This window comes from Methylosinus sp. LW3 (assembly GCF_000527115.1).
GTDB lineage: Bacteria > Pseudomonadota > Alphaproteobacteria > Rhizobiales > Beijerinckiaceae > Methylosinus.
On sequence record NZ_AZUO01000001.1, the window covers coordinates 1,616,644 to 1,672,644 of the forward strand.

The 56,001-nt window shown below is 64.6% G+C and carries 52 protein-coding genes and 2 tRNA genes (1 of these 54 only partly in view); 38 read left to right on the plus strand and 16 right to left on the minus strand.

The features are described from left to right. Positions 1 to 32 precede the first annotated feature (32 nt). Positions 33 to 266, plus strand: coding sequence for a hypothetical protein (locus METLW3_RS0108125; protein WP_024879455.1), 234 nt, complete (start codon positions 33 to 35; stop codon positions 264 to 266). Positions 267 to 303: 37 nt separating this feature from the next. Here METLW3_RS0108125 and METLW3_RS0108130 read toward each other — a convergent pair whose 3' ends face one another. After that, positions 304 to 972 (minus strand): glutathione S-transferase family protein, encoded by a 669-nt coding sequence (locus METLW3_RS0108130; RefSeq protein WP_024879456.1) that lies wholly within the window; start codon positions 970 to 972, stop codon positions 304 to 306. Between the two features lie 128 nt (positions 973 to 1,100). Between METLW3_RS0108130 and phaZ the strand changes: the two genes are divergently transcribed. The 3 genes from phaZ (at position 1,101) to mtnA (ending at position 4,425) form a co-directional block, all read left to right on the plus strand. Beyond that, entirely contained in the window at positions 1,101 to 2,315 is a 1,215-nt protein-coding gene (gene phaZ, locus METLW3_RS0108135) for a polyhydroxyalkanoate depolymerase (RefSeq protein WP_024879457.1), read from the plus strand. 609 nt (positions 2,316 to 2,924) lie between these two features. Next, on the plus strand, positions 2,925 to 3,215 hold the full coding sequence (locus tag METLW3_RS0108145; protein ID WP_024879459.1) for a hypothetical protein: 291 nt from the start codon (positions 2,925 to 2,927) through the stop codon (positions 3,213 to 3,215). A 121-nt stretch (positions 3,216 to 3,336) separates the two neighbouring features. After that, positions 3,337 to 4,425, plus strand: a complete 1,089-nt coding sequence (gene mtnA, locus METLW3_RS0108150; protein ID WP_024879460.1) for an S-methyl-5-thioribose-1-phosphate isomerase — start codon at positions 3,337 to 3,339, stop codon at positions 4,423 to 4,425. A gap of 55 nt (positions 4,426 to 4,480) precedes the next feature. Here mtnA and METLW3_RS0108155 read toward each other — a convergent pair whose 3' ends face one another. Continuing rightward, on the minus strand, positions 4,481 to 5,131 hold the full coding sequence (locus METLW3_RS0108155) for a class II aldolase/adducin family protein (RefSeq protein ID WP_024879461.1): 651 nt from the start codon (positions 5,129 to 5,131) through the stop codon (positions 4,481 to 4,483). Between the two features lie 89 nt (positions 5,132 to 5,220). Here METLW3_RS0108155 and hslV point away from each other — a divergent pair, with 89 nt between their 5' ends. The 4 genes from hslV to METLW3_RS0108175 all read left to right on the plus strand — a co-directional run bounded on the left by hslV (position 5,221) and on the right by METLW3_RS0108175 (position 8,567). Beyond that, positions 5,221 to 5,787, plus strand: a complete 567-nt coding sequence (gene hslV / locus METLW3_RS0108160; RefSeq protein ID WP_024879462.1) for an ATP-dependent protease subunit HslV — start codon at positions 5,221 to 5,223, stop codon at positions 5,785 to 5,787. A gap of 18 nt (positions 5,788 to 5,805) precedes the next feature. After that, a complete protein-coding gene (hslU, locus tag METLW3_RS0108165) occupies positions 5,806 to 7,113 on the plus strand; it encodes an ATP-dependent protease ATPase subunit HslU (RefSeq protein ID WP_024879463.1) in 1,308 nt (435 codons plus the stop codon). 119 nt (positions 7,114 to 7,232) lie between these two features. Further along, positions 7,233 to 7,308, plus strand: a tRNA-Ala gene (locus METLW3_RS0108170). Positions 7,309 to 7,451: 143 nt separating this feature from the next. After that, positions 7,452 to 8,567, plus strand: a complete 1,116-nt coding sequence (locus METLW3_RS0108175; RefSeq protein ID WP_024879464.1) for an acyltransferase — start codon at positions 7,452 to 7,454, stop codon at positions 8,565 to 8,567. 22 nt (positions 8,568 to 8,589) lie between these two features. Here METLW3_RS0108175 and pstS read toward each other — a convergent pair whose 3' ends face one another. Both pstS and phnA read right to left on the minus strand, forming a co-directional pair. After that, a complete protein-coding gene (gene pstS, locus METLW3_RS0108180) occupies positions 8,590 to 9,621 on the minus strand; it encodes a phosphate ABC transporter substrate-binding protein PstS (protein ID WP_024879465.1) in 1,032 nt (343 codons plus the stop codon). A 46-nt stretch (positions 9,622 to 9,667) separates the two neighbouring features. Then, positions 9,668 to 10,885: a phosphonoacetate hydrolase gene (phnA, locus tag METLW3_RS0108185; protein ID WP_024879466.1), complete on the minus strand. Its 1,218-nt coding sequence runs from the start codon at positions 10,883 to 10,885 to the stop codon at positions 9,668 to 9,670. A 185-nt stretch (positions 10,886 to 11,070) separates the two neighbouring features. Between phnA and METLW3_RS25335 the strand changes: the two genes are divergently transcribed. Further along, complete coding sequence (locus tag METLW3_RS25335; protein WP_024879467.1) at positions 11,071 to 11,955, plus strand: LysR substrate-binding domain-containing protein; 885 nt, start codon at positions 11,071 to 11,073, stop codon at positions 11,953 to 11,955. Here METLW3_RS25335 and METLW3_RS0108195 read toward each other — a convergent pair. From METLW3_RS0108195 to METLW3_RS0108205, 3 genes are all read right to left on the minus strand, one after another. Next, entirely contained in the window at positions 11,952 to 12,254 is a 303-nt protein-coding gene (locus METLW3_RS0108195) for a hypothetical protein (protein ID WP_024879468.1), read from the minus strand. The two genes, METLW3_RS25335 and METLW3_RS0108195, sit on opposite strands and share 4 nt — an antisense overlap. A gap of 78 nt (positions 12,255 to 12,332) precedes the next feature. Beyond that, positions 12,333 to 13,136 (minus strand): 23S rRNA (guanosine(2251)-2'-O)-methyltransferase RlmB, encoded by an 804-nt coding sequence (rlmB, locus tag METLW3_RS0108200; protein WP_024879469.1) that lies wholly within the window; start codon positions 13,134 to 13,136, stop codon positions 12,333 to 12,335. Continuing rightward, the gene (locus METLW3_RS0108205; RefSeq protein ID WP_024879470.1) at positions 13,133 to 13,999 is read right to left on the minus strand and encodes a 4-(cytidine 5'-diphospho)-2-C-methyl-D-erythritol kinase; all 867 of its coding nucleotides are present in this window, start codon (positions 13,997 to 13,999) and stop codon (positions 13,133 to 13,135) included. The genes rlmB and METLW3_RS0108205 overlap by 4 nt, the downstream gene beginning before the upstream one ends. Before the next feature lie 206 nt (positions 14,000 to 14,205). Between METLW3_RS0108205 and METLW3_RS0108210 the strand changes: the two genes are divergently transcribed. From METLW3_RS0108210 to METLW3_RS28165, 10 genes are all read left to right on the plus strand, one after another. Further along, entirely contained in the window at positions 14,206 to 14,619 is a 414-nt protein-coding gene (locus METLW3_RS0108210) for a hypothetical protein (RefSeq protein WP_157516538.1), read from the plus strand. 73 nt (positions 14,620 to 14,692) lie between these two features. Further along, positions 14,693 to 15,193, plus strand: a complete 501-nt coding sequence (locus tag METLW3_RS0108215) for an RNA polymerase sigma factor (RefSeq protein WP_024879472.1) — start codon at positions 14,693 to 14,695, stop codon at positions 15,191 to 15,193. Between the two features lie 94 nt (positions 15,194 to 15,287). After that, positions 15,288 to 16,235 carry a FecR domain-containing protein gene (locus METLW3_RS0108225; RefSeq protein WP_024879473.1) on the plus strand — a complete coding sequence of 316 codons (948 nt, stop codon included), beginning with the start codon at positions 15,288 to 15,290 and terminating at the stop codon, positions 16,233 to 16,235. Between the two features lie 169 nt (positions 16,236 to 16,404). Continuing rightward, positions 16,405 to 18,894: a TonB-dependent receptor gene (locus tag METLW3_RS0108230; RefSeq protein ID WP_024879474.1), complete on the plus strand. Its 2,490-nt coding sequence runs from the start codon at positions 16,405 to 16,407 to the stop codon at positions 18,892 to 18,894. A gap of 797 nt (positions 18,895 to 19,691) precedes the next feature. Continuing rightward, a complete protein-coding gene (locus METLW3_RS0108245) occupies positions 19,692 to 20,192 on the plus strand; it encodes an RNA polymerase sigma factor (RefSeq protein ID WP_024879476.1) in 501 nt (166 codons plus the stop codon). A gap of 83 nt (positions 20,193 to 20,275) precedes the next feature. Then, a complete protein-coding gene (locus METLW3_RS0108250; protein ID WP_348625812.1) occupies positions 20,276 to 21,268 on the plus strand; it encodes a FecR family protein in 993 nt (330 codons plus the stop codon). A 112-nt stretch (positions 21,269 to 21,380) separates the two neighbouring features. Next, positions 21,381 to 23,906, plus strand: coding sequence for a TonB-dependent receptor (locus tag METLW3_RS0108255; protein ID WP_245267256.1), 2,526 nt, complete (start codon positions 21,381 to 21,383; stop codon positions 23,904 to 23,906). Between the two features lie 193 nt (positions 23,907 to 24,099). Then, positions 24,100 to 25,047, plus strand: a complete 948-nt coding sequence (locus METLW3_RS0108260; protein ID WP_051465392.1) for an MbnP family copper-binding protein — start codon at positions 24,100 to 24,102, stop codon at positions 25,045 to 25,047. Beyond that, complete coding sequence (locus tag METLW3_RS0108265) at positions 25,044 to 26,192, plus strand: methanobactin export MATE transporter MbnM (RefSeq protein ID WP_024879480.1); 1,149 nt, start codon at positions 25,044 to 25,046, stop codon at positions 26,190 to 26,192. The genes METLW3_RS0108260 and METLW3_RS0108265 overlap by 4 nt, the downstream gene beginning before the upstream one ends. Before the next feature lie 477 nt (positions 26,193 to 26,669). Beyond that, on the plus strand, positions 26,670 to 26,858 hold the full coding sequence (locus METLW3_RS28165) for a hypothetical protein (protein ID WP_134188137.1): 189 nt from the start codon (positions 26,670 to 26,672) through the stop codon (positions 26,856 to 26,858). Between the two features lie 55 nt (positions 26,859 to 26,913). Here the strand turns inward: METLW3_RS28165 and METLW3_RS0108275 are convergent, their stop codons facing one another. Beyond that, entirely contained in the window at positions 26,914 to 28,278 is a 1,365-nt protein-coding gene (locus tag METLW3_RS0108275) for a HAMP domain-containing sensor histidine kinase (RefSeq protein ID WP_024879482.1), read from the minus strand. After that, a complete protein-coding gene (locus tag METLW3_RS0108280) occupies positions 28,275 to 28,955 on the minus strand; it encodes a response regulator transcription factor (protein ID WP_024879483.1) in 681 nt (226 codons plus the stop codon). Before METLW3_RS0108280 ends, METLW3_RS0108275 begins: the two co-directional genes overlap by 4 nt. A 257-nt stretch (positions 28,956 to 29,212) precedes the next feature. Between METLW3_RS0108280 and METLW3_RS0108285 the strand changes: the two genes are divergently transcribed. From METLW3_RS0108285 to METLW3_RS0108330, 8 genes are all read left to right on the plus strand, one after another. Continuing rightward, complete coding sequence (locus METLW3_RS0108285) at positions 29,213 to 31,435, plus strand: TonB-dependent receptor (RefSeq protein ID WP_024879484.1); 2,223 nt, start codon at positions 29,213 to 29,215, stop codon at positions 31,433 to 31,435. A 9-nt stretch (positions 31,436 to 31,444) separates the two neighbouring features. Then, positions 31,445 to 32,278, plus strand: coding sequence for a DJ-1/PfpI family protein (locus METLW3_RS0108290; protein ID WP_024879485.1), 834 nt, complete (start codon positions 31,445 to 31,447; stop codon positions 32,276 to 32,278). Positions 32,279 to 32,972: 694 nt separating this feature from the next. Then, positions 32,973 to 33,449 carry an RNA polymerase sigma factor gene (locus tag METLW3_RS0108300; protein ID WP_348625813.1) on the plus strand — a complete coding sequence of 159 codons (477 nt, stop codon included), beginning with the start codon at positions 32,973 to 32,975 and terminating at the stop codon, positions 33,447 to 33,449. A 151-nt stretch (positions 33,450 to 33,600) separates the two neighbouring features. Then, positions 33,601 to 34,530, plus strand: a complete 930-nt coding sequence (locus tag METLW3_RS0108305) for a FecR domain-containing protein (RefSeq protein ID WP_024879488.1) — start codon at positions 33,601 to 33,603, stop codon at positions 34,528 to 34,530. 175 nt (positions 34,531 to 34,705) lie between these two features. After that, entirely contained in the window at positions 34,706 to 37,150 is a 2,445-nt protein-coding gene (locus METLW3_RS0108310) for a TonB-dependent receptor (RefSeq protein ID WP_024879489.1), read from the plus strand. A 3-nt stretch (positions 37,151 to 37,153) separates the two neighbouring features. Next, a complete protein-coding gene (locus METLW3_RS0108315; protein ID WP_024879490.1) occupies positions 37,154 to 38,374 on the plus strand; it encodes a PepSY-associated TM helix domain-containing protein in 1,221 nt (406 codons plus the stop codon). A gap of 580 nt (positions 38,375 to 38,954) precedes the next feature. Further along, positions 38,955 to 39,473 (plus strand): arsenate reductase ArsC, encoded by a 519-nt coding sequence (locus METLW3_RS0108325; RefSeq protein WP_024879492.1) that lies wholly within the window; start codon positions 38,955 to 38,957, stop codon positions 39,471 to 39,473. Between the two features lie 81 nt (positions 39,474 to 39,554). Beyond that, positions 39,555 to 40,436, plus strand: coding sequence for a helix-turn-helix domain-containing protein (locus METLW3_RS0108330; RefSeq protein ID WP_024879493.1), 882 nt, complete (start codon positions 39,555 to 39,557; stop codon positions 40,434 to 40,436). Between the two features lie 100 nt (positions 40,437 to 40,536). Here the strand turns inward: METLW3_RS0108330 and METLW3_RS27480 are convergent, their stop codons facing one another. Both METLW3_RS27480 and METLW3_RS0108340 read right to left on the minus strand, forming a co-directional pair. Further along, positions 40,537 to 40,812: a hypothetical protein gene (locus tag METLW3_RS27480; RefSeq protein ID WP_245267259.1), complete on the minus strand. Its 276-nt coding sequence runs from the start codon at positions 40,810 to 40,812 to the stop codon at positions 40,537 to 40,539. Positions 40,813 to 40,920: 108 nt separating this feature from the next. Beyond that, positions 40,921 to 41,469 (minus strand): hypothetical protein, encoded by a 549-nt coding sequence (locus METLW3_RS0108340; protein WP_024879495.1) that lies wholly within the window; start codon positions 41,467 to 41,469, stop codon positions 40,921 to 40,923. A 299-nt stretch (positions 41,470 to 41,768) separates the two neighbouring features. Between METLW3_RS0108340 and METLW3_RS0108345 the strand changes: the two genes are divergently transcribed. The 7 genes from METLW3_RS0108345 to METLW3_RS0108375 all read left to right on the plus strand — a co-directional run bounded on the left by METLW3_RS0108345 (position 41,769) and on the right by METLW3_RS0108375 (position 47,196). Next, a complete protein-coding gene (locus tag METLW3_RS0108345; RefSeq protein WP_024879496.1) occupies positions 41,769 to 42,113 on the plus strand; it encodes a metalloregulator ArsR/SmtB family transcription factor in 345 nt (114 codons plus the stop codon). After that, positions 42,110 to 42,622, plus strand: a complete 513-nt coding sequence (locus METLW3_RS0108350) for an ArsI/CadI family heavy metal resistance metalloenzyme (RefSeq protein ID WP_024879497.1) — start codon at positions 42,110 to 42,112, stop codon at positions 42,620 to 42,622. Before METLW3_RS0108345 ends, METLW3_RS0108350 begins: the two co-directional genes overlap by 4 nt. Then, positions 42,619 to 43,056 carry an arsenate reductase (glutaredoxin) gene (gene arsC / locus METLW3_RS0108355; protein ID WP_024879498.1) on the plus strand — a complete coding sequence of 146 codons (438 nt, stop codon included), beginning with the start codon at positions 42,619 to 42,621 and terminating at the stop codon, positions 43,054 to 43,056. The genes METLW3_RS0108350 and arsC overlap by 4 nt, the downstream gene beginning before the upstream one ends. An 18-nt stretch (positions 43,057 to 43,074) precedes the next feature. Beyond that, a complete protein-coding gene (gene arsD / locus METLW3_RS0108360) occupies positions 43,075 to 43,431 on the plus strand; it encodes an arsenite efflux transporter metallochaperone ArsD (protein ID WP_024879499.1) in 357 nt (118 codons plus the stop codon). Positions 43,432 to 43,440: 9 nt separating this feature from the next. Beyond that, on the plus strand, positions 43,441 to 45,210 hold the full coding sequence (gene arsA, locus METLW3_RS0108365) for an arsenical pump-driving ATPase (protein ID WP_024879500.1): 1,770 nt from the start codon (positions 43,441 to 43,443) through the stop codon (positions 45,208 to 45,210). 85 nt (positions 45,211 to 45,295) lie between these two features. Beyond that, the gene (gene arsB / locus METLW3_RS0108370) at positions 45,296 to 46,336 is read left to right on the plus strand and encodes an ACR3 family arsenite efflux transporter (RefSeq protein ID WP_024879501.1); all 1,041 of its coding nucleotides are present in this window, start codon (positions 45,296 to 45,298) and stop codon (positions 46,334 to 46,336) included. Positions 46,337 to 46,365: 29 nt separating this feature from the next. Then, positions 46,366 to 47,196 (plus strand): class I SAM-dependent methyltransferase, encoded by an 831-nt coding sequence (locus METLW3_RS0108375; protein ID WP_024879502.1) that lies wholly within the window; start codon positions 46,366 to 46,368, stop codon positions 47,194 to 47,196. Positions 47,197 to 47,442: 246 nt separating this feature from the next. Here METLW3_RS0108375 and METLW3_RS0108380 read toward each other — a convergent pair. Further along, positions 47,443 to 47,518 (minus strand) — tRNA-Ile (locus METLW3_RS0108380). Between the two features lie 183 nt (positions 47,519 to 47,701). On the opposite strand from METLW3_RS0108380, the gene METLW3_RS0108385 reads away from it, so the two are divergent. After that, positions 47,702 to 48,448: a peptidase gene (locus tag METLW3_RS0108385; RefSeq protein ID WP_024879503.1), complete on the plus strand. Its 747-nt coding sequence runs from the start codon at positions 47,702 to 47,704 to the stop codon at positions 48,446 to 48,448. Continuing rightward, complete coding sequence (locus METLW3_RS0108390) at positions 48,445 to 49,425, plus strand: L-threonylcarbamoyladenylate synthase (protein ID WP_024879504.1); 981 nt, start codon at positions 48,445 to 48,447, stop codon at positions 49,423 to 49,425. The genes METLW3_RS0108385 and METLW3_RS0108390 overlap by 4 nt, the downstream gene beginning before the upstream one ends. A 3-nt stretch (positions 49,426 to 49,428) precedes the next feature. Here the strand turns inward: METLW3_RS0108390 and METLW3_RS0108395 are convergent, their stop codons facing one another. Beyond that, positions 49,429 to 50,466 carry a hypothetical protein gene (locus METLW3_RS0108395; RefSeq protein WP_024879505.1) on the minus strand — a complete coding sequence of 346 codons (1,038 nt, stop codon included), beginning with the start codon at positions 50,464 to 50,466 and terminating at the stop codon, positions 49,429 to 49,431. Between the two features lie 333 nt (positions 50,467 to 50,799). Between METLW3_RS0108395 and pgi the strand changes: the two genes are divergently transcribed. Beyond that, on the plus strand, positions 50,800 to 52,440 hold the full coding sequence (gene pgi, locus METLW3_RS0108405) for a glucose-6-phosphate isomerase (RefSeq protein WP_024879507.1): 1,641 nt from the start codon (positions 50,800 to 50,802) through the stop codon (positions 52,438 to 52,440). A 112-nt stretch (positions 52,441 to 52,552) separates the two neighbouring features. Then, positions 52,553 to 53,509 carry a hypothetical protein gene (locus METLW3_RS0108410; protein ID WP_024879508.1) on the plus strand — a complete coding sequence of 319 codons (957 nt, stop codon included), beginning with the start codon at positions 52,553 to 52,555 and terminating at the stop codon, positions 53,507 to 53,509. Between the two features lie 8 nt (positions 53,510 to 53,517). Here the strand turns inward: METLW3_RS0108410 and METLW3_RS25340 are convergent, their stop codons facing one another. The 3 genes from METLW3_RS25340 to METLW3_RS26795 all read right to left on the minus strand — a co-directional run. Next, complete coding sequence (locus METLW3_RS25340; protein ID WP_157516539.1) at positions 53,518 to 54,558, minus strand: Mu transposase C-terminal domain-containing protein; 1,041 nt, start codon at positions 54,556 to 54,558, stop codon at positions 53,518 to 53,520. A 22-nt stretch (positions 54,559 to 54,580) separates the two neighbouring features. Then, a complete protein-coding gene (locus tag METLW3_RS25345) occupies positions 54,581 to 55,099 on the minus strand; it encodes a transposase (RefSeq protein ID WP_083967314.1) in 519 nt (172 codons plus the stop codon). A gap of 420 nt (positions 55,100 to 55,519) precedes the next feature. Then, positions 55,520 to 56,001: the final stretch of a hypothetical protein gene (locus METLW3_RS26795; protein ID WP_157516540.1), read on the minus strand. Its footprint extends 841 nt past the window's final position; 482 of the gene's 1,323 nt are visible here — the last part of the coding sequence; its start codon lies beyond the right edge, outside the window — the gene reads right to left on this strand; its stop codon occupies positions 55,520 to 55,522.

Here is a 56,001-nt window from a genome sequence, read left to right on the forward strand (position 1 = left end):
TTTGGGGCCGGGCGCGTAAAGAGGAGACCGTTATGGGACGAAACGCCTTGAAATTGGCCTCGGCCGCCGTCGTGGCCTGCGCCTTCGCCGGCGCCGCGCAGGCGCATAATGATTTCACCGATCGCGCGGAAAATTACGCCGCCACGCCGCAGTCCCCGGCCTATTACGAGCCGCAGTATTATTACGCTTATCCGAGCTATGTGGAGCCGTATTATTCGGGACGCTCGATCTATGTCGCGCCCCGGCGCAGGTGGCGCTATCGATAGGCGATGTCGGAAACCTAAAGAGCGCGAGGCGCGAGCTTCAAAACTCGACCTCGAGCTCCTCGATCTCTTCCTTCTCGAGCAGCGCCGCAGCGATCCATTCCTGCATTGCAGGCAATTCGAAAATGCGATCGCAATAGGCTTGGCTGACGTCGTCCAGAGGAACGTCGTAAGTGCGAAAGCGCGTCGCCACCGGCGCGTACATCGCGTCGGCCATGGAGATCTGGCCGAAGAGATAAGGCCCGCCATAGGTCTCGAGGCATTCGCGCCAGATCTGCGTGACGCGCGCGATGTCGCCTTGCGCCTTCGACCAGACCTTGAACTTGGGGAAATGGCCTTTCAGATTCATCGGCAGCGCCGAGCGCAGCGATGTGAAGCCCGAGTGAATCTCGCCGCAGATGGAGCGGCAATGCGCGCGGCGCATGCGATCGGCCGGCAATAGTCCCGCCGTCGGCGCGATCTCGTTCAAGAATTCGCCGATCGCCAGAGTGTCCCAGATTTTCGCGCCGTCATGCGTGAGGCAAGGCACGAGGATGGACGGCGACAGCAGGAGAATTTCCGCGCGCGCCGCGACATCGTCGGGACTGACGACGACTTCCTCGAAAGCGACGCCGGAAAGCTTGGCCATCAGCCAGCCCCGCAAGGACCAAGACGAATAGTTTTTGCTGCTGATCGTGAGCGTCGTCGTCGCCGCCGTGTTCGCCGCCATGAGAAACGCTTCCTCCTTTTCCTTTGGTGGACTGTGCAGCAAGCGCTGTGCCATGCTAGAGCCCGTCCATGGCACGGGGCTTGCTCGACCTGCCCCATCGGTAACGGAAGGTTTCGCTCAGCCGCATGATGTATGACGCATATCAGAGCTACGCCGACGTGAGCAATCGACTTCGTCTGGCGGCGGCGAGCGGCGAGCGACTTGCTCGCCTATGGAAATCGACGCCTTACGCGTCGCCTTTGCGGTGCTTCGAGGCCTATTGCGAGCTGGTCTCGCTGCTCGGCTTCACGCATGTGCGTCCCGACTATGGCGTCACGCAGATCACGACGCATAATGGCGCCGCCATCGACGTGATAGAGGAGCCGGTCTACGCCACGCCTTTCTGCCAGCTGCTGCGCTTCGTGCGCAAGGATGCGGAAAATCTCCCGCGCGTGCTGCTCGTCGCGCCAATGTCCGGGCATTTCGCGACTCTGCTGCGCGGCACGATCCGCACGCTCGCGCAGGACCACGACGTCTATGTCACCGACTGGATCAACACGCGCGACATACCGCTCTCGCAGGGCGTTTTCGGCATGGACGAGTTCGTCCAGCATCTGATCGATTTTCTGCGCTTCCTCGGCCCGCCCGCCCATGTCGTCGCGGTCTGCCAGCCGACGGTCGCGGCGCTCTCCGCCGTCGCGATAATGGCCGAGGACAATGACCCCGCGCAGCCGGCGAGCCTCACGCTGATGGCGGGGCCGCTCGATGTCAGCGTCTCGCCCACTAAGGTCAATGAATTCGCCGTCTCCAAGCCGATCGAATGGTTCCGCAGCAATGTGATCGGCACAGTGCCGCGCATGCTGCCGGGGGCGGGGCGGCGGGTCTATCCCGGCTTTCTGCAAATCTCCGGCTTCATGAGCATGAACGCCGAGCGCCACGCCAACGCCTTCATCGATCTCTTCCGCCACCGCGTCGAGGGCGACCATGAGAAGGCGGACCGCATCCGCACCTTCTATGAGGAATATTTCGCGATAATGGACCTCGATGCGGATTTCTATCTGCAGACGATCGAGACCGTCTTCCACAAAAATGCCCTTTCTGCGGGCAGTCTGCTCTTTAAAGGGCGGAAGGTGACGCCGCGCGCGATCAAGAAGACCTTCCTGCTCACGGTAGAGGGCGAGAAGGACGATATTTGCGCCGTGGGCCAGACGCTCGCCGCTCAGGATATGTGCAGCGGCCTGCGTCCCTATATGAAGTCGCACCATTTGCAGGCCGGCGTCGGCCATTATGGCGTCTTCAACGGCAAGCGCTGGGACAATCAGATCTACCCCGTCGTACGCGACCATATCCAAAACAGTCTGTGAGCGGGACGCCGCAGGGGCGGAAGCTGGGCGATCGGACGGGCGCCGAAGGCGTTGCGCCGTCCCGGGGCCGTTGAGCCCGCCCGAGACCGCCGCCTCTCGTCTTCGTCGGGCCGCGCGAGCCGCCAGCGCCTTCCTCTCACGATGCTGGACCTCAACGCGCAGTAGCAGGCCGGCGTCGGCACTATGGCGTCTTCAATGGTGAGCGCTGGGACAATCAGCTCTGCCCCGGTCCCCCGCGACCACATTCAGAACAGCCTGCGAGCGGCGAGCCGAGGCCGGGACTGTGACAAATTGTTGCAGGGCGTCACGGCGGCGCCGCAGGGGCGCGAGCAGGGCGTCCAGCCTCGGCGTAAAATGCACGACAAGCATATGATATAAAACAAAATAAGCTGATCGTTTAGGCGTCATAAGGGTTGCTGGACTATTACGTTCCTCTATAGCCCAACGGGAATTTTTCCTTGAAATTTTTGTGCGGCGCAATATTCTAAGTTCACTGAATTTCGGCGCGCTCCGTCGAGCATCGTTCCCGAGCCGCGCCGCCGGAATCGAACTTTAAAAGAAGCCTTCCGACCCGTTCGACCGTGGCTGTGAAGGCGAGACGAGGTCACTATGGAATCGATCAAGACTTGGTTTCAGGACTGGTCCGACGCCTGCGAATACGCCAAGGAATGCGCGCCCGACCTGTCTTTCCTCCCTGGCGAGCCCTTCACCGCGCTCTTCGGCATCGCCGCCGTGTGCTTCCTGGTCTGGTGGTGGAACGAGCGTTCCTTGCGCGCCCAATTGGCGATCGTCGCCAGCGCTTGGGCCACGCCGCAGCAGGTCGAGGCTCCTGCGAGCCCGGTCGCCGCTCGTGACCGCGCATGGGCTTTCTCTCCGGCCGCTCTGAAGCGCGCCGCTTGATCTGGACGAGCGGGCGGCGGCGCGACAGCGCGGGCCGCCCGATCGCTTTCGGGCGAAAGGTCGACAGGACGGCGGCCATAGGCTAGGCGTGGAGCAGGACTCCGCCGGACACGCCGCCGCGATGCGCATCGACTCACGCCACTACCGCACCATCTGGGAAAACGCCGACGGAAGCGTCGAGGCGATCGACCAGACCAAGCTCCCTCATAGATTCGAGACCAGAAGGCTCGCCTCGCTCGACGACGCCGTCGCCGCGATTGCGACCATGGTCGTGCGCGGCGCGCCGCTGATCGGCGTCACCGGCGCCTATGGGCTGGCGCTCGCCGCAGCCGTCGATCCGAGCGACGCGGCGCTGGAGGAGGCCCATGCGCGGCTCGCCGCGGCGCGCCCCACGGCCGTCAATTTGCGCTGGGCGCTCGATCGGATGCGCAGGCTGCTGCTTTCCGCGGCGCCCTCGGATCGGTGCGCGCTCGCTTTCGGCGAGGCCGGCGCCATCGCCGATGAGGACGCGCTCTGCTGCGAGGCGATCGCCGACCATGGCGCGCCGCTGATCTGCGCCGCCGCCGCCGAGCATCCGGGCCGGCCGGTCAATATTCTCACCCATTGCAACGCCGGCTGGCTCGCCGCCGTCGATTGGGGCACAGCGCTCGCGCCCATCTACAAGGCGGCGCGCGATGGAATCGATCTGCATGTGTGGGTCGACGAGACGCGGCCACGCAATCAAGGCGCGAGCCTCACTGCCTTCGAGCTTTCGGGCGAAGGGATTCCCCACACCGTCATCGCCGACAACACGGGCGGCCATTTGATGCAGCACGGGCTCGTCGATCTCTGCATCGTCGGCAGCGACCGCACGACGCGAATCGGCGATGTCTGCAACAAGATCGGCACCTATCTGAAGGCGCTCGCCGCCCATGACAATGGCGTGCCCTTCTATGTCGCGCTGCCGAGCTCGACGATCGATTGGGCGATGCGCGACGGCGTCGCCGAAATCCCGATCGAGCAGCGCGACGCGAGCGAGGTGACGCATATCTCCGGCCTCGCCGACGATGGCGTGGTGACGCGCGTGCAAGTGACGCCGAAAGGTTCGCCCGCCGCCAATTACGCTTTCGACGTGACGCCTGCGCGTCTCGTCGGCGCGCTGATAACAGAGCGCGGAGTGTGCGCCGCGAGCGAGGCGGGCTTGCGCGGATTGTTCCCCGATCTGGCGTAACCGACGTGCGCGATTCCTTCTCCCACTTGTGGGAGAAGGAGAGAACGGCACGATCTCACTTCGACGATTTCAATCCGTAATTTTCAAAACGGGTGATTTCGTTTTCGATTTCTTCCTCTGAAATCAGCACCGGCTCGCCGGCGATGCCCGCGAGATAATAGAGCCGCGCCAGCGTCTCGAGCTCCACTGCGCGCCACATTGCGCGATCCAATCCTTCGCCGAGCGCGATCATGCCGTGATTGCCGAGCAGCACGCCATGCGCGCGGCCCAATCCTTCGACCGCGAGATCGGAGAGCGCCTGTGTGCCGAAAGGCGCGTAATCGGTGCAGCGAATGCGGGACGTGCGGAAAATCCCGATCATATAATGCACGGGCGGAATCTCGCGCCGCAGCGTGGCCAGCGTCGTCGCATAAATGGAATGCGTATGCACCACCGCCTGCACATCCGGCCTGGCGCGTAGGATATCGCGATGCATGCGCCATTCGCTGGAAGGCGCCAGTGGTCCTTCAGACTCGCCGTCGCCCGCGAGCGGCATGCGCGCGATCATCTGCGGGGTCATTGTGGCGTAGGAGATTCCGCTCGGCGTGATCAGCATCGCCTCGCCGTCGCGCACCGATAGATTGCCGGCGGTTCCTTGATTGAGGCCGAGCGCATTCATGCTCCGCGCCGCTTCGACGATCGCCTCTCGCTTGCTCGCATCCGTCATTCCACCCCTCCGTCTGCGAATGCGCGCCCCTTGCCGAGCGACGCCTCAATCCCTACATCCTCGAAACTCTTTTTCCAGCCGAGGCTCGGATGACACAAGAACAAAATACGAAACCGGCGAGCTGGCACGCGACGACCATCGTTCTGGTGAAAAAGAACGGCAAGACCGTCATCGCGGGCGACGGACAGGTGAGCCTCGGCCAGACCATCGTCAAGGCGAACGCCAAGAAGGTGCGTCGTCTCGGCAAGGGTGATGTGATCGCGGGTTTCGCCGGCGCAACGGCTGACGCCTTCACTCTGTTCGAGCGGCTCGAGGGCAAGCTCGAGCAATATCCCGGGCAATTGACGCGCGCCTGCGTGGAGCTCGCCAAGGATTGGCGCATGGACCGTTATCTGCGCCGGCTCGAGGCGATGATGCTGGTCGCCGATCGCGAGGTGGGGCTGACGCTGACCGGCGCCGGCGACGTGCTGGAGCCGGAAGCCTTCGAGCATGGCTCGGTGGCGGCGATCGGCTCCGGCGGCAATTTTGCGCTCGCCGCGGCGCGCGCGCTGCTCGATCAGCCGATAGAGGCCGAGGTGATCGCCAAGCGCGCGATGGAGATCGCGGCCGACATCTGCGTCTACACCAATCGCAACATCGTGCTCGAATCGATCTGAGCTTTCCGAGGAACTGATATGGCCGATTTTTCCCCGCGCGAGATCGTCTCGGAGCTCGACCGATTCATCGTCGGACAGAAGGACGCCAAGCGCGCCGTCGCCATTGCGCTGCGCAATCGCTGGCGCAGGCTCCGCCTCGAAGGCTCTATGCGCGAAGAGGTGCTGCCCAAGAACATATTGATGATCGGCCCCACTGGTTGCGGCAAGACCGAGATCGCGCGCCGTCTCGCCAAGCTCGCCAATGCGCCCTTCCTCAAGATAGAGGCGACGAAATTCACCGAGGTCGGCTATGTCGGCCGCGATGTCGAGCAGATCGTCCGCGATCTCGTCGAGGTGGCGATCCTGCTGGTGAAGGAGCGTCGGCGCAAGGATGTCGAGGCCAAGGCCCAGCTGGCGGCGGAGGAGCGCGTGCTCGATGCGCTGGTCGGCCCGGCGGCCTCGCCGGCGACGCGCGATTCCTTCCGCAAGAAGCTGCGCGCCGGCGAGCTGGACGATAAGGAGATCGAGGTCGAGCTGGCGCAATCGGGGCCGCAGGTCCCCATGTTCGAGCTGCCGAACATGCCCGGCGCCAGCGTTTCCGCCTTCTCCATCGGCGATATTTTCGGCAAGGCGTTTCAGGGCCGGCCGAAGCGCCGAAAAATGGCGGTGAAGGAGGCCCATGGCCCGCTGCTCGCCGAGGAGAGCGACAAGCTCATCGACCAGGAGGAGAGCGTCCGCGAGGCGATTTCCGAGGTCGAGAATAATGGCATCGTCTTCCTCGACGAGATGGACAAGATTTGCGCCCGCGAGGGCAGGGGCGGCGCCGATGTCTCGCGCGAGGGCGTGCAGCGCGACCTGCTGCCGCTGATCGAGGGCACCACGGTCGCGACCAAGCACGGGCCGGTGAAGACCGACCATGTTTTGTTCATCGCCTCCGGCGCCTTCCATGTCGCCAAACCCTCCGATCTGCTGCCGGAGCTGCAGGGCCGCCTGCCGATCAGAGTCGAGCTCGCCTCGCTGGACGAGGAGGATTTCCGCCGCATCCTCACCGAGACCGAGGCCTGCCTCACCAAGCAATATGTGGCGCTGCTGGCGACGGAGGGCGTCGCGCTGGAGATCGCGCCTTCGGCGGTGGACGCCATCGCCCGCGTCGCCGTGCAGGTGAATTCCTCGGTGGAGAACATAGGCGCGCGCCGCCTGCAGACGGTAATGGAGCGCGTGCTGGACGAGGTGAGCTTCTCCGCCTCCGATCGCGCCGGCGAGACGGTGACGATCGACGGCGCCTATGTCGAGGAGCATATCGGCGACCTCGCCAAGAACCGCGATTTGAGCCGCTTCATTCTCTGACGAGAAAGGGCGAAAAGCGGGCTTGCGGCGCGCGACGGGCTGCACTATACAGCCCTCGCGCTGCAGCGGCGACGCCGCGGTTCGCCCCGCCCTCACCCCAGAGAGGGCGGCAAAAAAGTGGGGCCATAGCTCAGTTGGGAGAGCGCTTCAATGGCATTGAAGAGGTCGTCGGTTCGATTCCGTCTGGCTCCACCAAAGACATCCCGCTGCAGATACGCTCATGCTTCCGCTCCGAGCCTCGGCGCTCGAAGCGCCTTGAAGCAGGCGTGATTCTCTGATCTCGAAGGCGCCGGAACGAATGGGCGTGCTCGCCCCTCGGCGGCCAATCGCGAAACCCCATGCAGCAGCCTCGAAAGCCTCGTCTCCAGCATCTCGACATGCTGCGCGGTCTCTGCGCGCTCGGCGTGGTGGTCAGCCATTTGCGGGCGCTGCTCGTCGTTCCCTATGCCGAAGCGGCGCGACATGGACTCCTCGACAAATTCCTCTTCACGCTCGGCGGTCTCGGCCATGAGTGCGTGATCGCCTTTTTCGCGCTCAGCGGCTTTCTCGTCGGCGGCTCGACTCTCGCTGCGATGCGGGCGGGGCGCTTCTCCTGGGCGGATTACGGCGCCGCGCGGCTCTCGCGGCTGTGGACCGTGCTGATTCCCGCGCTGGCGCTCACTGCCGTCTGGGATTTCGCCGGCGCGGCGCTCGGACCCGCCGGCGCCTATCAGGGCGCGCTGGCGGCGGTGCTGCCGAGCGGGCCGACGCCCGCCGAGCCGACGAATCACTCGCTCGCGACGCTGCTCGGCAATGTCTTTTTCCTGCAGACGATCGAGACGCCCGTCTTCGGCTCCAACCGGCCGCTGTGGAGCCTCGCCAATGAGGCCTGGTATTATCTCGCCTTCCCGCTGCTCGCCTTCGCCTTTTTCCACCGTGCGCCGCTCGTGCGGGGGCTGTGCGCGAGCGCGGGCCTGCTGATGCTGGCGCTCTTGCCGGCGGAGATCGCGCTGCTCGGCCTGCCATGGCTCGCCGGCGCGCTGGCCGCCGATCATCCGGCGCGCCCGTCGTGGGCGCGCGCCATCGGCGGCGCGCTCGCCACCGTGGCGGCGATCGGCGTCGCCCATGCGTGGCGCAATATTTTCGGCGATATGATTCTTGGCTGCGTCATCGCCTTCTGGCTGCGCGATCTCGCCGCCTTTCGGCCTTTCGGCGGGCTCTATGGCGGAGCGGCGCAGGGGCTGTCGGAAATTTCCTACACGCTCTACGCAGTGCATTTTCCGCTGCTGCTGATGCTGTGGTTCTGGCTGCTGGCGCCCGGCCAGAGCCAGCCGGGCGTCGCCGTCCTGTTGCGAATGGCTGCGCTGATGGCCGTCGCGCTGCTCTATGCGACGGCCGTCTGGTTCCTGTTCGAGCGCCGCACCAATTTGGCGCGCGGCTGGATGCGAGGGCTGGCGCGCTGGCGGCCGCTCTGAAGTCGAGCGCGCGAGCAGGCGATCAATCCTTGGCGCGGAACGCCACTTTCTGACGCCAGGCGGCTCTGATCTGATCCTTCACCGCATGGGGCAGCGGAACATATTGCAGGGCTTTCGCCGTCTTGTCGCCATGAGCGAAAGCCCAATCGAAGAACTTCAGCAGAGCCGCCGTCCGCTCCGCCTTGGCCGGAGCTTTCGGCGCCAGCACGAAGGTCGCCGTTACCAGCGGCCAGCTTTTCTCGCCCGGCATATTGGTGAGATCGACGGCGAAATTATCAGCGGCCGCCCAATCCGTATTGGCCGCCGCCGCGGCGAAGCTCTCTTCATTCGGCGCGACATATTTGCCGGCGCGATTGAGCAGCTTGGCCGGCGCGAGATGATTGGTCGTCACATAGGAATTTTCGGCATAGCCGATCGAGCCCAAGGTGCGCGGAACCTCGCCCGCCGTGCCGGCGCTGCCATGCACGCCGACGCCGCTCGGCCATTCCAGCGTCAGCGCGACGCCCATGCGCGTCTTCCACGCCTCGCTCACTTTGGAGAGATAGCGCGACAGCGCGAAGGTCGATCCAGAAGCGTTGGAATGATGGATGGGGACGATCAGCAGATCGGGAAGCGCGAGACCGTGATTGAGCGCGACGATGCGCGGATCGTTCCAGCGCGTGATCGCGCCGAGATAGATGTCGGCGATGACCGGCCCGTCGAGCTTCAGCGCATTGGCGCCGACGCCAGGGATGTTGACGATCACATCGAGGCCGCCGACGACGGTCGGAAACTGCAGCAGATCGCCTTCCTCTATCCGCTTCGCCTCCATCGGCACGTCGGAGGCGCCGAAATCGACAGTGCCGGCGGCGGCCTGCTTTTGTCCGACGCCGGAGCCCGTCGCCTGATAATTGACTTCCAATCCGAGGCTCGGCTTCGCCTCATGCGCCCAGCGCGTGTAGATCGGCGCGGCGAAAGCGGAGCCTGTTCCCGAGAGCGAGGTCTCGGCGCGCGCGGCGTCGAGACTCGTGATGGCGGCGATCGAGATGATGAAAATGCTGCAGGCGTTACGCATGGTCGTTCGTCCTGTGGCGGATAGAAAATCAGGAAGCTCGCGCGCGTCAGATCACGCGGTTGAGGGCGAGCGCGAAGACGTCGAAATTCCGCAGGCGCGCATTGCTCTCGCGTCTGACGGGTCGATTGAGCAGCAACGGAACCTGCTGCTCCGAGAGGCCGCCATGCGAGCGCAGCGGCGCGGTCAATCCGGAGAGGTCATGGCTCGTCGCGGATGTGCCGAGCGTGAAGAGACGTTCCGCCAGCACGACGAGATCGCCGACGCGCTCATTGGGCAATTCGAAGCGCGCGCAGGCGGTCCGATTGTCGAGCACGCGATTGACGCCTTCGAGCGTGGCGACGCATTGCGCGACTTCGCTCAATATCGACTGAGGCGCCGAGACGGTCGCATAGGAGCCGAGCGCGCCGTGATGCACGACATAAGGATCGGTGATCGGCAGGATCACGCGGCATGTCCCGGCGCCGAAGCGCATGTCCAGCACGTCTTGCAGAAAGACGATATTGGGACGGCCGATCGAATCCGTCTTGGCGTTCATGCCGTGATCGGCGGTGATTCCGATGACGGCGCCCATCGCGTCGAGCTGCGTGAGATATTTGTCGAGCATCGCATAGAAGGCGTTGGCGACGGGCGTGCCGGGCGCATGCTTGTGCTGCACATAATCCGTCGTGGAGAGATACATGATATCCGGCCGCATCGTCTTCATCAGCCAGACGCCGGCGGCGAGAACGAATTCCGACAATTCTGCGCTATAGACGGCGGGAAGCGGCAGGCCGACCTTGGCGAGAAGATCGTCGACGCCGTTTTGCGCGAGTGTCGCCTCATTGGCCTTTTCAGCGGAGAAGCGAACGCCCTCGAGCCCGCTGCCGAGCAGCGCGCTGAGCTTGTCCTTCGCCGTCACCGTCGCGACCTTGCGGCCGGCCTTGGAAAACTCCGCGAGGATCGTTGGCGCGCGAAGATATTTCGCGTCGTTCATCAGCACTTCGACGCCCTGCTCGGGATCGAAGAAATAATTGCCGCATATGCCGTGAACGCTCGGCGGCGCGCCGGTCACGATGGAGAGATTATTGGGATTGGTGAAGGAGGGCATCACGCAATCGGCGGCGAGCACGGCGCCGCGCTCGCCGAGGCCGGCGAAGAAAGGCGCAACGCCGGCGCGGATCGCCTGATTGATATAGTCTTGCTCGCATCCGTCGATGCAGACGACGACGGTCGGCTCGGAGGGCGCGGCGTAGCGCCTTCCGTTGACGGTGATTTCGGATGTCATTTTCGCGCCCCGCATTCTCTCGTCGCATCATTGGCGACTTCGCTTCGGCGCTGGTTCATCTATCAGGCGGGGACGCCATCTCGAAACGAATAAATCTCACAGAGCATGTGATCCGGCGCCGTTACGCTTCATAAAAGCGTCATATCCGCAGGATGTTCATCGAGCGAAAGAGCGAGTGACGAGAGATGGCGCGCAAGCCGCTACCGCTGAAAATGCTGCAGACGCTCGAGGCTGTGGTGCGCCTCGACGGCGTTTCCAACGCGGCCAAGGAGCTCGGCGTCACCCATGGCGCGGTGAGCCGGCAGATCGCGGCGCTCGAGGAATGGCTCGGGCGCGCATTGTTCGAGCGTGATCGCGGACGCTTGCGGCCGCTCGACGAAACGCGTGAGTTCGTGGCGATCGTCACCGACAGCTTCGAGCGCATGGATGCGGCGATGGGGCGCGTCAAGACGGCGCGCCGGCGGCTCAAAGTATTCGCCCATGCGACTTTCGCAATGTATTGGCTGGTGCCGCGTCTCGAGCAATTCTACGCGCGCCATCCCGATGTCGATGTGCATGTGCAGACGCGCCAGACCGGAGAAGATCCCGCTTCGTCCTTCTTCGACGTCGCCATCATGCGCGGGTCCGAGCAGATCGGCAATTGGGAGGCGTCTCCCATATTGCAGGAGACGCTCACCCTGCTGACGACGCGCGATCATGCGGCGAAGCTCGCCCCGCGCGGCGTCGCGTCTCTTTCCGGCGAGACATTCGCGGTGAGCGACACGCGGCCGGGCGAGATCGAGCGATGGCTCGAGATCGCTGATCTGCCGCCGCTGCAAAAGTGGCGGGAACGTCGTTTCGGCCATTTTCACACGGCGCTGATGGCCGTGCTCAACGGGCAGGGCGTCACTGTCGGCCCGATCGAGCTGACCGGCGGGAAAGTGGCGGAAGGGCTGCTCGCCGCGCCTTTCCCGCACATCGTCGCGCCCGGTCCGCGCCATGTCGCCTTCATCGATCCGCATTCGGAGAGCTATCCGATGGCGAAGCGCTTCGTGCTGTGGCTAGGCGAAGCCGCGAACGCTGCGGTTTAATACACGAATTTCGAGGTCCCGCCGCGGCCGCGCGGGACGGGGCCGCTCTGCGCCCCCGGCTTGCCTTCGACGCCCGGCGCGCCGGCGGCGAGGGCGCTCGCGTCGAGCGCGAAGCCCTCGTTCTCATCGATGAAGCTGGAGCGTCCCTCGACGGATTTCTGCGTCACCGTGCTCGGCGTCACATTCTGCCCGGTGGCGGGGCCGGAGGTGCGGCCGCGCTGCGTCATCTGCTGCTCGGCGATGGCCGCGCCGCCGAGGATTAGAACGAGGCTCGTCGAAAAGAGCGCGAGCTTGCGCATGGTGTCTCCTCCTTCGCAAATTCGATCCGCCCCTTACATCGAACCGCCCCGCCGCGCGGCAAGCGGAGGCGGTTTCGATCAGTCGAGGCGAAGGCGCAGCGCCATAAGAGCGGCGGCGCAGGCGTTGGAGACATTGAGGCTCTTGATCGGCCCCGGCATGTCGAGCCGCGCGAGAATATCGCAGCGCTCGCGCGTCAGGCGGCGCAGGCCTTTGCCTTCGGCGCCCAGCACCAGCGCCAGCGGCTTGCGCAAAGGACTCGCCTCCAGCGGCTGCGGACCTTCCGAATCGAGGCCGACGATCAGAAAATCGCGCTCCGCCAATTGCTCGAGCGCGCGGGCGAGATTGACGACGGAGACGATCGTCACATGCTCGAGCGCCCCCGAGGCGGCCTTGGCGAGCACGCCGGTGAAATCCGGGCTGTGGCGCTCGGTCACGATCAGCGCATCGACGGCGAAAGCGGCTGCGGTGCGCAGAATCGCGCCGACATTATGCGGATCGGTCACTTGATCGAGGACGAGGACGAGTCCGCTCTTTGGCTCTATGTCGGCGATATCCGCCTCCGGCAGCGGGCGCGCCTCCAGCATCAGACCTTGATGGACGCTCTCCTCGCCGAGCCGTTGCGACAGCGCGCGCGGGTCCACGATCTTCGGCGCGAGGCCGGCGGCGGCTGCCAGCGGCGCGATGCGCTCGGCGGCGTTCTCCGTCGCATAGAGCGCCAGCAATTTGCGCCGGCCGGCGATGAGCGCCTCGCGCACCGCATGGGCGCCATAGAGCACGACGACATCCGCCGCGGGTCGGCGGAAGGGCGTCTCCTCCTTGGGCGGATGACGCGGCAGCGGCGGGCGGCGGCCGCGATCCTTGCCGGCGGGCGGGCGGCTCATCGCAGCACCGCGGTCTTCACCCACCAGTCCGCGTGCTGGCGGCGGATCACCGCCGCCGCGCGGGCGGCCGCCTGACGGGTCGAGAAGAGAGCGAAGCAGGTCGCGCCGGAGCCGGACATTCGCGCGAGCCGGCAGCCTTTGGCTGCCGACAGCACGGCGAGCGCATCGACGATGACCGGCGCCTCGACGCAGGCGGCGTCCTCCATATCGTTGCGGCCGCGGCGCAGCGCCGCCGCTATCCCCTCCGCGCCGAGCGCTGGCGCGATCTCTGGATGCGCCGCCGCGCCGGTCTGCTCGCCCGCGGCGAGGCCAAGGCGGGCGAAGACGCCGCGCGTCTCGACCGGCGCGCCGGGATTGATGAGCACGGCCGGCAGCGGCGGCAGGCCGAGCGGCGCGCCGATCGTCTCGCCGCGGCCGAGCATGAAGCGCGCGTGCGGCGAGAGGCAGACGGGCACGTCGGAGCCGGTGGCGCGGGCGGCCTCGAGCAGGCGCGGATCGTCGGCGGAAAGGCCATTGGCGCGGGCGAGCAGGCGCAGCGCCGCCGCGGCGTCGGAGGAGCCGCCGCCTATGCCGGCCGCGACCGGCAGATATTTGGTGAGATGAAAGGCGCCGAGACGCAGGCCATGGACGCGCTCGGCGAGACGCTGGGCGGCGCGCAGGACGAGATTATCGGCGTCCGAGCCGGCGGCGGCGGCGGTAGGCCCGTCCACGGTCAGCGACAGCGCCTCGCCCGGCTCGAGACGCAGGCTGTCTCCGGCGCCGGAGAAGGCCACGAGACTCTCCAGCTCGTGATATCCGTCGGCGCGGCGGCCGAGAATGTGAAGCGTCAGATTGATCTTGGCGGGGGCGCGCGTCGCGAGCATGAATTCCCGTGTCTTCGCCTGTGGAACGGTCCGGGCGCGCCGGAAGCGGGCGACAGATGCGCCGCCCGCGCCGGACCTGTCAAGAACGCGCCGACCTCCAGCTAGACCGCCGATGCGGCCGAAATTCGTCCGCGCCGTGGCCCGCGTCTCTCGCGGATGATGCGCGGCTCTTGACGGCCGTTCGCCGATCATGGGACCTTTTCGGCATGGCGAAGCTATGGGCCAATTCTGGGTGGATGGCGCGCGCGCTCGTGCTGAGCGGGATCGTCGCGCTTTTTCTCGCGCAGGCGCTCGCCGTCGCGCGCCCCGGCTCGTCGAGGCTCGATGGCTCCTCGTTCGCCGCGGCAGATCGGCTCTGCCGTTCCTTCGGCCTCGATGCAAGCCATGGCCCCGCCGATACAGACGGCGGTCCTGCGGGCGGACGCCATCATTGTGAGATGTGCCCCACCGCCTGCGGAGGAGCCGCGGCGGACGCCATTGTCGCGCCCATGCGGCTCGGCGCGGTTTTGCCCCATGCGCCGCCGGCCGTTGCCGCGTCGCGGCCCTTCGAGGCTCCGGCGCTCTTCCGGTCTGGATGGCGCGGCTCCTGGTCGTCGCGCGCGCCGCCGCTCGTCGCCTGATCGCGCCGATCCACGCGACGGCGCCGCGACTCCTCCCGCCGCCATTCCTCCCGCATGCATCCGGACGCCGCGTATGTCGGACAGCAAATTCTTGTCGTTCCGCGAGCTTTTCCTCCGCAACAAGCGCGGCTTGCTCGCTTTTTTGACGCGCCGGGTCGGACGCGAGGAGGCCTCTGATCTGCTGCAGGAGACCTTCGTGCGCGCGCTCCGCCACGACCGTTTCGAGAGCGTCGCGGATTCGACGGCGTTTCTGAAGCAGATCGCCGTCAATCTCACCAGGGATTTCGCCCGTCGGCGCAAGACCGAGACGCGCTATCTCGATTTCGGCGATCCGCCCGTCGAGACGCCCTCGGAAGCGGCGACGCCGGAAGAATCGCTCGATCGCCGCCACAAGACGCGCATCGTGCTGGAGACGATCGAGGCGCTGCCGCCCCGCTGCCGGGAGGTCTGCCTGCTGGTGATGCACGAAGGCGTCTCCCTGAACGAGGCGGCGGGGCGGCTCGGCATTTCCGAGACGATGGCGCGCCGGCATTTGCGGCTCGCTCTGTTGCGATGCCGGGCGGCGCTCGATTGATTTTTTTTCTCGCCCCCCGTTTCGTTTTCCGTTCCGGCGCGTCCTATGAGACAGCGGCCGGCGGAGGAGCCGCGCCGATCGATGGCCGTGACCAATGACCGACTATAGCGATGGTTTCGATCACGACAGCCCGCGCGTCGCCGCCGTCAATTGGTGGATACGGATGCGGGCCGGCGCGCTATCGGCCGCCCAGAAGGCCGAGTTCGACGCATGGCGGGCGGCCGATCCGGCCAATGCCGCGGCTTTCGACGATATGGCGGAAATGTGCGGCTTCATGGAGAGTCTCGCGCCCAGCCGGCAGGCGGAGCCTCCTCGGGCAGCTTCCCGCCGCCCCTCGCTGGCCGGTGTGGCGACGATCGCCGCCGCGTTCTGTCTGGCTATAGCGATGGGCTTCGGCGATCTCGCGACCTGGCTTCGCTCCGACATTTACGCGGGCGTCGGCGACCGCAAGAGCGTGACGCTGGAGGACGGGTCGCGCGTCGAGCTGGACGCCCGTTCGGCCATTGCGCTGCATTTCGAGCCCGGCCGTCGGCGGCTCACCCTGCTCGAGGGCGAGGCCTGGTTCCAGGTCGCGCCGGACGCCGCGCGGCCCTTTGTCGTGGAGGCGGCCGGCGGCTCGGTGACGGCGCTCGGCACGGCTTTCGACATCGCCATCGACAAGGGCGAGGCGCGCGTCACTGTCACCGAGCACAGTGTCGCGGTCGCGAGCGGCGGCGCTTCCGTGGTGGTCGGGGAGGGCGCGCAGAGCGCCTTTTCCGCCGAGCGGGCTGCGCGCGCGCCCGAAACCGTCGACGTCAAGCGCGCCACCGCCTGGCGGCGCGGCAGGCTGATCTTCGAGAACAAGCCGCTCGGCGAAGTGCTCGCGACGCTCGGCCGACATCGGCGCGGCTATGTCTATTGCATCGGCGAGGCGAGCTGCGCGCGGCGCGTGACCGGCGTTTTCGACGCCGAGAATCCGGCCCAGGCGCTGCGCGAGATCGAGGCTTTTCTCGGCCTGCGCGCCATTCACGTCACCGACTATCTGATCCTGCTCCACGGCTGATGCGTTTCGCCTCGCGCGAAAAAAATTTTCTCCGCGACGTTTCGTTTTCCGCATCGACCGCGTCCAGCAAGACAGGGGCCTTTCGGCGCCCCGAGGCGGACGATCGACGAGGAGATGCGGAGACATGGCGAGGAAGTCGGCGCGCGGCGAGCGGCGAGGAAAAGCGAATATGGGTTCGGCGGTCGCGGCGGCGGCGTTCGGCGCCTTGATGACGGGAGGGGGAGTCTCGGATTCTCCTGCGCAGGCCGCTATTGCGCCGCAGGAGCGTTCGGGAGCGATTTTGGCCTACCGCATTCCCGCGGGCTCGGTGGCTTCGGCTCTGAATGTCATCGCCGATGAGAACGATCTCCATGTGCTCTATGACGCGCGTCTCACTCATGGGCGCATGACGCCGGGGCTCTCCGGCAAATATTCCGTGCGCGAGGCGCTCGGCGCGCTGCTGGCGGGCACCGGCCTCACTTATGAATTCTCGCGCGATGGGCAGGCGGTGTCGATCGTGCTGGCGCAGAATGACGCCGCGACGCAGAACGACGCGAGCGGCGCCACGCCGCTGCCGACGATCGACATAGGCGCGCAGACTGGGCGCAAAGACGGCGCGCCGAGTGGCGGCCGCGCGGCGCCGGGGCCGGGCGATCGCTATACCGGCTATAACGCCGCGAGCGCGCCGACGACGTTGAAGGTCGACACGCCGCTGTTGAAGACGCCCCTCGCCGTCGAGGTGGTGACGCGCCAGACGATGGACGATCAGCAGGCGATTTCCGTCGGCGACGCCGTGCTGACCAATGTTTCCGGCGTGACGCCGCTTCCCAATCTTCTCGACGTCTACAAGGTGCGCGGCTTCTCCGTCTCGCAGAGCACCTATAAGAACGGCCTGATCGAGCTGCGGTCGCGATATCTCGACACGGCCAATCTGCAATCCATCGACGTTCTGAAAGGCCCGGCCGCCATGCTGTTCGGCCGCAGCGAGCCGGGCGGCCTCATCAATCTCGTCGTGAAGCGGCCTCTGGAGACGCCCTATTACTCGATACAGCAACAGGCGCAATCCTATGGCGGCGCGCGCACGACGATCGATGCGACCGGCCCGCTGACGGCGGACAAATCTCTGCTCTATCGCGTCAACGCCGAATATTACCGCACCGATTCCTATCGCGACTTTGTCACCGACCGCAATTTTTTCGTCGCGCCGACGATCTCCTATCGGCCGATCGAGCAGTTCCGCATCAATGTCGACTTCGAATATCAGAACAAGACCTGGGTCGATGATTACGAGCTGCTGCCGGCGGTCTACGACCATCCCGCGAATATTCCGATCAGCCGCTATCTGTCGGCCCCCTATCTCACCACCAATCTGAAAAATCACTTCGACAAGAAGCGCATCGCCTATGATTGGACCTATGACATATCGAAGGATTGGAGCCTCACCAATCGGCTGAGCTATACGAGTGTGGGCACGAGGAACGGCAATGTGGCCGGCGCCGCCTTCAATCAGATCACCGGCGTGCTGAACCGCACTTACGTCTATTTCCCTGGCAATACGGACAACACATTCGCCACCAATCTCGATCTCAAAGGCAAGTTCGAGACCGGGCCACTGTCGCATTCCGTGCTGGTCGGTTTCGACTATTTCAGCAATTATTGGGGCATGAAGAGCCAGATCATCACGCCGATCAGCGCCATCAACATCTACGCCCCCAACTATTACACGCTCGACGTTCCGCGCGGCGGCGGTTATGCGCATTCCGGCGAGCAATGGACCGGCGTCTATGGGCAGGACATGATCTCCTTCCTCGACGACAGCGTCCATGTGCTGCTCGGCGGACGCTATGATTGGAACGCCGTGAGCTCATCGGGCGGCTATAATTCCAATTGGCTGACCGGCTACAGCAATTACAAGACCGCCTATTCCTCGGCGTTCAGCCCACGCGTCGGCGTCGTCTATCAGCCGCTGCCCTGGATGTCCGTCTATGGCAATTTCGCGCAATCCTTCGGCTCCAACAACACGACCAATTACAGCCAGCCGCAGCCGCCGCAACGCGGCGAGATATGGGAGGCGGGCGCCAAGGCGGAACTCCTGGACAAGCGCCTGACGCTGACCATGGCGTATTTCGACATCACCAAGACCAATATTCCGACCGCCGATCCGCTCAATACGACCATCACCTATCTCATCGGCAAAGCGCGCAGCCAGGGCTTCGAATTCGACCTCACCGGCCGCATCGACGACAATTGGAGCGTCATCGCCAACTACACGCACGACGATGTGCGCACGGTCGAGGGCTCCTCGGCCAATGCGCTCACCGTCTACAACAGCAACCTCGCCGTGGCCGGCAAGGTGCTGGCCTCGAGCCCGCGCAACTATGGCAATCTCTGGGTGAAATACGACGCCGACGACGCTTTCAAAGGGCTGAGCCTCGGCGCCGGCCTCACGGTGACGGGCAGCGCGCTCGGCGACAACGCCAATTCCTATGTGCTGCCGGGCTATGCGCTGCTCAATGGCATGATCGCCTATACGACCAAGATCGAGGGCTTCAATGTCACTGCGCAGCTCAATGTGAAGAACATCACCGACACGGTCTATTACCCTGCGTCTCAGGACCGCACCTATATCATGACCGGCGCCCCGCGCAGCTTCCTCGGCTCGCTGCGGTTGGAGTTCTGAGTCTCACTCCAACGTCGCGCCGAGCCCGTGACGTTGGAGAGATCCCTCTGTCGCCGCACGGCTCTCTGCGCTCCGGGCGGCCCGCGCCGTTGACTTGCCGCGAAGGCGTGTTCTAGAGTCACTCCGGTTCAAATTGAACCGGAGTGACTCTAGATCTCCTTGTTCGGGCGTGCTTTCTTCACGCGAGCCGGTTCCCGCTTCGCTCGAAAGCACTCTTAAGCGACAGAGCGCGGTTGTCCTTTCGCGGATCGCTCGCTCGTCGCCGGATCATTCGATATGGCCAGGTCGCGCGGCAAAAGAACTCTCTGGGAGCGTGCGACGACCGCGCGGCTCGCTGTTCTCGCGTCGATCCTGCAAGCCGTCCTGCTGCTGGCCGCCGTCGCCGGGAACGGCGCTTGCCGCTCTCATGACGGGCCGACGAGCTTCGAAATCTCGAGCGCCGATTGCGGCGCGTCGGCGGTGGGCCAGGAGAGCCCGACGTCGCCGACCATGCCGCATGATCGGCAATGTTGCATCCTCGGCTCCGCGGTCTCGCTTTCTGACGCCGTCGAAGCGTTCGTTTCGCTTTCGGCTGGGGCCGGCCAAACGGCCGTGATCGGCTTTTCCTCCGAGCCGGGAGCTCTCGGTCCCGAGCCGGCGCGGCCCTGGTCGTCGCGCGCGCCTCCATCTCTTTGATCGATCGCTGATTTTCACTCTATTCGTCCAGGCGGGCGCATTGCGTCGATGACCTGTCCCTCGCCAATTCCTCGCCGGCCTCGGGCGCGCCCGGGCGCTTCGGCAATCGTCGGCCATCGTCCATGTCAGATGAGAAATCGAACCTCGTCGCTCGATTGTTCGCGCGCAGCCAGCGCCAGCTCCTTGCCTATCTGTCGCGAAAAGTGGGACGCGATGACGCCTCCGACCTGCTTCAGGAGACCTTCGTGCGCGTGCTGCGGCACGGCCGCATCGACGCGCTGGCCGATCCGCCCTCGCTCCTGCAACGTATCGCGACCAATCTCGCCCGCGACCATGCCCGCCGACGGCGGACGGAGGCGAAATATCTGGCGGTCGGCGTCGACGCCGGAGAGGCCGTCGCGGCGGGCGAAAGGCCAGACTCTCGCCTCGAGGCCGAGGAGAGGTGGCGTCTGCTGCAAGGGGCGGTCGAAGGCCTGCCGCCACGCTGCCGCGACGTTTTTCTCCTTTATATGCAGGAGGGGCTCGATCTCGGCGAGATCGCCGCTCGGCTCGGAATATCGCGCAATATGGCGCAAAAGCACATGCGCCTCGCCATGGCGCGCTGCTGGGCGGCGCTGGACTAGAGTGTTTTCGAGCGAAGCAGGAACCGGAACGACTCTCGATTTTGTGCGGAGGGCGCCTCCCGTTTCGCGTTCTCGCGCGTGGTATGAAGCGCAGGCTCCCGCTCATCGGCGTCGGCCGCGCGCACAGCTCTGTGACGGATGACGCAATGTCCGAGAAGAAGCCCGCCGCTCCCCCCGATGTCCGCGACGCTGCGATTGACTGGTGGCTGCGGCGGAACGAAGCGACATTCTCCAAGCGAGACAGGGCCGCTTTCGAGGCCTGGCTGGCCGAGGACGCCGCTCATCGCGCCGCTTTCGACAAGCTCGCAGCGCTCGGCGACTTCATGGCGCCGCGCTGGCCGGGCGTCGGACCTCTGCGCAAAGCGCGCCGCCGGCGGCGAAGAGCGGCGGCTGCTGCCACAGCGACGCTGCTCGCGCTCTTCGCCTATGACGTGATCTCGCTGCGTCTTCGGGCGGATTACGCGACCGGCCCCGGCGAGACGCGCCAGGCGACGCTGGAGGATGGCTCGCGCGTCGAGCTCGACGCCCGCAGCGCGCTGGCCGTGCGGTACAGCGCCGGACAAAGGCGCGTCGTCCTTCTCGACGGCGAGGCTTGGTTCGACGTCGCGCCCGATCCCGCGCGGCCTTTCGTCGTCGAGGCGGCCGGCGGAACGACGACCGCGCTCGGCACGGCCTTCGATGTGGCGCTGGAAGGCGGAAGGGCGCGCGTGACGGTGACGAGCCATCGGGTTCGCGTTTCGACCGGCCGGGGCGAGGTCGTCGTCGAGGAGGGGCAGCAGAGCGCCTATGACGAAGGCGGGGCGGCCGCGGCGCCGGAACCGGCCGATATCGCTCGCGCCACCGCCTGGCGGCGCGGCAAGCTGATGTTCGAGAACCGTCCTATCGGCGAGGTCGTGCGCGCGCTCGGCCGCTATCATCGCGGCTTGGTCTATTTCGTCGACCCGGCGTTGAAGGCGCGGCGCGTGACCGGCGTGTTCAACGCCGATGATCCGATCGCCGCGCTGGACGAGATCGAGACGTCGCTCGGCCTCCATGCCGTGCATGTCACGCGATATCTGACGATCGTCTACGAATGAGCGCCGCGGCGCGCGAGTTTTTTTGCGCGCCGACCTCCTCTTTGGCCTCTTACCGCGTGGAGCGCTGACGGAGGGGGCGAAACACGACCCCTCATGACAAAGAGGCGGCGCAATGGCGGGGCAGAATTTTCGTAAAAAGTTCGGAGCAGGCGAGGCCGATATGAGCTCGACGCTGGCGATCGCGGCAATGGGCGCTCTGGCGCTGGGCTCGAGCGTCTCCGACTCGCCGGCGCAGGCCGCCATTTCTCCGCAGGAGCGCGCTGGCCTGGCGCAGAGCTATCGGATCGCGTCGGGTCCGCTGCCGGGCGCCTTGAACGCTTTCGCCGATCTCAATGGATTGCAGATTCTTTATGATTCCGAAGTCACCAGCCGGTTGAGGACGGTGGGGCTCGACGGCGATTTCGCGGTGGACGAAGGGCTCGATCGGCTGCTGTCGGGAACGGGATTGTCGTGGCGCTTCGCGGCCAAGGGCAAGACGGTGTCGATCATTCTGGCGCAGAACGATCGCGGAACGGCGACCGACGCCTCCGGCGCGGCGGCTTTGCCGCCGATCGATGTGGGGGCTGAGGCCAAGGAGCGGACGCGCGGGGCGCCGCAGGGGCCGGGCGACCGCTTCACCGGATATCGGCCGAGTCCGACTGCGGCGACGACGCTGAAGACCGATACGCCGATCATGCAGACGCCGATCTCCGTCCAGGTGGTGACGCGCCAGACGATGGACGATCAGCAGGCGATCAGCATGAGGGACGCCATCGTCTCGAATGTCAGCGGCGTGACGCTCTCACCGAATTTCTTCGACATTCTCAAGATTCGCGGCTTCTCCTCCTTCGGGAGCACATTCAAGAACGGCTTGCAGGACTATCGCGCCCGCAATTACGACACGACGAATCTGCAATCGATCGATGTGCTGAAAGGGCCGGCCGCTATGCTCTTCGGCCGCATGGAGCCCGGCGGAGTCATCGACATGGTCCTCAAGCGGCCGCTGGAGACGCCCTATTATTCGGTGGAGGAGCAGCTCGGCTCCTATGGGCTGACGCGAACCACGATCGACGCCACTGGCCCCATAACAAGCGACAAATCCATTCTCTATCGCGTCAACGGCGAATATTACCGCACAGATTCCTATCGCGATTACGTCACCGATAGAGCCGTTTTCATCGCGCCGACGGTCTCCTTTCATCCGATCGAGCAATTCCGGATGAATGTCGATTTCGAATATCAGAACAAGACATGGGTGGATGATTATCCGATCTACCCCGCCGTGGCGGGCGGCCCGGCCAATCTTCCGCGCAGCCGCTACCTCTCGCCGGCCTTCCTCACGGTGAACATGCCGAACAATATCAGCAAGAAGCGCATCGCCTATGATTGGACCTATGATCTCTCGCCCGACTGGAGCGTGACCAATCGTCTGAGCTATGCGCTGACGAACAATCGGACCGACAATGGCTTTCCGCTCGGATTCAATCAGGCGACCGGCGTTCTCACGCGGTCTATGACGCTCAATCTCGGCTATGTGGACAAGGTCTTCTCGACCAATCTCGACGTGAAGGGAAAATTCGCCACCGGCCCGCTCCAGCATTCAATTCTGGTCGGCTTCGATCATTTCGACTTTTTCTCGCCGATGAGCGTCGGAGCGTCGTTGAGCGCCAGCGCGATCAATGTGTATGCTCCGAATTCTTGGCAGTTCGAGAATATTCTGGGCGCGTCGCAGTATACGATACAGGGCCAGAAATGGACCGGCGTCTACGCTCAGGACATGATCTCCTTCCTCGGCGACTCCGTGCATGTTCTGCTCGGCGGCCGTTACGATTGGGCGGAGACGGCGATCAGCCGATACCGGACTTCCCCCTATCTCGCCGCGTCTACCTATTGGGCGAGCTACGACAAGGGATTCAGCCCGCGCCTCGGCGTCGTCTATCAGCCGTTTTCATGGTTGTCGCTCTACGGCAATTTCACTCAGGCGCTGGGCGCAAATCAGGTCACCACGCAAGGCGTGACGCTGTCGCCGCAGAGAGGCGAGCAATATGAGGGCGGCCTCAAGGCCGAATTCTTCGACAAGGGTCTTTTGTTGACGATGGCCTATTTCGACATCACCAAGACCAATGTGCCGGTGACCGATCCGAGCAATGCGAACAACACGCTGCTGATCGGCAAGGCGCGCAGCCAGGGTTTCGAGATCGATCTGACCGGCCGCATCGACGACAATTGGAGCGTCATCGCCAATTATACGCATGACGATGTGCGGACGCTCGTCGGCACGGCCACCGATCCCGTCAGCGCCTATACGCGGCAGGTCGCGGTCAGCGGCGGCATTCTGCCGGGCAGCCCGCGCAACTACGGCAATCTGTGGGTCAAATACGACGCGGATGGCGATCTGCGCGGGCTGAGCGTCGCCGGCGGCGTCTCCGCGAGCTCGGATCAGCTGGGCGACACGGCGAACTCCTTCGTTCTGCCGAGCTATTCCATCTTCAACGGCATGATCGCCTATCGGACGAAGATCGAAGGTTTCAACGTCACCGCGCAGCTCAATGTGAAGAATATCGGCGATAGAACCTATTACCCTTCGGCGGCCAGCCGATACCTCATCCAAACCGGGACGCCCCGCACTTTTATGGGGTCGCTGCGGGTGGAATTCTGATCGGCGTGCGTCGCGGGACGGCAGATCTTGCGCTTGCCGCAAAAAATCTTTCGTCCCGACGTTCCTTTTTCGCCTCCTCGCGCGTCCTATAAGACAGGCGAGGCCCTCGGGAATTTTTGCGGCGGGCGGAACGCTCGGCCGAAAAGCGGAGGAAGTCGAGATGCGGATTTTACGAAACCTCGGATTTGCGGCCATGGCGGCTGCCTATTTTTGCGGCGTTTCCGGGCCGGTTCTCGCCGCCTCCAGCGAGACGAAGCCGGTGTCCATCTCCTTTGCGCTGATGGACGACGGCAAGGAGGTCGGCTGCGGCGCGCCGCTCGCAAATCTGGGGACGGGCCATCTGTCCGCCAAGCTCCATGAAGCGCGTCTCTACGTGTATGGCTTCAAGCTGGTCGACGCCAAGGGCAAGCGCACGCCGGTGGCGCTGGAGCAGAGCGAATGGCAATATGGCGACGTCGCTCTGCTCGATTTCAAAGATGCGCGCGGCGGCAATAGTCCATGCACGCCGGGCAATCCGGCCAAGAACACGACAATCGTCGGCAAAGCGCCGGCGGGCGCCTATGTGGGCCTCGAATTCTCGGTCGGCGCCCCGGTGGAGACGATCGTCGACGGCAAGCCCGTTTCGATCAATCATTCCAATGTCGAGACCGCGCCGGCGCCGCTCGATGTGGTCGGCATGGCGTGGAACTGGCAGGCCGGCCGCCGCTTCGTGACTTTCGAGTTCGATCCGGAGACGCCGGTCGTCAAGGCCGACGGCTCCAAGACGCGGACGTGGATGGTGCATATCGGCTCCACCGCCTGCAAGGGCAATCCGGCGACCGGCGAGATCGTCGCTTGCGCGCATGAGAACCGCTTCTCTGTGGCGCTCGACCGCTTCGATCCCAAGACGCAGCGCGTCGAGTTCGATTTGACCCGTCTGCTCGCAAATTCCGATATCGCCGCCGACAAGGGCGGCGCGATCGGCTGCATGAGCGCGCTCGACGACCCCGAATGTCTTGCCGTTTTCGCCGCGCTCGGCCTCAATCTCGGCGACAGCGCCGCGGGCGCCGGCGACGCCGGCAAGCAGACCAGGCCCGGCCTCTCGCCGATTTTCAAGGTCGGCGCGACGACGCCGGCGAAAGTCGTGGGCGCAAAGCAATGAGCCGGGCCGCGCTCTTCGGATTGACGCTCACCGTCGCGGCGACTTGCGTCGCGACGGCAGAGCCGACGGAATGGAAATGGGAGCTTCCCAAATATGTTCCGCCGCCGCGCGTGCCTGCCGACAATCCCATGTCGGAGGAGAAGTTTCAGCTCGGACGGCGCTTGTTCTTCGACAAGCGCGTCTCCGGCAATGCGACCGTCTCCTGCTCCTCCTGTCATTTGCAGGAGCGCGCCTTCACCGACGGGCGCGTCGTCAGCGTCGGCTCCACGGGCGAGAAGACGCCGCGCAATGCGCCGTCGATCGTCAATTCCGGCTGGCATGCGACGCTCACCTGGGCCAATCCGGCGCTGGTGACGCTCGAGCGGCAGATGGAAAATCCGCTCTATGGCGAGCGGCCGATCGAGATGGGCGTCAATGACGCCAATAAGGCGGAGATCGTCGCGCGCTTCCGCAATGACGCGGATTATAAGAAATGGTTCGCCGCCGCTTTTCCGGAGAAAAAGCCGGCCGAGCAGATCTCCTTCGAGACGATCATCAAGGCGATCTCGGCTTTCCAGCGCGGCGTTGTTTCCTTCGACAGCCGTTACGATCAATATCTGCAAGGCAAGATCAAGCTGACCGAGGCGGAGCAGCGCGGGCACGATCTCTATTTCGGCGAGAAGGCGGAATGTCATCACTGCCATGGCAGCGTCAATCTCGACGATCAATTCGTGCACGCCAAGACGCGGGAGGCGGAGACGCCGTTCCACAATACGGGGCTCTACGACATCAACGGAAAGGGCGCCTATCCAGAGCCCAATCACGGCCTCTACGACATCACGCAAGACCCGGACGATATGGGCAAGTTCCGCGCGCCGGGACTGCGCAACATAGCGGTGACAGGGCCTTATATGCATGACGGAACGGTCGCGACGCTCGAGGAGGTCATCGATATCTATGCGCGCAGCGGGCGGAAGATCGCGAGCGGCCCCAACGCCGGCGACGGCGCGGCCAATCCGTTGAAGAGCCCGCTGATCGTGAAGGTCGATCTGACGCCGCAGGAGAAGGCCGATCTGCTCGCTTTTCTGAAGGCGTTGACCGACGAGACTCTGCTCACCTCGCCGCGCTTCGCCGATCCCTGGAAGACGCAGGCCGCGGGGAAATAGCTGCGCAGAGGGGAAATATTACGTATCCGGCTGTATGTATTGTGAGCGTATTGCTTCTATACGGATAGAAATTACATGTATCTACGTTATGTATTTTGTTTGCCTGAAGTTATTTCTATTATATATTCCTCGTTCATTGGCGTGTAAGGCGGTAGAGCAGGGCGCAATCTCCGACGACGAGGAGGCTCGTCTCGGAGAACGATGAGGGATTGCTCGTCGAGCGCTGCGTCCGACTGCCGGAAGCGCGTCGCATTCACCGAAACGTCCATAGCGACATTCACGCAAGCAGATTTCGACATGACAAATATTGCTCGAGATATGGATTCTAACGACGTCGACCCGGCGCGCGCCGCCGACGCTCGCGGGCTGATCGATGCGCTTCGACCCTGCTTGCCTCTTATGGCGCATCCGAGGGGACGGTCGCTGGCTCTGTCGATCGCGGCCGCGCGGCGTCGCGGCTCGGACCGGCGATGCACTGTGACCAATGTTTTCGACGCCGGCGACGCCTTCGGCCTCATGTGCCAAGTCGAGGTCGGCGGCGGCGCAGCTCCCGCGATCTTCGTGGCGCCCATCGCCGAGCTCGCATTCGGTCGGCATCCGATCGCGCGCGCGGTCGCCGATTATCGACGCCGCCGCGCGCGAGCGCATGTCGCCGCATCCTCGTGAGCGTCGTCCGCGGACGTCGCAACGGCGCATTTCGCGTCCTGCAGCTCGCTGCGCGTCATGACGCTCCCCGATCCGGCAGCGCGAGGCCGAATGTCGCGCCGCCGCCCGGGGTCTCGACGACGAAGACTCTGCCGCCTTGCTTTTCCGAAAGTTCCTTGACGATGGAGAGGCCGAGGCCGGCTCCGCGCGTCGTCTCGGTCCGGCGCCAGAAGGGCTCGAAGACCAGTTCCCGCTCGCTCGCCGCGACCCCTTCGCCATGGTCGGCGACCTCCAGGCTGGCGCCGGCGCGCACGCGAAGCTCGATCGTCCCGCCGACGGGTTCGGCGCGCAGGGCGTTATTGATGAGATTGGACAGCATGCATTCGAGCGCTTGCCGATTGGCGCGGACGACGACCGGCGTCGCCGGGGGATCGAAGGCGATCGCCCGGCCATTGTCGACGATCAATGGCAGATAGTCGGCGATCATATGGCGGGCGAGCGCGCCGAGATCTATGTCCTCGGCGACGAGGCTTCCACGCTCCGCTCCGCGGGCGAGAACCAGCAATTGCTCGACGATGGACTGCATGCGCCGAATGTCGCGGGCGAGATCGCCGAGAAAGCCCGGCTCGTTGGGCGCGTCGAGACGCGCGCGCAGAATCGCGATCGGCGTGAGCAGCTCATGCGCGGCATTGGCCGTGAAGCGCCGCTGCTGCTTGGCGCCGTCCTCGAGCCGCGCCAGAGCGGCGTTGAGCGCGCCGAGAAACGGCGCGATCTCCTTGGGCGCCTTGGAGCCGTCTATGCGCTGGTCGACCGATTTGAAATCGATGCTGGCGAGCTGGTCCTTCGCTTTGTAGAGCGGCGTCAGCCCGAAGCGCGTCATCAGCCAGGAGATGAGAATAGCCGACACGACGAAGGGCAGGAAAGGAATGATCTGCGTGCGATCCGCCAGCATGCGCATCACGGCGCCGAGATCGTCCCAATGCAGCGTGTAGCCATAGATCGCCACCCGATAGGGCGGCTTGGCCTCCCGCAAGACGCCGCGCGCGTCGGGATCGGGATCATTCGGAAGTCGGAAATAATTTCGGATGGCGATGATCCCGCCGCCGCTCGGCAAAACGCGCGCGAGCGCCTCCGATGAGCCGGCGAGCGCGGCGCCGTTGCGGCTGTCGATGATCGCGAAACGGAAATTGGGATTGCGGGCCTGATAGGCGCGCAGCGCCGGCGTCTCCTCTATATGGGCGGAGCCGTCGGCGTCTTTCACCAGCGCGGCGTCGACCACCTCGATGGCCCGAAACTCCGCCCAATAATTGACGGAGTCGGTCACTGCGAGCCCCATGTAAGTGGCGAGGATCGCCGTGACCGGCCAAATGAGAAAATAGGTGAGCAGCTCGATCGCAGTGATGCCGAGCACGAAGCGCGTGAGCAGGGATGGGCTTCTCATTTCTCCTTGCGCTCCGTCAGCAGATAGCCGACGTCGCGCGCCGTGTGAATCTCGACGCCGGCGTCGAGATCGAGCAGCCGGCGTCGCAGGCGCGAAACCAGCATGCTGAGCGCGGTGGCCTGCACATCGTCCGCGAAACCGTAGATTTCCGCGAGCAGCCGGTCGCGCAGCACGGCGCGTCCGGCGTTGAGCAGCAGAATGTCCAGCAGAGCGCGCTCACGCTTGTGAAACAGAACCAGCGCGCCATCGACGCTGACGTCGCGCGTATCTGGATGAAAGACGATTCTGCCGACCGCGATCGGGGTCGCCGCCTCGCCGCCCGGCCGCCGCAGGCAGGCGCGCACGCGCGCGATCAGCTCATTGGCGTCGAAGGGCTTGGTCACATAATCATCGGCGCCTGCGTCGAGCCCTTCGATCCGATCCTCGACAGCGTTGCGCGCGGTCAGCATCACGATGCGGATCGACGGCTGCGCTCGACGAATCTCGGGCAATATGGAGATCGCGTCGCCGTCCGGAAGACGACGGTCGAGCAGCACCAGCGAATATTTGTGCTGCCGCAGCGCCTCCATCGTCTCGTCGAGCGAGCCGACGCGATCGGCGACGAAGCCCGAACGCGCGAGCTTCCCCGCGACGAGCTTCGCCATCTCCGGCTCGTCCTCCACCATCAGAACCCGCATCTTTCGGCGCCGCCTCGCGTCTATCGGGAGCGCGGATTATCGTGGCCAAATGTGGCGGTGGCAAGCGGACGCGAGCGTGACTGTTGCGCCGGCGCCACAGTCCGCGAAAAGCCATGGAGGCGGCGCTCACGTTACATTCGGGTTAAGTGGGGTCCTTAGAGCGCTGCTCCGAGGGTTGGAGGCTGGCGGGCCTCGCTCCCCTGTCGGACGCTACGACATCCACGCCGTCGAGAGAGCGGCGATCAAGGAGGCCACACATGAATCGTCGTTTTTCCCTGCGATCGGTAAGCGCGCTCGCCCTCGTCGTGGCCGGCCTGCCCGGCGCCGCCGCGCAAGAGGCGCTGCCGCCCATCTCCATCGCTGCGGATGAGCGCCGCGCGGCCGCCGCAAAGACCGCCACGGATGTCGAGCAGACCACCGCCGGGCCAGTGCGCGGCTATCAGGCGCTGACCGCGCGCATCGCGCGCATGGCCACGCCGCTGAAGGAGCTGCCGCTTTCCGTCGTCGTCGTCCCGCGCAAGCTGATCGACGATCAAAACGCCATCTCGCAGTCCGAACTCTTCCAAAACATCTCCGGCCTCACGCCGCTCGATCCGCGCTTTCCCGGCGGGCTCGGCGTCAAGCTGCGCGGAATGGACGCGGAGCGCTATATCGACGGATTGCCGAATTACGGCTCGCTCGGCGAGCGCGATCTGCTCGTCAATGTCGAGCGGGTCGAGGTTTTGAAGGGTCCCGCCAATATATTGTTCCAAGGTGGGTCGAGCCCGATCGGAGGCGTCGTCAACATTGTGTCGAAGCTCCCCACACCGGATCGGTTCGCGGAAGTGGGCGTGCGCGCCGGCGGCTATCGCTTCGGCAGTCCTTATCTCGACATCAATCAGCCGCTCAATGAATCGAAAACGCTGCTGTTCCGCTTCGCCGGCCAGTTCGAGACATCGCAGTCGATTGTCGACACGATCCGCCGCCAGAGCTACACGCTCGATCCGACGCTGACCATTACCAATAACGCGGGAACCTCGCTCACGCTGCAAGGCCATATCGCGCGGCGCGAGCAGCAGGATTATCCCGGCCTGCCGGCGGTCGGGTCTGTCGATCGCTCATTCTATTCCATTCGCCGCACGGCCTTCCTCGCCAATGCCGGTCTTCCCGTTACCTCCACGGAATCGCAGTCGGTGACGGCGCGCTTCGATCACGCCTTCGACGACACATTTTCCACTTTCACCACGGCGCGCTACTCGGTCACGAAAATTCACGAGCCGTCGCAACTCCTCTTCGGCAATGAGCCGACCACGTACGACTTCGGTCCCTACGGCGTCTATGGCGGGCCGTCGCAATTCTATGTCGCGAACGACATTCTCGATCAGAAGCTGACCGAATTCTCGATCAGCTCCAATTTCGTCGCGAAATTCGACTATGGCCCGACGCGCAATCGTCTGCTCGTCGGCGGCGATTTCAATCGCGTCGTCGATCACGGAGTCATGGCGGGCAATAATGCGACAGACGCCGATCCCTTCTTCGGCTTCCCGCAGCTGATCGACTTTCGCGCGCCATATTTCCCGGCCTTTCGGTTGCCGGTCGAAGGGGCGGCGGACACGGTGGTGTTCACGAAGATCGCCAATAGCTATCAGAACGCAGGAGCGAGCGTCCAATTGCAGTCGACGATCTTCGATCGCTTGCATTTCCTCGGCGCTCTGCGCGTCGCCACGGTCGATATCCACTTCACCGAAAATGCGGTCACGCCGCCGACTCATTATGACGCGAGCGCGACGCGCGTGCTGCCGCGCGTCGGCGCGACCTATGATGTGACCGACTGGCTCTCCGTCTATGGGAGCTATTCTGAAGGCTTGCGCGGGGTCAGCTATTTCTCGGGCGCCAATAATGCGCCGCCCAAGCCCGAAGGGTCGCGACAGCTCGAAGGCGGCGTGAAGCTCGACGGTCCGTTCGGCCTTTCGGGCACGCTCGCTTATTTCGATCTCACGCGCACCAATGTGCCGACCGCCGTGTCCGGCTCCCTCACTCAGAGGCAGACCGGCGAGCAGAACTCGCATGGATTCGAGGCCGACCTCGTCTGGCAGCCGACGCCAAATCTCTCTTTCCTCGGCAGCTACGCCCATATCGACGCCAAGGTCACGAGCGATGAGAACACGCAATATATGAACGCGCGCCTCGTCGGGACGCCCAGCGACTCCGGCCGTTTCTGGGGCCATTACGCCTTCGACGGCGCGCTGCAGGGCTGGTCCTTCGGCGCCGGCTTCTACGCCGCCTCATCCTCGCGCGTCGAACTCGGCCGCACCTGGACGACGCCGGGCTACATCACATTCGACGCCGATGTCGCCTACAAGCACGAGAATTTCACCTTCTCGATCGCCGCCAAAAATCTCGGCGATCGACGCTATTACGTCCAATATCCCTATCTCTCCGGGCGCGTCGCGCCGGGGGAGGGGCGCACATTCTTCGCCACCGTTTCCGTGAAAATGTAGGAGGGGCCATTGGACACGCTCGATCGCCGCCGCTTCGGCGAAGCCTTGGCCGCATTCGCCGCGCTCGTCGCCGGCGGCGCGCTCGATGCGCGCGCGGCTCAGAAGGTCACGGCCGATCACGATATGTCGAACATGCCGGCCTCGTGGTCCGGCAATGAGAAGATCGGCTTTCTGATCTATCCGGAGTTCACCGCGCTCGACATGATCGGCCCGCATTACATGCTCACCGGGCTGATGGGCGCGACGGCTTTCGTGATCGCAAAGAGCAAGACGCCGGTCGTCAGCGATACGGGATTGACGATCACGCCGGATGCGAGCTTCGACGATGCGCCGGTCGATCTCGATATTCTCTGCGTGCCTGGCGGCGCCTCCGGCACGCTCGCCGCCATGCAGGACGAGCCGACGTTGCGCTTCATCAAAAGCCGCGGCGCGCGCGCGAAATATGTCACCTCGGTCTGCACGGGCTCGCTTCTGCTCGGCGCGGCGGGCCTGCTCGACGGCTATCGTGCGACGTCGCACTGGTCGGCGAAGCCGCTGCTGCCGATCTTCGGCGCGACGCCGACGCCCGGCCGTTTCGTGCGCGATCGCAATCGCATCACCGCGGAGGGCGTGACGGCGGGCCTCGATTTCGCCCTGGCTCTGGTCGGCGAATTGCGCGACCGCACTTACGCCGAGGGCGTGCAGCTCATCGCGCAATATGCGCCCGAGCCGCCATTCGACGCCGGCCAGCCGGAGCGGGCTCCGGCGGCGGTCAAAGCGATGATGGAGCAAATGTTCGCCGGTTTCCGGCTGTCCGCCGACAAGGTCGGCCGAGACGCTTTCGCGAAATCGAAGCGGCTCTGAGGTCTCGAAAAATCACGGCGCCTTCGGTTCGCGCGGCGAAGGACCGGGGTGGGTTCCGGCTTCGTCGGCGCCGCGGCGGTCTCTGTTGCGCTTCTGCAACAGGGAAAGGGTTTCGCTGGCTCGCCGTCCCCCGCGCTTGACACTCGCCAGCATCCGGGGGTTCCGTATGGAGAATGGATAAGTTCGCGCTCTGGCCGAAGGGAATAGCCCGCCTATTGATCGTGGGCCTCTTGGCTTGGGCTCTCGTCTTGCCCGGCATGGCGGTCGCGGCTTTGTCCGCTGTCGAACCGGGGGTCGTCGCCGCAGAGGCCGGCCATTGCGCCACGTCCGGCGGCGCCGATGGCCATCGCCATTCCCCTGGACCGCATTTTTCTTGCTCCTGCTGCATTCCGTGCCGGGCCGGCCAGATCGATGGTCCGACGGGTTTTCTCTCGGTCCTCCCAGCCGGCGCCGTTCTCTCATTCCGGGCCGCCGAGATCGTTCTGGGCGACGAGTCTCGGATGGTGGAGCCATCATCGCCGGCCGGCTGGATCAGCTCGTGGTCGCAGCGCGCCCCGCCGCGCTTTTTCTCGATCCCATTGCCGCCAGCCCTAGAGGCGTAGCGATCTCCCTGCCGGGACCGCCGCTCGGGCTTTTTGCGATCTCGATCAGCCCTCGCCGGTGCAAAATGCTCGATTCTGCATTGCGGCGCTCCGTGGGCGAGCTTTTCAAGCGCCACGGTCGTCAGCTTCTCGTCTACCTGCGCGGCAAAGCGGGCGCGAACGACGCGCCGGACCTGTTGCAGGAGACCTTCATCCGCGCTCTGCGCCGTGGCGGGCTCGAGGCCATGCCCGATCCAGAGGCGTTTCTCCATACGATCGCGACAAACCTCGCGCGGGATCTCGCGCGGCGGCGCAATACCGAGGCGAAATATCTCGAATTCAAGGAAGAGCTGCCGGAGGCGCCCTCGGCCGAAGCCTTGCCCGGAGCGTCGAGCGAGGAGAGCGACAGATCGCGGCTTTTGATCGCGACGATCGAAACGCTTCCGCCCCGATGCCGCGAGGTCTTTGTCCTCGTCATGCAGGAAAACCTGCCGGTGAAGGAGGCCGCCGCGCGGCTCGGCATTTCCGACAGCATGGCGCGGCGGCATATCCGCCTCGCCTTTCGGCGCTGCCGCGAGGCGGCGCGCTGATTATGCTGTTACATCGCGAGGTTCCGTTTTTTCCATCCAGCGCGTTGTACTCTATAGAGGGCGCGGGCAAAGCGATCAGGAGCGGGGCCAGGCGGCGCGCTGCGGCGTCATTCCCGAAATCAATGTCCATGCCGGTCAGGCGGCGACGCGCATGAGCTTCGACAGCGACACGCCGGAAGACCCGCACGACATTGCGGTGGACTGGGTCCTTCGAAAGAAGGAAGGACCGTTGACGCGCAAGGAGCAGGCGGCGCTCGACGCTTGGCTCGCGGCCGATGCTGCGCATGCGGCGGCGTTCCGCGAGGCCGAGGGATTATCCGCCGAGTTCGCCAGGCTGAGCCTGCGCCGCCCTGCGAAGCAAGCTCCGGCGAGGCGCAGGGGCCGCCCGGTCATGGCCGGCGCCGCCGCCGCTATGGCTCTCGCCTTGTTGCTCGGCGATCTCTCCATTCCGTTTGTCGCCGACTATTCCACCGGCGCCGGCGAAACGCGTCGCGTGACGCTCGCGGACGGATCGCATGTCGAGCTCGGCGCGCGCTCGGCGATCGCGCTCCACTTCACGCCGGCGCGCCGTCGCCTCACGCTGCTGCGCGGGGAGGCATGGTTCGATGTGGCGCCGGATGCGTCGAGACCCTTCGTCGTGGAGGCCGCCGGCGGCTCGGCGACAGCGCTCGGCACGTCTTTCGACGTCGCCCTCGACGAGAATGGCGCGCGCGTGACGGTCACGGAGCACAGCGTTTCCGTGGCCAGCGGCGGCGCGGAGGTCGTCGCTCGGGAAGGGCAGGCGACGAGCTTCCTGCGCGGCTCTTCCGCGAGCGCGCCGGCCGCCGCGAATGTGGCGAAGCTCACCGCCTGGCGGCGCGGCAGGCTGATCGTCGAGGACGAGGCGCTCGGCGATGTGCTCGCCATGCTCGGCCGCTATCGTCATGGCGTCGTCTATTGTCTGCGCCGCGAGATTTGCGCGCGCCGCGTGACCGGCGTCTATCGCACGGATGATCCGACGCAGGCCCTCGCCGATATCGAAACCGCGCTCGGCCTCTCGGCCTATCGCTTGTCGAATTATCTGATCCTGCTCCACGAGTGACGTCCTTCGCCGAAATTCCACCCGCCCGGAAAAAAGTTCGAGGCTTTTTTTTTCGGCATGGTTCCGAGGCGCAGATCGACCACGTTGAATCCAATGAGGGGGCATTTTCGCGCCCTCGATGAATTCAAAAGGCGGCGCAATGGCGAGGACGAAGGCCCCGAAGGGGAAGAGCGACATGGGTTCGGCAATCGCGGCGGCGACAGTCGGCTTTTTGATGGCGGGCTCAGGATCGACCTCCCGTCCGGCCGAGGCCGCCATCGCTCCGCAGGAGCGGACCGGCGCCGTCAAATTCTACCGCATCGACCAAATCCCGCTCACGGAAGCGCTCACCGCCTTCGCGGATCAGAACGATCTTCGGCTCTCCTATGACGCGCGGCTGACGCGCGGCGTGCGAACGCGCGGATTGTCCGGCCAATTCACCACGCAGGACGCCTTGCGCGCTCTGCTGGAGGGAACCACGCTCACTTACAGATTCGCCGATAACGGCCGCTCGGTGCTGATCACTCTGGCGCAGGCGGACAATGGCGTGCGCAATGACGCCGGGGCCGAGTCGCTGCCGCCGATCGATGTGGGGGCGGAGACGCGCGGCGTCGTGGGTGGCGCGGGAGGCGCTGCTGGCCAGAATGCCTATCGGCTCCCCAACGCCAGCTCCGCCACCAAGACCGACACGCCGATCATGGAGACGCCCGCCAGCGTTCATGTGGTTCCGCAGGCGGTGCTGCAGGACCAGCAGGTCGTGAGGATCGAGAAGGCGCTGCAGAACGTTTCAGGCGTCATTCAGATTCCGTGGAATCAGGGCCAATCGGACGCCTTTCTCATTCGCGGCTTCTCGAACGGCACGATCTATCGCGATGGTTTCCTGATTCCGGACGTGCTCGGCGGCGGCTCCAGCAAGCGCGACACGGCGAATCTGGAGCGCGTCGAAGTGCTGAAGGGGCCCGGCTCCATCCTCTACGGACGTTCGGAGCCCGGCGGCATCGTCAATGTCGTCACCAAGCAGCCGTTGGAAGAGCGCCGCTATGCGATCCAGCAGCAGATCGGCTCGTTCGACTTCTATCGCACGACTCTCGACGCCACCGGGCCGATCAGCTCGGACAAATCTGTGCTCTACCGAATCAACGTCGCCTATGAGAACGCCGGCTCGTTCCGAGATTTTCTGCACAACGACCGCATTTTCATCGCGCCTGTGGTGCGATGGAACATCGACAACCACACACAGCTGACGGCCGAGTTCGAATATTCCCACTTCAACGACACCGCCGACCCCGGCATTCCGCCTATCGGCAATCGCACGGCTCCTGTTCCGCGCACGCGTTATGTGGCGGAGCCCAATTCGAACCGATCGACGGGCGATCGCTATCTCTTCGGCTTCAATTGGTCTCGTGATCTCGACGAGAATTGGACATTTCGTCATCGGTTCATTGGCGAGCTCTGGCGGTTCGGAGAAAACAACAGCCTCTTCTTCGATAAAGCAAACGCCACCGGAACGCTCGATCGCTTCTTCAACGTCTCCTTGCCGGGCGGTCGTTCCGATCGTTACTACACGACGGCCAATCTCGCCGGAAAGTTCGAGACATTCGGCGTCAAGCACAATGTCTTGTTCGGATACGACTACTTCCATATCGACGATAGTCTGAGAACGATCTGTTGCCAGGCGGCTCCCGCCTTCAACATTTTCTCGCCTAGCTATCTGCCGAACAGGTTTCCGCTCGATCCAGCGCTCCTGTCGAGGATCAGCTTCACGCAGTCCTGGCAAGGGTATTATTTTCAGGATCAGATGCAGCTGCCTTACGACATCTTCCTGCTCGGCGGGTTTCGCTACGACGACGCGACCGGCATGAACAATGTCTCGCAGCTCGTTTCGACGCGGGACAATCGCATCAGCCCCCGAGCGGGGGTCTTGTGGCGTCCCATGCAATGGCTTTCGATCTATGGAAGCTACACCGAGAATTTCGGCGTTTCCAACAGCCTCTACAGGGGCGCGACCGGCAACATGATTCCCGCGCAGACCGCGCGGCAATGGGAGGGCGGCGTCAAGATAGAGCTCTTCGACGGACGGCTGTCCGCGACGGCCTCCTATTTTGATTTGACGAAGAATAATATCGGCGTTCCCGACCCCACAAATCCGACGCTCTCGCGCACGATCGGCGAGGCGGAGAGCCGTGGTTTGGAATTCGACCTCTCTGGCGAAGTGCTGCCCGGCTGGCGCATCATCGCCACCTACGCTTATCTCGGCTATGCGAAGATCAACAAAGACGTCGGCTGGGACGGCGGCGCCGGCAACACGGGCAAGCGTCTGTTCCTCGCCCCGCGTAATTCTGGGAGCCTATGGAGCACCTATGAGTTCCAGGGCGATCTCGCGGGATTGAAGCTCGGCGGCGGAGTAGTGGCGCTGGACGATCGTTACGGCGACACGATCAACAGCTATGTTCTGCCGAGCTATGCGATCTTCAATTTGATGGGGAGCTACAGCTTCGAGGTCGCGGGTCGGAAGCTCACCGCGCAGCTCAATATCGACAATCTGTTCGATCGGACCTATTGGGCCGGCTCCAACAGTTGGACTTTCGCCATGCCCGGCGCGCCGCGCACCTTCCTCGGGTCGCTCAAAGTCGAGTTCTAAAAGATGCGGCGTTCCTTCTGGGTTATCGTACATCGCTGGGTCGGCTTGACGATGGCCGGGTTTCTGATCCTGGTCGGCCTCACCGGCGCGCTGCTCGCCTTTCTGCCGGAGCTGAACCAATGGCTATCGCCGCGGCTCTTCCCCGGCGCGCGAGCGGGCGTCGCGCGCGACGCCGGCGCGCTGGCGCTGCGGGCCGAGGCGCTGGTCCCGGAGGCGCAAGTCCAATCCGTCTTCTTCAACGGAATGGGCTCGGCGACCATTCGCATGGAGGCGCGCCCTGGCGCGTCTCCGCTCGACTTCAATCAGCTCTTCCTCGACGAAGGCTCCGGCGAGGAGCTGGGCCGCCGCTCGACTAAGGGGCTGCCCGACGGAACGAGCACGATCCTGCCCTTCGTCTATCGTCTGCATTATGCGCTGGCGCTCGGCGAATTCGGCGGCTGGATTCTCGGCCTCGTCGCGCTCGCCTGGACGATCGATTGCTTCGTCGGCTTCTACCTGACTTTGCCGCCGCAGGGCGGGGCGCACAAGCGCGGCTTTCTCCAGCGCTGGAGACCGTCCTGGCTCGTGAAATCCGGCGCGTCCTTCTATCGCGTCAATTTCGATCTGCATCGCGCCGGCGGCCTGTGGCTGTGGGCGGCGCTGCTCGTCTTCGCCTGGTCCAGCGTGTTCATGAATTTGAACGGCCTTTATATGAGCGTGACGGAGCTGCTGCTCGATTTCGAGCGGCCGATCTGGGCGCAGCCCGCGCCGCCATCCGCTTCCGATGGTCGCGAACCGCTGGGGTGGCGGGAGGCGCAGGCGATCGGCGCGCGGCTGATGGACGAGCAGGCGAAAGCGAAAGGCTTCACGGTCGACAGGCAGGTTGCGCTCGCTCTGGAGCGTGAGGAGGGACGCTATCGCTACAGCGCGCACAGCAGCCTCGACATCGGCGAGAAATATGGGAGCACTTCGGTCTATTTCGACGCTCATGGCGGCGAGCTATCGAGCTTTGCTCCGCCCTCGGGCGCGCGCACGGGCAATACGCTGACCGCATGGCTGATGGAGCTGCACATGGCGAATGTGTTCGGCCTTCCATATCGCATCTTCGTCTGCGCGCTCGGCCTCGCTATCGCCATGCTTTCGGTCACAGGCGTCTATATCTGGTGGAAGAAAAGGAAAGCGCGCGGATTCCGCAAGCACGGCGCTGCGACCAGCGCGTCGCCGGAGCCGACGACCGCCGAGTAGGCGCGGCGTTCGAAGCCATCTGCTCGAGGCCATGCCGGCGCCGGCTTCGAATGGTCTGCGTCCGAACGAGCGCGAGCCGCGAGCGTCCGCGATATGACGAGCGCGAGAGGCGCCCATGTCCCGCCCGGTGAGCGCCGTCGCCATGAGGTCGGGAAATTGCGTCTACGACCGTGTCGAGCTCGGGGGTCGGCGGCGTCTTTTCCGACAGCACGGCGATGAGCGGGTCCTGCTGCTCCTCGAGGCGAAGGATGCTTCCGTCCTCCATGGCGCGGGTCAGCGTAGCGGATGCGATTCTCATACGTGCGGGCGGCGCATTGGATGAGCCGCTTCGGCGCGCGATCCGTCGCCAGCGTCGCGGATGGGGTGAGCGACAGCGCGGAGCTGGCCGTCTTCTTCAGCTTGTCGAAAAGCTGCAGGTTGTCGCGACGCTCGCACTTCTTCCGGGATGCGGCGAAGAGCAGGGGCGCGGCGTCAAAATCGGGATCGAGGCTCCATCTCGCGCTTTGCAGAAAAGGCGAGGAGCGATATATCAATATGTCGAGAGGTCCAGACATAACGGCAATAGCCGGGAGGGAGCCCAATGACGGAAGACAAAGTCTATAATGTTCTTTTTCTCTGCACCGGCAATTCCGCGCGCTCGATCATCGCCGAGGCGATCCTCAATCGCGTGGGCGCAGGTCGATTCAAAGCCTATAGCGCGGGCTCCCGCCCAAAAGGCGAGGTCAATCCGTATACGGTGGCCGTATTGGAGAAGTCCGGGTTCAAGGCGGACGGCTATCGCTCGAAGAGCTGGAGCGAATTCGCCGAGCCCGGCGCTCCGCCGCTCGATTTCGTCTTCACCGTCTGCGACGACGCTGCGAAAGAAGAGTGTCCCTATTGGCCAGGCCAGCCGATGACGGCGCATTGGGGCTTGCCCGACCCCGCCGCTGTCGAAGGGACCGAGGTCGAAAAGCATCTGGCCTTCGCCGACGCATTCCGCATGCTCAATAACCGTATCTCGATCTTCGCTTCCTTGCCGATGAAGGGTCTGGACAAGCTCTCCTTGCAGAGGCGGCTCGAGGAGATCGGCAAGGCGAAGCCCGTCGACGGCGCCGCCTGAGCGCCGCCATTGGCGCATTTCGTCGAGACATAGCGAAATATCGACGAATGGGCTATCTTCCGCGAAGGGCGGAGGAAGAAAATGGCGGAAGATCGGCTCACCGCGGAGGAGATCGTCGGCATTTTCGAGGCCTTGGCGCAGACGACTCGGCTCGAGGCCTATCGTCTGCTGCTGCGCTATCTTCCCTATGGGCTGCCGGCGGGCGACATCGCCCGCCTGCTGGCCGTGCCGCACAATACGCTCTCGACCCATATCGCCCATCTCGAACGCGCGGGCCTCGTCCTTGGACGACGCGAGGGGCGCTCGGTGATCTACGCCGCCAATTCCGGCAAATTGGGCCATGTGCTCACGACGATGCTGGCCGATCTCGGCGCGTCGCTGGATGATCTCACGCTCTCCGCGCCCGCCTTTCCGCAGAAGCGTCCGAAATCGGCGAGCAGGCGGGCGCGCAATGTTTTGTTTCTCTGCTCCGGCAACGCCGCGCGCTCAATTCTGGCGGAGGCGATCCTGAACCGTGAGGGCGGCGACCGCTTCCGCGGCTTTTCCGCGGGTAGTCGGCCCGCCGAGCGGCCCGATCCGATCGGCGTCGAATTGCTGTCGTCGCTCGGCTATGACACACGGGCGTTTCGTTCCAAGAGCTGGAAGGAATTCACGAGGCCCGACGCGCCTCGCATGGATTTCGTCATCACCCTCTGCGACGACATATGCGAGCAGCCCTGCGGCCCCTGGCCGCGCAACGCGCTGCTGGCGCATTGGGGCGTCGCCGACCCGGCGATAGTGAAGGGCGATGACGCGCAGAAGCGCGCCGCCTTCATGGAAGGCTATCGCCGCCTCGGCGCGCGGCTGACCGCCTTCGTTAATCTGCCGTTCGAAACGCTGGACCGGGCGGCGCTGAAGAGCCGTCTCGCCGATATTGCGACGATGGAGGGGGCGACGGAGCTGGCGGTGACGAGCGCGGCGTGACCGGAGGGAGGTTGCCTCGGTAATGGGCGAGTTCGAGATTCCGCATCCGACCCAGCGGAGACCTTCGTGCACCGTTCGATATTGGCGGCTTGTGGGAATTCTAGCGCGCTGGTTTGATCGTTTTTGGCTTTTCAAATCGAGCTTTGAAATTGTCAATGGCCTCTTCGAAACGTTCGAACCCCTCTCGGCGCATTTGCGCGGCAAAGCTGTTGGCTCGCTCGGTCCCGACAATCGCGGACCAAAAATAATGGATCATTCCAGCAGAATCGCGCTGGCTCATGCGGGTGATTGTTAGCCGCACCCCCTGCTTAAGCCGTTCTGATGCAGCGGGAGATGACAGTATTGGTTGAAAGACGCGCTCTTGCAGGAAATCCATAATTTCTGCCTCTTTCGAACCACGATTCATAGTAACCTCACATGATTGCTTTGATTTTAAGGGATGAAGCGGGCGCGCCCATCTATTTATAACGTCGCAGTTTAATATTCACTTCCAATTCAGAACGAACTTCCCGGATTTGCCAGGCATCGCCGCCTTCGGGTTGTCCTGCCAGCTAAACTCGACCTCAATAGACGCCTTGATCGCCTCAGCGACAAGGTAAGTAGCTTTCCAAGCCTTATTTGCCTCGGTTGCCTGCACGGATATTCCAACTTGGGGAAGATAGTTATATCCATCCTCTTCTTTCTTACCGAGAACTGTGTTGCAGATCACCAACTCCTTCACTTCGTCCCCCGACAGCGTCTTTTTGGCTTCATTTATCACAGCACGTAGCAGGTTATTCCAGTATGTATCCGCAGGGGGAAGGCGCTTCCCATTCAAAATGACTGAATGCACCGTAGTGAAAGAAAGATTGGGCGCAGATGCTGGGTTCAATGGGCGTTTTGCCAATGGCATATCGCCGTCCCCACCGCTGGTTTGGGCCTGCAGGGCATCCAGCGCCTTGGTCAAGACCGTTTCGAAGGTGTCCACTAACGGTGTCGCAAAGCTCTGCACACGAGCGAAGAGGTCTTCGGAGATATCGATTTTTGGCATCATCAACTCCCGCGGCGCTATACGTCGTGTACGGCGCAAATCGCTATGACGTGACGTAAACCATATACCGCATATAACGTTATAGCAATCACCTAAGCGACGGTGGCTCACAATTTTATCCGTGCCCAGACGCCTGCGCGAAAAATCCGCAGTAGCTACACGAACGCCCGCGAAAGTTGCCAAAGCGGAGCGTCAACTGATCCAGACGGTGTACCCGCCAAAGATCGCTCGGGCTCGCCGCTGAAAAGTGAAACCCTCCCTCTACGCCTTGACTACCAAAACAGTTCAAATATATTGGAACTATGGAAAAGACATCCGCCATCGCGGCCCTCGTCGCGCTCGCTCACGAGTCCCGCCTCGATATTTTCCGGCTGCTGATGCAAGCGGGGCCCAAGGGGCTTCCCGCTGGAAAAATCAGCGAGCGGCTGGGGCTTCCTTCGACCACTCTGTCTTTCCACCTCAATCAGCTCAAGCACGCCGATCTCGTGACCTTCCGTCGGGACGGCCGCTCCTTGATCTATTCGGCCGCCTATCCCGTCATGAATGCGCTGCTCGCCTATCTGACGGAGAATTGCTGCAAGGGCGACGCCGCCGCTTGCTGCGTCACGGAAGCCGATACGACCTGCCAGACCGAGAGGGTTCCATGAAGCGCCTGCATCTGCATGTGTCCGTCGAAGACCTGCCGCGATCCATCCACTTCTACAGCGCGCTGTTCGGCGCTGCGCCGACGGTCGCAAAGCCCGATTACGCCAAATGGATGCTGGACGATCCGCGCGTGAATTTCGCCATTTCCGCGCGAGGCGGGTCGAGCCTCGGATTGGAGCATCTCGGCATTCAGGTCGAAACCACGGATGAGCTGCAAGACGTCTATGGACGCCTGAAGCAGGCCGGCGGGCGCATCTATGAAGAGGGCGCGACCACCTGCTGCTATGCGCAGTCGGAAAAATCCTGGATCGCCGATCCGCAAGGGCTGATGTGGGAGACCTTTCTCACGACGGGCGAGAGCGCGGTCTATGGCGGCGAGCCGGCGTTGGATGCGCTGAAGGGCGAGGCGAACGCCTGCTGCGCGCCGACGACGCCGCAGGGCGAATGCTGTCCGCCGAAGCCGGAGCTTCCCGCAAAGGCGCCGTGCTGCGGCGCGAAGGAGCCCGCATGAGCGCGTCCGACGTGATTATCTATCACAACCCCGATTGCGGAACCTCGCGCAACACGCTCGGCCTCATCCGCAACGCCGGCATAGAGCCGCATGTGATCGAATATTTGAAGTCGCCGCCGACGCGCGCGCTGCTCGAGCAGCTCATCGCGCGAATGGAGATATCGACGCGGGCGCTGCTGCGGGAAAAGGGCACGCCCTATCACGAGCTCGGCCTCGGCGATCCGACGCTGAACGACGAGGCGCTGCTCGATGCGATGATGGCGCATCCGATCCTCATCAATCGGCCGATCGTCGTCACCTCCATGGGCGTGAAGCTGTGCCGTCCGTCGGAGGCGGTGCTGGACATTCTGCCGCTGCCGCAGCGCGGCGCGTTTTACAAGGAGGACGGCGAACTCATCGTCGATTCCGCCGGCCGGCGCGTGGCGACGGCATAGCAATCGAGGGAGACGGATATGACGGCAATCGAAATCTATGACCCGGCGCTCTGCTGCAGCACGGGCGTCTGCGGAACCGAGGTCGATCAGGCGCTGGTGAGCTTTGCCGCCGATGTCGATTGGGCGAAGCAGAACGGCGCCCGCATCGAGCGATTTAATCTGGCGCAGCAGCCGCTCGCCTTCGCCGAGAATGCGATCGTCAAAGCCTTTCTGGAGCGTTCTGGGCAGGAGGCGCTGCCTCTGGTGCTCGTTGCGGGCGAGGTCGCTCTCGCCGGGCGCTATCCGAGCCGCAGCGAGCTGGCCCGCTGGGCCGGGCTCGTCGAGACCGCGACGGAGGCGAAGCCGAGCGGATGCTGCGGCGGCGGCAGTTGCTGAAGGCCCGTGATGAAATTCCTAGAGCAGCCGCCGCGCTTCCTGTTCTTCACCGGCAAAGGCGGCGTCGGCAAAACGTCGATCGCCTGCGCGACGGCGATCGCGCTCGCCGAGGCCGGGCGCCGCGTGCTGCTGGTCAGCACCGATCCGGCGTCCAATGTGGCGCAAGTATTCGGCACGATCATCGGCAATCGGATGACCGACATTCCCGGCGCGCCGGGCCTGTCGGCGCTGGAGATCGACCCGCAGGCCGCCGCGCAGGCCTATCGCGATCGTATCGTCGGCCCGGTGCGCGGCCTGCTTCCGGACGCGGTGGTGAAAGGGATAGAGGAGCAACTGTCGGGCGCCTGCACGACGGAGATCGCCGCCTTCGATGAGTTCACCGCGCTGCTGGTCGATTCCGCGCTCACCGCGAATTACGATCACATCGTTTTCGACACGGCGCCGACGGGGCATACGATCCGTTTGCTGCAATTGCCCGGCGCTTGGAGCGGCTTCCTCGAATCCGGCAAGGGCGACGCCTCTTGCCTCGGGCCGTTGGCGGGGTTGGACAAGCAACGCGCGCAATATGGCCGCGCCGTCGAGGCCTTGGCCGACGCCGCGCGCACGCGCCTCATGCTCGTCGCTCGCGCGCAGCGCTCCGCGCTGACCGAAGTCGCCCGCACGCATAAAGAGCTGGCGGCGATCGGCATCGCTCAGCAATATCTCGTCATCAACGGCTTGCTGCCGGAAGAGGAGGCGAAGCAGGATGCGCTCGCCGCCGCCATCTATGAGCGCGAGCAGGCGGCGTTGCGCGCGCTGCCCGCCGAGCTCGCCTCTTTGCCCTGTGATCGCGTCGCGCTCAGGCCGTTCAATCTCGTCGGCTTGGACGCCTTGCGGCAATTGCTCGTCGCAGCGCCGTCGCCGGCGAACGCGAGCGATGACGAGCCGATCGCGCTCGACGCGCCCAGCCTGTCGGAGCTGGTCGACGCAATAGCGGCGGACGGTCACGGCCTCGTGATGCTGATGGGCAAGGGCGGCGTCGGCAAGACGACTCTGGCGGCCGCCGTCGCCGTGGAGCTCGCGCGCCGCGGCCTGCGCGTGCATCTCACCACCTCCGATCCGGCTGCGCATCTTGCGGAAACGCTCCATGGATCATTGGAGCATTTGAAAGTGAGCCGTATCGATCCGCATGCGGAAACGGAGCGCTATCGTCGCGAGATCCTCGCCGCCAAGGGCGCCAAGCTGGACGCCGCGGGCCGCGCGATGCTGGAAGAAGATTTGCGCTCGCCCTGCACCGAGGAAATCGCCGTGTTTCAGGCCTTCTCGCGCATCATCCGCGAGGCGGGCGAGAGTTTCGTGGTGATGGACACGGCGCCGACCGGCCATACACTGCTGCTGCTCGACGCGACCGGCGCCTATCATCGCGAGGTCGCGCGCCAATTGGACGCCAAAGGCGCGCATTACACGACGCCGATGATGCAATTGCAGGATCCGAAACAGACCAAGGTTCTGCTGGCGACGCTCGCCGAGACGACTCCCGTTCTGGAGGCGGCCGGCCTTCAGGCCGATCTGCGGCGCGCCGGAATCGAGCCTTGGGCGTGGATCATCAACAATAGCGTGGCCGCCGCGCGCCCGCATTCGCCGCTGCTCCGTCAGCGCGCGCGCAATGAGATACGCGAGATCGACGCCGTCGCCGCCACGCATGCGCGACGCTATGCGATCGTCCCGCTGCTGAAGGAAGAGCCGGTCGGCGTTTCTCGTCTTCAGGAGCTGGCGGGCCACGCTGTCGAAGCCGACTGATATTCTACCGAAAGGAAGTCCGATGGAACTGCGCGCAACTCCGGCCGCCACGGAGCCGAATCGAAGCACCGCCGCAGCGCCCGCCATGGGCGTTTTCGAGCGATATCTGACTCTATGGGTCGGGCTCTGCATCATCGTCGGCATCGCGCTCGGCCAGGCGGCGCCCGTCGTTTTCCACGCCATTGGTGAAGCGACAATCGCGCAAGTTAATCTCCCGGTCGCGGCGCTGGTGTGGCTGATGATCATCCCCATGCTGCTGAAGATCGACCCCGCCGCGCTCGGCCGAGTGCGCGAGCATTGGCGCGGCATCGCCGTCACCGTCGGCATCAATTGGCTGGTGAAACCCTTCTCCATGGCGCTGCTCGGCTGGCTGTTCATCGCGCATCTGTTCCGGCCCTTTCTGCCGGCCGATCAGATCGACGCCTATATCGCCGGCCTCATTCTGCTGGCGGCGGCGCCTTGCACGGCGATGGTGTTCGTGTGGTCCAACCTCGTCGAGGGCGAGCCGCATTTCACTTTGTCGCAAGTCGCGCTCAACGACACGATCATGATTGTCGCCTTTGCGCCGCTCGTCGCTCTGCTGCTCGGCCTGTCGTCCATCACCGTGCCTTGGGGCACGCTGCTGCTGTCGGTCGCGCTCTATATCGTCGCGCCGGTCATCGCATCGCAGCTCTGGCGGCGCGCGCTGTTGGCGAAGGGCGGCGCGGCGGTGTTGGCAGCGACGCTGCGCGTGCTCGGCCCGCTCTCGCTCGTCGCGCTGCTGCTGACGCTCGTCATTCTGTTCGGCCTGCAGGGCGAGGAGATCATGCGTCAGCCATTGGTCATCGCGCTCTTGGCGACGCCGATCTTGATCCAGGTCTATTTCAACGCCGGCCTCGCCTATTTGCTCAATCGCCGCCTCGGCGTCGAATGGTGTGTCGCCGGCCCTTCGGCGCTGATCGGAGCCAGCAATTTCTTCGAGCTGGCAGTCGCGACGGCGATCGCTTTGTTCGGTTTCCAATCGGGCGCGGCGCTCGCGACCGTCGTCGGCGTGCTGGTGGAAGTGCCGGTCATGCTCTCCGTCGTCCATATCGTCCGCCGCTCGCGGACATGGTACGAGAACGCCGGCGTGTCCTCGCGCGCGTGAGCGACGCATAGCGAGATCAGGGAAATCGGATGAACGAATTAGAAGCAGCAAAGGCGAAAGCCGCCGCCGCCTACAATGCCGCCGCCGACTATTTCGACCACCCCGTGAGCTCGTTTTGGCATCGCTTCGGACGAGAGACCGTCGCTCGTCTCGATCTTCGGCCCGGCGCATGTGTGCTCGACGTCTGCTCGGGCAGCGGCGGATCGGCCTTACCGGCCGCCGAGCGCGTCGGACCGAAGGGCAGAGTGATCGCCGTCGATCTCGCCGAACGCTTGATCGCATTGGCCGCGTCGAAAGCGCAGAGCAAGGGCCTCGCGACTATCGAGTTCCGCGTCGCCGACATGCTCGCCCTCGGCTATCCGGACGACGCATTCGATGCGGTAATTTGCGTGTTCGGCGTCTTTTTCGTGCCCGACATGACCGGGGCGGTCCGGGAACTGTGGCGCATGGTGCGTCCGGGCGGTCGGCTCGCCATCACGACTTGGGGACCCGATCTGTTCGAACCCGCGAACAGCGCCTTCTGGAACGCGATACGGCAGGAGCGCCCCGATCTCTTTCGGGGCTTCAATCCCTGGGACCGTATTTCCCAACCGGTGGGTCTGCAAGAAATGCTGGCCGCCGCAGGCGTGAGCGACGCCGACATAGCGGCTGAAGCAGGCCGTCACCCCTTACAGTCGCCGGATGATTGGTGGGTGATCGCGATGGGCAGCGGCTATCGCGGGACACTCGCGCAACTCGATCCCGAGACCTTTTCGCGTGTCAGAGAGACAAATTTGTCTCTCCTGCGCGCGAGCGGTGCGACTTCGATCGAGACGAATGTCCTTTACGCCGTCGCCACCAAGAAATTGTCTCCCGAGTGAAGCTCGCGTCCAAGGAGTGCGGTCCGTCGACTGTTTTGGGCGACGGCTGCATTAGGTTATGCAGTTCTTGCGGGTACAAGAGCCTGGCCGGAGAGACAGGTCGTGCCCGCTGCGGCGCCTTTGCCGGTTCCTCATCCTCGGGCGTTACTCGGGTTCACGTCCTGGAGCGATTCTGACCGCCGCATGGGATCGGTGGACCATCAAGGCCACCGAATTCAATTTCGAATCTTATCCATTTGATTTCATTGGTGGGCCGGGTAGGACTCGAACCTACAACCAGACCGTTATGAGCGGCCGGCTCTAACCATTGAGCTACCGGCCCAGCCGCCGTTTCGGCCGGGAATAGTGTTCCTATAGCGGATTCGCGCCGCGCCGCAACGTCCGATCGAAAATTGGGCGCCGGCTGAATTTCGCGCGACCAAATCCCTTGCGATGCGCTAAGTTGCGCCGCCCGCCCTCCGGACGCGCCAGGCGTCGGAGCCGGGCCAGAGCTATCGGAGCGGCGATGACCTATTGTTGTGGCATTCTCGTGCGCGGCGGCCTCGTCATGATCGCCGACACCCGCACCAATGCGGGGCTCGACAATATCTCCACATTTCGCAAGCTCCATGTCTTCGAGCAGCCGGGCGAGCGCGTCATGATGCTCGCAACTGCCGGAAATCTCTCCGTCACTCAGGGCGCGGTCACTCTGCTCGCGGAGGGGCTCGAAAATCCCGAGACTCATGAGATCGAGCGCCTCGTCGACGCGCGCGGGATGCTGCAGGCGGCGCAGCTCGTCGGCCGCGCCGTTCGGCGCTCGCACGCCATCGCGGGGGAGGGGGCGGAGGATTCGGGGGTCAGCTTCGATGTCTCGCTGCTGTTCGGCGGGCAGATCGGCAACGGCCAGCTGCGGCTGTTCATGGTCTATACGGCCGGCAATTTCATCGAATGCACGCAGGACACGCCCTATCTGCAGATCGGCGAGCACAAATATGGCAAGCCCATCCTCGACCGCGCGGTCTCCTTCGACACCGATGTGCTCGATGCGCTCAAGATCGGGCTCATCTCCATGGATTCGACCATTCGCTCCAATCTCTCCGTCGGCCTGCCGGTCGATATCGCTCTGCTGCGCCGTGACGCGCTGCGCACCGACGTCTCGACGCGCATAGACGGTTCTGATCCCTATTTCCGGGATTTGCGGGAGAGCTGGTCGCGGGCGCTGCGGGCCGCGCATATCGCCATTCCGGCGCCGCCCTATGGCGGGGCGCGATGACGCGGAGCGAGGACGGCGCGGCGCGGCGCGCGCCGGCCGGGGAGGAGGCGATCGAACGCGGCGTGCGAATTTTGCGCGAGGGCGGGCTCGTCGCCTTCCCCACTGAGACGGTCTATGGGCTCGGGGCGGATGCGACCTCGCCCGCGGCGGTGGCGAAAATCTACGCCGCCAAGGGACGGCCGAGCTTCAATCCGCTCATCGCCCATGTCGCCGATATCGATTCGGCGCTGCGGGAGGCGGAGCTGCCGCCGGCGGCGCTGCGGCTCGCCGAGGCTTTTTGGCCCGGGCCGCTGACTTTGGTGGCGCCGCGGGCGGCGGGCGGCTCAGTCTGCGAGCTCGCGCGCGCCGGCCTCGAGAGCGTGGCGCTGCGGGCGCCGTCGGCGCCGGTCGCGCGGGCGCTGATTTTGGCTGCGGGGCGGCCGATCGCGGCGCCTTCGGCCAATCGCTCCGGCCATGTCAGCCCGGTGACGGCGGAGCATGTGCTGGAGGATCTCGGCGCGAGGGTCGATCTCGTCATCGATGGCGGACGCGCGGACAAAGGCGTCGAATCGACGATCGTCGCCTTTCTCGGCGCGCGGCCGCGGCTGCTGCGACCGGGCGCCTTGGCGCGAGAGGCGCTGGAGGAGCTTTTGGGCGCGCCGCTGGAGGGCGAGGGCGGAGGGGCGGCGATCGTCGCGCCGGGGATGACCGCCTCCCATTATGCGCCATCGGCGCGGCTGCGGCTCGAGGCCGAAGAGCTGCGCGAGGGCGAGGCCGGGCTCGATTTCGGCGGCCGTCTCGCCGAGCGCGGAGGGGTGGGACTCCTGCTGGATTTATCGCCCTCCGCCAATCTCGAGGAGGCGGCGGCCAATCTCTTCCTCTATTTGCGCGAGCTGGACGCCCGCGGCGCAACGGCCGTAGCCGTGGCGCCGATTCCGGCGCATGGGCTCGGCGAGGCGATCAATGATCGGCTGCGCCGCGCCGCAGCGCCGAAGTAACAATCATGCCGCAAGGGCGGCTGCGCCGTCGCCGAGGCGGAAATCCATCGTCGCCGGCTCCGGCAGGCTGCGCCATGGCGCGCATTCATAGCCGCGCGCGGCGAGACCATCCGCGTGGGTGGAACTCATCTCGACCACGAGGCGCGTGGTGTGATTGAGCACGGGCGGAATGGCCCAGGCGAAGGGCGCCGCGTTGGCCGATGTCTCGCGCATCAGCGCGCGGCGGGCCTCATTATTCTCCGGCCCCATGCGGCCGCGCCAGCCAGCGCGCGGCTGCTGCCAATCATTGGCGACGATGACGGGACCGCGCAGCACATGGGCCTCGCGCTCCGTCCGCTCGATCAGCGCGATCTCATGCGGAGCCGTTCCCGTCAGCGTGAACAGCACGGGCCGCGCCAGCGGCTCGCGCGCGAGCAGAGCGACCGCCTCTTCGAATGTCGCGCAAGTCTCGAAAGCGTAGCGCAGCAGATGATCCGGCGGCCAGCCGGTCTCGTATTTCAGCGCATTGGCGAGATTGAGCGCGAAATCATAAGGGAAGGCGGCGACGCCTTCGATGCGGCGGCGCATCGGCGCCTGATTGATCACAGCCGAGAAGCGTCCGGGCGCCATGGCCGTCAGCACGCCGATCGCCCCCGGCCAGGTCACATTGTAGAAGCCGCCCGCTGGGCCGGCGGCCCAGGCGATCTCGACGCCGCGGCCGAGGCCGCGAAAGGGCCAGTCGAGCGAGCGCCGAATCGTCGGAGCGCCGTCGGGCGCGACAAAGGCCTGGGTGGTGCAGGCGAAGAGATAGGACATGTTGAGCGTCGCCGCGCCGTGAAATCCCAATATTTCTGCGATGCGCTCCAAATCCTCGAAATAGCGGGAGTCGGATTTCTGCAGCCAGGATCGCGCCAGCCGATCGAGCGGCGCGAGGCAGACGTGACCCCAGCGCGGCATGGGCGCGAGACAGGCGTCGCGCAGCGCCTCGGCCGCCGCGATACGCGCCGCCGCATGGGCGATGGGACCGCCATCTCGCACATCCAGAAAAGGAATTTGCCGCACCAAGGCTCCTCCGCCATGTCATCCGAACGAGATAAATCACACATGTAACTGTCATAATACAGTCAGAAAGCAACCAGACGTATATCTCTGCCGAGACAAGGCTGGGTGATTCGCATGAGAGCCTCCGATCCAATCGGAGCGGAGAGGGCTCTAGAGTCTCAGTTTTGGAGTGAGTTCTGATCGATCGAGCGATATCGTTCGATCGGAAAGCGCTCTAATCTCGCGCCGGCGAAAATCGTTGCGCTGCAGAGCGCGCGCATTCGCTGCGGATCGGCTAAAGAAAACAGCGAGGCGGAGACCGCGAGCGTCGCCGTCGTCCCGGGAGGAGATCGAATGTCCCGTCCGCGCGTTCTCGAAGCGATGGCGGCGCTGCAGGATCGCGCGCGGGCGTTGCGCGCGTCGCGCACGCTGGATCTATTCGCCGCCGATGCCGATCGTTTCGCGAAATTCTCGGTGGCGCTGGATGATTTCCTGCTGGATTTCTCCAAGCATCGGATCGACGGCGAGACCATGCGTCTGCTCGTCGATCTCTCCCGCGCCGCCGATCTCGAGGGCGCGCGCGCGTCGCTGTTCGCCGGCGAGCCCGTCAATCTCACCGAGGGCCGCGCCGCCGCGCATTGGGCGCTGCGCGATCTCTCGGATCGCCCTCTCATCGTCGGCGGCGAGAATGTGCGCGGCGTGGTCGAGGCGGAGCGCGAGAAGGTCTACGCCTTTGCGCGCGCGCTGCGGTCGGGCGAATTGCGCGGCGCCGGCGGCGCGCCTTTCACCGATATCGTCAATATCGGCATCGGCGGCTCCGATCTCGGCCCGGCCATGGCCGCGCGCGCGCTCGCGCCTTTCGGCAAAGGCGGCCCGCGCGCGCATTTCGTCTCCAATGTCGACGGCGCCGATATGGCGGACACGCTCGCCGGCCTCGATGCGGCGCGCACCTTGTTCATTGTCTCCTCCAAGACATTCACGACACAAGAGACCATGGCCAATGCCGCGCTGGCGCGCGCTTTCATCGTGGAGCGCCTCGGCGAGGCGGCGGTGGCCGCGCATTTCGCCGCCGTGTCGACGCGGCTCGACAAGGTCGCGGAGTTCGGCGTCGATCCTTCGCGCGTCTTCGGCTTTTGGGATTGGGTCGGCGGCCGCTATTCCATCTGGTCGGCCATCGGCCTCTCGCTCGTCATCGCCATAGGCCCGGAGAATTTCACGGAATTTCTGCGCGGCGGCTTCGACATGGACGAGCATTTTCGCAGCGCGCCGCTCGAGCGCAATATTCCGGCGCTGATGGGGCTGATCGGCGTGTTTCATCGCGACGTCGAGGGCAGGGCGGCGCAGGCGATCATTCCCTATGACCAGCGCCTCGCGCGTTTTCCCGCCTATCTGCAGCAGCTCGACATGGAGTCGAACGGCAAATCGGTGGCGCGCGACGGCGGCGTCGTGGAATTCGCGACCGGGCCGATCGTGTTCGGCGAGCCGGGGACCAATGGCCAGCACGCTTTTTTCCAGCTGCTGCATCAGGGAACCGACGTCACGCCGATCGATTTCCTCATCGCCGCCGAGCCGATCGACGCCGATGCGCATCATCACGCGCTGCTCTTTTCCAATTGCCTCGCGCAGAGCGAGGCATTCATGCGCGGGCGCACGCTCGCCGAGGCGAAAGCGCAGCTCGCCGCCGCGGGGCTAGACGCCGCGCGCGTCGAAGCGCTGGCGCCGCACAAGGTCTTCACCGGCGATCGGCCGAGCAGCGTGCTGCTCTATCGCCGGCTCGATCCGCGCACGCTGGGGCGCCTCGTTGCGCTCTATGAGCACAAGGTCTTCGTGCAATCGGTGATCTGGGACATCAACCCTTTCGATCAATGGGGCGTCGAGCTCGGCAAGGAGCTCGCCAATCGTTTGGCGCCGATCGTGGAGAGCGAGACCGCGCCGCTCGCGGGGCTCGACGGCTCGACGGCGGGGCTCATCCGCTGGCGGCGAAGAGAAGCCTGACTGTCGGTCGCTGGCGGGAAGGAAGACGCCGTGCGTCGCGCGGCGCGCGCGATTGACGCGCGGCCCCGTGCGAAGATAGAATTTACCCAATATTTCAAAGCTGGGCCGCTGCATGTCGATCCTTTCCGAAGATCAGATCGCAGAATATAGCGCCAAGGGATTTGTCGCCGTCACCGGCTTTCTCTCCCGAGAAGAGATCGGGCGGCTGCGTCGCGATTTCGATGATGCCTCGCGCGTCAGCTTCCGCTTCTATGGCGTGAAGGACGTCACGCCCGATTGCGCGAAAGCGATGAAGCCGCGTCTGCTGGAAGTCTGCCGCGCCTTGGCGGCGGGCAGCGAGACGCGAGCGGATATGCTGAGCGGCGCGGTCTATTGGTCGTCGTGCAAGGCCAAGGCGGGCGTGACCGACGCATGGCATCAGGACCATGACAGCTGGTGGTTGTGGGGCGAGAACCATGTGGACTATCTTCACATGTTCATTCCCATCGCCAAGCCCGATCCAAACAAGACAGGGCTGACCTTGGCGGCGCTCGACCGTCTCGCGGCGGCGGCGCCCGAGGCGCATCGGCTGACGGTCGGAAAAGGCGCCATGTCGCTGAAGCGCGAAGTGGGCGCCACGACGGTTCTCGTTCGCGACACGGGGAAAAAGCACGCTTTCGATTTCGACGTCGAAGCGATCGCCGAAACGCCACGACTCGCCGAGGGCGATCTGCTGCTGTTTCGCGGCGATGTCTTTCATCGCACGCAGGATCGCGAATGCGATCGTCTGGCCGTGTCCTTCCGCATGGCGCGCGGCGGAACGCCGGTTCGGCGCGAGCATCTGCTGAGCTGGGGCAGTCTCGAGAAATTCGTGCTGTCCATGACCAATCACGAAAAATATCGCTATGTGCTCGAGGCGCTGGATCGTCATGGCGACGGCTGTCCGCTCGGCGATGTGGCGTCGCATCTCGAGGCCGCTTACGATCGGCCGCCGCGCGTGAGCTTCGCCGCGCTCCTCGGCCAAAAGCTGCGCGCCGTAGCGTCGGGGCTGCTCGGCGCGCGCGGGACAGGCTTGGCGCGCGAGAGCTAGTCCAGTCTCTACGCTCGGCGCTCTACGGGCAGGAAAGGGCAGGCGATCACGCATTTGCGCGCGCAGGGGATAGCGGTCGTGCTCGTCACGACGGATGCGCTGATCGTGTCTTCGGACAATTCGACGTCGAACGGCGGCGGCGCCTCCATCGCCGTCGTGATCGTCAGCGCGCATGTGTCCATTGCGCGCGCCTTTACGAATCGGCCAGAGGGGCGACAGACGAAAATGCGCGAGGGATCATTCGGATCATAGCGCGCCTCGAGCCGCTTGCGCCCGGCGGCGAAATCATCGGCGATGGCGCGCGACCAATAGAGGCGGCCGTGCAGGCGCAGTCCGTCCTCGTCCAGCACGCCTTCGTCGTCCGGCAGCAGCGATAGGCGGAAGCTCACGCAATCGAGCGGCAGGCGCAGCAGATCGCCGCGCATATGCTTGCGCCACAGCGTCAGCGGCGCGCGACCGAGATCGCGATGCTTGCGGCAATGATAGACGCCGGCGATCTCTGCGCCGATCCAGCTGTCGAGCTCGCGCAGCGTGAGACGTTGCGCATGCGGCCCGACATAGAGGTCGCGCTCGCCGCGCTCCATGGGGCCGACATCGGTGATGAGCGGAACGCAGCCCAATCGGCTTCCGATCAGCTCCTGTATGTGCGCGCCATAGCGTGCGCTCGCCGGCTCGCTCCAGACCGTCTCTATGCCGATTTCACGACAGGCGCGCACGAAGGCGCGGCGACCGAAGAAGCTGTTGGCGTCGACATGGATCGCCTCCGGCAATCCGACGACCGGCCAATCGAAATCGACGCCGCGCTCGTTCAGCCAGCGCGTCTTGTCGCAGACGGAGTGGAGAATGGCGAGGCTCGCCGACAGCCGCGTCGGCGGCGTGAGCGCGAGGTGAAAGCCCGTCGCCATTCGTGTGAGCGCGTCGACGCCGAGCGTGATCCACGGCCGGCCGAACTCGCGGCCGGAGTCTTCGTCGACGATCATCACGTCGACTTTCGCGTGATCGATCTGCACGGCCTCGAGCGGCCGTGTGGCCTCTGATCTCTTCCGCACCTTGCTCGCCGCCGCTTTCGTTCTACTCGGTCTCGCTACGCCGCCGCGCCCGCGTCTGAATGTCGATATCGTGCACGCGCGCCTTGATAGTGCGCCAATTGGGCGCCGGCAGCCGCTCCTTCAGGCAGCGCTTGGCGATCTCGCGCACCAGCTGGCTGAACTTGGGCCGCGAAGGCTGCAGATAGAAGGTCTCGATCGTGTCGCGAATGAGCGTCTCGCGCGCCGAATCGAGCACGCGCGCGCCCTTGGGGCGACCGACCGGACGCGTCATAGGCGCGGTGACGGCGCCACAGCTGCGGAAGGTCTTGATCATGCGATAGGCGGTGGCGCGGCTGACGCCGAGATCGCTGGTCAGCTTGCGAATGACCTCCTGCGACAGGCGCTCGCCCTCACGCGTGAGAACCTCGCGAATGACCTCCTCGCGATGACGATTCTCATCCGGGCGCCGGCTGCGTCTCTCGCGTCCAATCGACGTCTCGAGCTTGCGTTCGGGCGCCGGGGCCAGGCGGGGATGGTCGGGATCGAGAACATTTCCGCTCATTTCCAGGCGTTCCTCGTGCAGACTGAACCTCCGCGTCGTGCGCGCCGATCGTATCGCCGCGCGGCTCCGCGAGGGCCTTTTTTCTCATGATTTCAAAACCGAAGACAATGTTCGATTTTGCACAGTCCACGCGCGCCTGTGGAGCCGAATTGCGGCTCTCGCGCGAGCGCGCCCGCGTCCGCGCCGGGGCGCAGGCGCGAAAACCCTAGTAAACCATGTGTTTCGATGATGTTTCACGGAATTGGAATAGTTCAAAATAGCAAGAATGACGGCCGAGAATCGAATAGAGCCAGTCTTGCTACATAATGTCGCAGCGTAGACTCTCGCCAATTCAGTGGAGTGCGTATCCGTACGTAGTCGATTTCACGAGGAGCGCCGAGAGGGCCGCCGCACGCCGCGCTTCGATCGCGCGAATCGGCTCTACCGAGCGCTCGGCCCGCCGAACGGCCGGAAGCGAAACATCTCCCATTTGTAAGGACCGTCGCGATCGCAGGCGACCGAGCTCGCCGGATTGGCGGAGAGATATTTGGCGTTGTGGCGAATGGCGAATTCGTCGTCCTCATTGTGAAGGAACTCGAAGGTCATGCCCTCCCGCCGCCCTTTGCTCGCGAAGGCGAGCGATCCATCCTCCGCCACGGACAGTGGAAACCTCGTTCCGCCGATGGTCGCGAGCAGCGTGACCTCGGCGCCGTGGAATTCGGCCTCGACCAGAAATTCCCACGGCGCGAGCGGCCCGGCCTTGTGAATCGCTCTGTTCTCGGAGACGTCATAGACCAACGACGAGTCATGAGTCGTCGCAATGGCGATGCGCGCACCGGTCACGCCGGTGAGAAAAGCGCCGATCAGCAGACGTTCCGCGGGGCTGGGGATCAGCGACGCATGTTCCTCATAGAAGGCGACCG

Excerpts from the sequence above, each read along its gene's own strand:
- METLW3_RS0108125 (WP_024879455.1), top strand. The coding sequence starts at position 33 with ATGGGACGAAACGCCTTGAAATTGGCCTCGGCCGCCGTCGTGGCCTGC.
- METLW3_RS0108130 (WP_024879456.1), bottom strand. The coding sequence starts at position 972 with ATGGCGGCGAACACGGCGGCGACGACGACGCTCACGATCAGCAGCAAA.
- phaZ (WP_024879457.1), top strand. The coding sequence starts at position 1,101 with ATGTATGACGCATATCAGAGCTACGCCGACGTGAGCAATCGACTTCGT.
- METLW3_RS0108145 (WP_024879459.1), top strand. The coding sequence starts at position 2,925 with ATGGAATCGATCAAGACTTGGTTTCAGGACTGGTCCGACGCCTGCGAA.
- mtnA (WP_024879460.1), top strand. The coding sequence starts at position 3,337 with ATGCGCATCGACTCACGCCACTACCGCACCATCTGGGAAAACGCCGAC.
- METLW3_RS0108155 (WP_024879461.1), bottom strand. The coding sequence starts at position 5,131 with ATGACGGATGCGAGCAAGCGAGAGGCGATCGTCGAAGCGGCGCGGAGC.
- hslV (WP_024879462.1), top strand. The coding sequence starts at position 5,221 with ATGACACAAGAACAAAATACGAAACCGGCGAGCTGGCACGCGACGACC.
- hslU (WP_024879463.1), top strand. The coding sequence starts at position 5,806 with ATGGCCGATTTTTCCCCGCGCGAGATCGTCTCGGAGCTCGACCGATTC.
- METLW3_RS0108175 (WP_024879464.1), top strand. The coding sequence starts at position 7,452 with ATGCAGCAGCCTCGAAAGCCTCGTCTCCAGCATCTCGACATGCTGCGC.
- pstS (WP_024879465.1), bottom strand. The coding sequence starts at position 9,621 with ATGCGTAACGCCTGCAGCATTTTCATCATCTCGATCGCCGCCATCACG.
- phnA (WP_024879466.1), bottom strand. The coding sequence starts at position 10,885 with ATGACATCCGAAATCACCGTCAACGGAAGGCGCTACGCCGCGCCCTCC.
- METLW3_RS25335 (WP_024879467.1), top strand. The coding sequence starts at position 11,071 with ATGGCGCGCAAGCCGCTACCGCTGAAAATGCTGCAGACGCTCGAGGCT.
- METLW3_RS0108195 (WP_024879468.1), bottom strand. The coding sequence starts at position 12,254 with ATGCGCAAGCTCGCGCTCTTTTCGACGAGCCTCGTTCTAATCCTCGGC.
- rlmB (WP_024879469.1), bottom strand. The coding sequence starts at position 13,136 with ATGAGCCGCCCGCCCGCCGGCAAGGATCGCGGCCGCCGCCCGCCGCTG.
- METLW3_RS0108205 (WP_024879470.1), bottom strand. The coding sequence starts at position 13,999 with ATGCTCGCGACGCGCGCCCCCGCCAAGATCAATCTGACGCTTCACATT.
- METLW3_RS0108210 (WP_157516538.1), top strand. The coding sequence starts at position 14,206 with ATGGCGAAGCTATGGGCCAATTCTGGGTGGATGGCGCGCGCGCTCGTG.
- METLW3_RS0108215 (WP_024879472.1), top strand. The coding sequence starts at position 14,693 with ATGTCGGACAGCAAATTCTTGTCGTTCCGCGAGCTTTTCCTCCGCAAC.
- METLW3_RS0108225 (WP_024879473.1), top strand. The coding sequence starts at position 15,288 with ATGACCGACTATAGCGATGGTTTCGATCACGACAGCCCGCGCGTCGCC.
- METLW3_RS0108230 (WP_024879474.1), top strand. The coding sequence starts at position 16,405 with ATGGGTTCGGCGGTCGCGGCGGCGGCGTTCGGCGCCTTGATGACGGGA.
- METLW3_RS0108245 (WP_024879476.1), top strand. The coding sequence starts at position 19,692 with ATGTCAGATGAGAAATCGAACCTCGTCGCTCGATTGTTCGCGCGCAGC.
- METLW3_RS0108250 (WP_348625812.1), top strand. The coding sequence starts at position 20,276 with ATGAAGCGCAGGCTCCCGCTCATCGGCGTCGGCCGCGCGCACAGCTCT.
- METLW3_RS0108255 (WP_245267256.1), top strand. The coding sequence starts at position 21,381 with ATGGCGGGGCAGAATTTTCGTAAAAAGTTCGGAGCAGGCGAGGCCGAT.
- METLW3_RS0108260 (WP_051465392.1), top strand. The coding sequence starts at position 24,100 with ATGGCGGCTGCCTATTTTTGCGGCGTTTCCGGGCCGGTTCTCGCCGCC.
- METLW3_RS0108265 (WP_024879480.1), top strand. The coding sequence starts at position 25,044 with ATGAGCCGGGCCGCGCTCTTCGGATTGACGCTCACCGTCGCGGCGACT.
- METLW3_RS0108275 (WP_024879482.1), bottom strand. The coding sequence starts at position 28,278 with ATGAGAAGCCCATCCCTGCTCACGCGCTTCGTGCTCGGCATCACTGCG.
- METLW3_RS0108280 (WP_024879483.1), bottom strand. The coding sequence starts at position 28,955 with ATGCGGGTTCTGATGGTGGAGGACGAGCCGGAGATGGCGAAGCTCGTC.
- METLW3_RS0108285 (WP_024879484.1), top strand. The coding sequence starts at position 29,213 with ATGAATCGTCGTTTTTCCCTGCGATCGGTAAGCGCGCTCGCCCTCGTC.
- METLW3_RS0108305 (WP_024879488.1), top strand. The coding sequence starts at position 33,601 with ATGAGCTTCGACAGCGACACGCCGGAAGACCCGCACGACATTGCGGTG.
- METLW3_RS0108310 (WP_024879489.1), top strand. The coding sequence starts at position 34,706 with ATGGGTTCGGCAATCGCGGCGGCGACAGTCGGCTTTTTGATGGCGGGC.
- METLW3_RS0108315 (WP_024879490.1), top strand. The coding sequence starts at position 37,154 with ATGCGGCGTTCCTTCTGGGTTATCGTACATCGCTGGGTCGGCTTGACG.
- METLW3_RS0108325 (WP_024879492.1), top strand. The coding sequence starts at position 38,955 with ATGACGGAAGACAAAGTCTATAATGTTCTTTTTCTCTGCACCGGCAAT.
- METLW3_RS0108330 (WP_024879493.1), top strand. The coding sequence starts at position 39,555 with ATGGCGGAAGATCGGCTCACCGCGGAGGAGATCGTCGGCATTTTCGAG.
- METLW3_RS27480 (WP_245267259.1), bottom strand. The coding sequence starts at position 40,812 with ATGGATTTCCTGCAAGAGCGCGTCTTTCAACCAATACTGTCATCTCCC.
- METLW3_RS0108340 (WP_024879495.1), bottom strand. The coding sequence starts at position 41,469 with ATGATGCCAAAAATCGATATCTCCGAAGACCTCTTCGCTCGTGTGCAG.
- METLW3_RS0108345 (WP_024879496.1), top strand. The coding sequence starts at position 41,769 with ATGGAAAAGACATCCGCCATCGCGGCCCTCGTCGCGCTCGCTCACGAG.
- METLW3_RS0108350 (WP_024879497.1), top strand. The coding sequence starts at position 42,110 with ATGAAGCGCCTGCATCTGCATGTGTCCGTCGAAGACCTGCCGCGATCC.
- arsC (WP_024879498.1), top strand. The coding sequence starts at position 42,619 with ATGAGCGCGTCCGACGTGATTATCTATCACAACCCCGATTGCGGAACC.
- arsD (WP_024879499.1), top strand. The coding sequence starts at position 43,075 with ATGACGGCAATCGAAATCTATGACCCGGCGCTCTGCTGCAGCACGGGC.
- arsA (WP_024879500.1), top strand. The coding sequence starts at position 43,441 with ATGAAATTCCTAGAGCAGCCGCCGCGCTTCCTGTTCTTCACCGGCAAA.
- arsB (WP_024879501.1), top strand. The coding sequence starts at position 45,296 with ATGGGCGTTTTCGAGCGATATCTGACTCTATGGGTCGGGCTCTGCATC.
- METLW3_RS0108375 (WP_024879502.1), top strand. The coding sequence starts at position 46,366 with ATGAACGAATTAGAAGCAGCAAAGGCGAAAGCCGCCGCCGCCTACAAT.
- METLW3_RS0108385 (WP_024879503.1), top strand. The coding sequence starts at position 47,702 with ATGACCTATTGTTGTGGCATTCTCGTGCGCGGCGGCCTCGTCATGATC.
- METLW3_RS0108390 (WP_024879504.1), top strand. The coding sequence starts at position 48,445 with ATGACGCGGAGCGAGGACGGCGCGGCGCGGCGCGCGCCGGCCGGGGAG.
- pgi (WP_024879507.1), top strand. The coding sequence starts at position 50,800 with ATGTCCCGTCCGCGCGTTCTCGAAGCGATGGCGGCGCTGCAGGATCGC.
- METLW3_RS0108410 (WP_024879508.1), top strand. The coding sequence starts at position 52,553 with ATGTCGATCCTTTCCGAAGATCAGATCGCAGAATATAGCGCCAAGGGA.
- METLW3_RS25345 (WP_083967314.1), bottom strand. The coding sequence starts at position 55,099 with ATGAGCGGAAATGTTCTCGATCCCGACCATCCCCGCCTGGCCCCGGCG.